The 54279-nt window shown below is 71.8% G+C and carries 54 protein-coding genes (1 of these 54 only partly in view); 31 read left to right on the top strand and 23 right to left on the bottom strand.

Translation table 11 applies throughout. The features are described 5' to 3' along the window. The 3 genes from ACFWZ2_RS27165 to ACFWZ2_RS27155 all read right to left on the bottom strand — a co-directional run. Positions 1-92, bottom strand: the 5' portion of a protein-coding gene (locus ACFWZ2_RS27165) for a hypothetical protein (protein WP_384549977.1). 259 nt of this gene lie to the left of the window's left edge; the window shows 92 of its 351 coding nt (coding positions 1-92); the start codon lies at positions 90-92; its stop codon lies off the left edge, out of view. 354 nt (positions 93-446) lie between these two features. Next, positions 447-1253, bottom strand: a complete 807-nt coding sequence (locus ACFWZ2_RS27160; protein WP_384549975.1) for a DUF4118 domain-containing protein — start codon at positions 1251-1253, stop codon at positions 447-449. 118 nt (positions 1254-1371) lie between these two features. Next, positions 1372-1683 carry a cupin domain-containing protein gene (locus ACFWZ2_RS27155; protein WP_384549974.1) on the bottom strand — a complete coding sequence of 104 codons (312 nt, stop codon included), beginning with the start codon at positions 1681-1683 and terminating at the stop codon, positions 1372-1374. Between the two features lie 306 nt (positions 1684-1989). On the opposite strand from ACFWZ2_RS27155, the gene ACFWZ2_RS27150 reads away from it, so the two are divergent. Continuing rightward, positions 1990-3534: a GMC family oxidoreductase gene (locus ACFWZ2_RS27150; RefSeq protein ID WP_384549972.1), complete on the top strand. Its 1545-nt coding sequence runs from the start codon at positions 1990-1992 to the stop codon at positions 3532-3534. Between the two features lie 5 nt (positions 3535-3539). On the opposite strand, the gene ACFWZ2_RS27145 is transcribed toward ACFWZ2_RS27150, so the two are convergent. Next, on the bottom strand, positions 3540-4292 hold the full coding sequence (locus ACFWZ2_RS27145; protein WP_384549971.1) for a hypothetical protein: 753 nt from the start codon (positions 4290-4292) through the stop codon (positions 3540-3542). 84 nt (positions 4293-4376) lie between these two features. Between ACFWZ2_RS27145 and ACFWZ2_RS27140 the strand changes: the two genes are divergently transcribed. Beyond that, positions 4377-4652 carry an SH3 domain-containing protein gene (locus ACFWZ2_RS27140; protein WP_384549970.1) on the top strand — a complete coding sequence of 92 codons (276 nt, stop codon included), beginning with the start codon at positions 4377-4379 and terminating at the stop codon, positions 4650-4652. A gap of 64 nt (positions 4653-4716) precedes the next feature. Here ACFWZ2_RS27140 and ACFWZ2_RS27135 read toward each other — a convergent pair whose 3' ends face one another. Together ACFWZ2_RS27135 and ACFWZ2_RS27130 are read right to left on the bottom strand one after the other, a co-directional pair. After that, on the bottom strand, positions 4717-6591 hold the full coding sequence (locus tag ACFWZ2_RS27135; RefSeq protein ID WP_384549969.1) for an SMI1/KNR4 family protein: 1875 nt from the start codon (positions 6589-6591) through the stop codon (positions 4717-4719). A gap of 50 nt (positions 6592-6641) precedes the next feature. Then, the gene (locus ACFWZ2_RS27130; protein ID WP_384549967.1) at positions 6642-7040 is read right to left on the bottom strand and encodes a GNAT family N-acetyltransferase; all 399 of its coding nucleotides are present in this window, start codon (positions 7038-7040) and stop codon (positions 6642-6644) included. A gap of 110 nt (positions 7041-7150) precedes the next feature. Here ACFWZ2_RS27130 and ACFWZ2_RS27125 point away from each other — a divergent pair, with 110 nt between their 5' ends. The 6 genes from ACFWZ2_RS27125 (at position 7151) to ACFWZ2_RS27100 (ending at position 13964) form a co-directional block, all read left to right on the top strand. Beyond that, positions 7151-7924: an SDR family NAD(P)-dependent oxidoreductase gene (locus tag ACFWZ2_RS27125; protein WP_384549965.1), complete on the top strand. Its 774-nt coding sequence runs from the start codon at positions 7151-7153 to the stop codon at positions 7922-7924. Positions 7925-7965: 41 nt separating this feature from the next. Continuing rightward, on the top strand, positions 7966-8595 hold the full coding sequence (locus tag ACFWZ2_RS27120; protein ID WP_384549963.1) for a class I SAM-dependent methyltransferase: 630 nt from the start codon (positions 7966-7968) through the stop codon (positions 8593-8595). Between the two features lie 48 nt (positions 8596-8643). Then, positions 8644-9888, top strand: coding sequence for a styrene monooxygenase/indole monooxygenase family protein (locus tag ACFWZ2_RS27115; protein ID WP_384549961.1), 1245 nt, complete (start codon positions 8644-8646; stop codon positions 9886-9888). Positions 9889-10143: 255 nt separating this feature from the next. Next, positions 10144-11343 (top strand): glycoside hydrolase family 105 protein, encoded by a 1200-nt coding sequence (locus tag ACFWZ2_RS27110; RefSeq protein ID WP_384549959.1) that lies wholly within the window; start codon positions 10144-10146, stop codon positions 11341-11343. Positions 11344-11349: 6 nt separating this feature from the next. Then, positions 11350-12174, top strand: a complete 825-nt coding sequence (locus ACFWZ2_RS27105; protein ID WP_384549957.1) for a Tat pathway signal sequence domain protein — start codon at positions 11350-11352, stop codon at positions 12172-12174. Next, positions 12174-13964: a discoidin domain-containing protein gene (locus ACFWZ2_RS27100; RefSeq protein WP_384549955.1), complete on the top strand. Its 1791-nt coding sequence runs from the start codon at positions 12174-12176 to the stop codon at positions 13962-13964. The genes ACFWZ2_RS27105 and ACFWZ2_RS27100 overlap by 1 nt, the downstream gene beginning before the upstream one ends. 54 nt (positions 13965-14018) lie before the next feature. Here ACFWZ2_RS27100 and ACFWZ2_RS27095 read toward each other — a convergent pair whose 3' ends face one another. From ACFWZ2_RS27095 to ACFWZ2_RS27085, 3 genes are all read right to left on the bottom strand, one after another. Then, entirely contained in the window at positions 14019-15743 is a 1725-nt protein-coding gene (locus tag ACFWZ2_RS27095) for an acyl-CoA dehydrogenase family protein (protein WP_384549953.1), read from the bottom strand. Between the two features lie 65 nt (positions 15744-15808). Beyond that, positions 15809-16384: a PadR family transcriptional regulator gene (locus tag ACFWZ2_RS27090; RefSeq protein WP_384549951.1), complete on the bottom strand. Its 576-nt coding sequence runs from the start codon at positions 16382-16384 to the stop codon at positions 15809-15811. A gap of 62 nt (positions 16385-16446) precedes the next feature. Beyond that, positions 16447-17424, bottom strand: coding sequence for an SMP-30/gluconolactonase/LRE family protein (locus ACFWZ2_RS27085; RefSeq protein ID WP_384549949.1), 978 nt, complete (start codon positions 17422-17424; stop codon positions 16447-16449). A 114-nt stretch (positions 17425-17538) separates the two neighbouring features. Here ACFWZ2_RS27085 and ACFWZ2_RS27080 point away from each other — a divergent pair, with 114 nt between their 5' ends. Further along, positions 17539-17970, top strand: a complete 432-nt coding sequence (locus tag ACFWZ2_RS27080; protein ID WP_384549947.1) for a GNAT family N-acetyltransferase — start codon at positions 17539-17541, stop codon at positions 17968-17970. Positions 17971-18031: 61 nt separating this feature from the next. On the opposite strand, the gene ACFWZ2_RS27075 is transcribed toward ACFWZ2_RS27080, so the two are convergent. Together ACFWZ2_RS27075 and ACFWZ2_RS27070 are read right to left on the bottom strand one after the other, a co-directional pair. Further along, positions 18032-18601 (bottom strand): DinB family protein, encoded by a 570-nt coding sequence (locus ACFWZ2_RS27075; RefSeq protein ID WP_384549945.1) that lies wholly within the window; start codon positions 18599-18601, stop codon positions 18032-18034. A 24-nt stretch (positions 18602-18625) separates the two neighbouring features. Then, positions 18626-19033, bottom strand: a complete 408-nt coding sequence (locus ACFWZ2_RS27070) for a DUF6463 family protein (RefSeq protein ID WP_384549943.1) — start codon at positions 19031-19033, stop codon at positions 18626-18628. Positions 19034-19179: 146 nt separating this feature from the next. Between ACFWZ2_RS27070 and ACFWZ2_RS27065 the strand changes: the two genes are divergently transcribed. Next, entirely contained in the window at positions 19180-19749 is a 570-nt protein-coding gene (locus tag ACFWZ2_RS27065; protein ID WP_384549941.1) for a TetR/AcrR family transcriptional regulator, read from the top strand. Between the two features lie 42 nt (positions 19750-19791). On the opposite strand, the gene ACFWZ2_RS27060 is transcribed toward ACFWZ2_RS27065, so the two are convergent. Next, entirely contained in the window at positions 19792-20682 is an 891-nt protein-coding gene (locus tag ACFWZ2_RS27060) for a LysR family transcriptional regulator (RefSeq protein WP_384549939.1), read from the bottom strand. Between the two features lie 121 nt (positions 20683-20803). Between ACFWZ2_RS27060 and ACFWZ2_RS27055 the strand changes: the two genes are divergently transcribed. The 3 genes from ACFWZ2_RS27055 to ACFWZ2_RS27045 all read left to right on the top strand — a co-directional run bounded on the left by ACFWZ2_RS27055 (position 20804) and on the right by ACFWZ2_RS27045 (position 24922). Continuing rightward, complete coding sequence (locus ACFWZ2_RS27055) at positions 20804-22399, top strand: MFS transporter (protein ID WP_384549937.1); 1596 nt, start codon at positions 20804-20806, stop codon at positions 22397-22399. A gap of 206 nt (positions 22400-22605) precedes the next feature. Beyond that, entirely contained in the window at positions 22606-23796 is a 1191-nt protein-coding gene (locus ACFWZ2_RS27050; protein ID WP_384549935.1) for a cytochrome P450, read from the top strand. 208 nt (positions 23797-24004) lie between these two features. Then, positions 24005-24922: a family 16 glycosylhydrolase gene (locus ACFWZ2_RS27045; protein WP_384549934.1), complete on the top strand. Its 918-nt coding sequence runs from the start codon at positions 24005-24007 to the stop codon at positions 24920-24922. 11 nt (positions 24923-24933) lie between these two features. On the opposite strand, the gene ACFWZ2_RS27040 is transcribed toward ACFWZ2_RS27045, so the two are convergent. Further along, a complete protein-coding gene (locus ACFWZ2_RS27040) occupies positions 24934-26478 on the bottom strand; it encodes an FGGY-family carbohydrate kinase (protein WP_384549932.1) in 1545 nt (514 codons plus the stop codon). A gap of 13 nt (positions 26479-26491) precedes the next feature. Next, entirely contained in the window at positions 26492-27571 is a 1080-nt protein-coding gene (locus ACFWZ2_RS27035; protein ID WP_384549930.1) for a protein kinase family protein, read from the bottom strand. Between the two features lie 106 nt (positions 27572-27677). Between ACFWZ2_RS27035 and ACFWZ2_RS27030 the strand changes: the two genes are divergently transcribed. Further along, entirely contained in the window at positions 27678-28454 is a 777-nt protein-coding gene (locus ACFWZ2_RS27030) for a phosphotransferase (RefSeq protein WP_384549927.1), read from the top strand. A 60-nt stretch (positions 28455-28514) separates the two neighbouring features. On the opposite strand, the gene ACFWZ2_RS27025 is transcribed toward ACFWZ2_RS27030, so the two are convergent. Together ACFWZ2_RS27025 and ACFWZ2_RS27020 are read right to left on the bottom strand one after the other, a co-directional pair. Then, complete coding sequence (locus tag ACFWZ2_RS27025) at positions 28515-29636, bottom strand: tetratricopeptide repeat protein (RefSeq protein ID WP_384549925.1); 1122 nt, start codon at positions 29634-29636, stop codon at positions 28515-28517. Then, a complete protein-coding gene (locus ACFWZ2_RS27020) occupies positions 29633-30940 on the bottom strand; it encodes an ATP-binding protein (RefSeq protein ID WP_384549924.1) in 1308 nt (435 codons plus the stop codon). Before ACFWZ2_RS27020 ends, ACFWZ2_RS27025 begins: the two co-directional genes overlap by 4 nt. Positions 30941-31054: 114 nt before the next feature. Here ACFWZ2_RS27020 and ACFWZ2_RS27015 point away from each other — a divergent pair, with 114 nt between their 5' ends. The 4 genes from ACFWZ2_RS27015 to cpt all read left to right on the top strand — a co-directional run bounded on the left by ACFWZ2_RS27015 (position 31055) and on the right by cpt (position 36050). Beyond that, on the top strand, positions 31055-32767 hold the full coding sequence (locus ACFWZ2_RS27015; RefSeq protein ID WP_384549922.1) for an ABC transporter ATP-binding protein: 1713 nt from the start codon (positions 31055-31057) through the stop codon (positions 32765-32767). Then, on the top strand, positions 32764-34644 hold the full coding sequence (locus tag ACFWZ2_RS27010) for an ABC transporter ATP-binding protein (protein ID WP_384549920.1): 1881 nt from the start codon (positions 32764-32766) through the stop codon (positions 34642-34644). Before ACFWZ2_RS27015 ends, ACFWZ2_RS27010 begins: the two co-directional genes overlap by 4 nt. 251 nt (positions 34645-34895) lie before the next feature. After that, positions 34896-35444 (top strand): DUF1062 domain-containing protein, encoded by a 549-nt coding sequence (locus tag ACFWZ2_RS27005; protein WP_384549917.1) that lies wholly within the window; start codon positions 34896-34898, stop codon positions 35442-35444. 72 nt (positions 35445-35516) lie between these two features. After that, a complete protein-coding gene (gene cpt, locus ACFWZ2_RS27000; RefSeq protein ID WP_384549915.1) occupies positions 35517-36050 on the top strand; it encodes a chloramphenicol phosphotransferase CPT in 534 nt (177 codons plus the stop codon). Between the two features lie 49 nt (positions 36051-36099). Here the strand turns inward: cpt and ACFWZ2_RS26995 are convergent, their stop codons facing one another. From ACFWZ2_RS26995 to ACFWZ2_RS26980, 4 genes are read right to left on the bottom strand one after another with little or no spacing between them, the layout of a single operon-like run. Continuing rightward, the gene (locus ACFWZ2_RS26995) at positions 36100-36777 is read right to left on the bottom strand and encodes a hypothetical protein (RefSeq protein WP_384549914.1); all 678 of its coding nucleotides are present in this window, start codon (positions 36775-36777) and stop codon (positions 36100-36102) included. Beyond that, positions 36774-37496 (bottom strand): hypothetical protein, encoded by a 723-nt coding sequence (locus tag ACFWZ2_RS26990; RefSeq protein ID WP_384549912.1) that lies wholly within the window; start codon positions 37494-37496, stop codon positions 36774-36776. The genes ACFWZ2_RS26995 and ACFWZ2_RS26990 overlap by 4 nt, the downstream gene beginning before the upstream one ends. Continuing rightward, complete coding sequence (locus tag ACFWZ2_RS26985) at positions 37496-38839, bottom strand: putative T7SS-secreted protein (protein WP_384549911.1); 1344 nt, start codon at positions 38837-38839, stop codon at positions 37496-37498. Before ACFWZ2_RS26985 ends, ACFWZ2_RS26990 begins: the two co-directional genes overlap by 1 nt. A gap of 2 nt (positions 38840-38841) precedes the next feature. Next, positions 38842-39168, bottom strand: a complete 327-nt coding sequence (locus ACFWZ2_RS26980; protein WP_384549909.1) for a hypothetical protein — start codon at positions 39166-39168, stop codon at positions 38842-38844. A 272-nt stretch (positions 39169-39440) separates the two neighbouring features. On the opposite strand from ACFWZ2_RS26980, the gene ACFWZ2_RS26975 reads away from it, so the two are divergent. The 6 genes from ACFWZ2_RS26975 (at position 39441) to ACFWZ2_RS26950 (ending at position 44739) form a co-directional block, all read left to right on the top strand. Further along, positions 39441-39989, top strand: a complete 549-nt coding sequence (locus tag ACFWZ2_RS26975; protein ID WP_384549907.1) for a tellurite resistance TerB family protein — start codon at positions 39441-39443, stop codon at positions 39987-39989. A gap of 286 nt (positions 39990-40275) precedes the next feature. Further along, positions 40276-41625: a DEAD/DEAH box helicase gene (locus ACFWZ2_RS26970; RefSeq protein WP_384549905.1), complete on the top strand. Its 1350-nt coding sequence runs from the start codon at positions 40276-40278 to the stop codon at positions 41623-41625. Positions 41626-41775: 150 nt separating this feature from the next. Further along, positions 41776-42486, top strand: coding sequence for a response regulator (locus ACFWZ2_RS26965; protein WP_384550061.1), 711 nt, complete (start codon positions 41776-41778; stop codon positions 42484-42486). Continuing rightward, entirely contained in the window at positions 42483-43583 is a 1101-nt protein-coding gene (locus ACFWZ2_RS26960; protein WP_384549903.1) for a sensor histidine kinase, read from the top strand. Before ACFWZ2_RS26965 ends, ACFWZ2_RS26960 begins: the two co-directional genes overlap by 4 nt. 213 nt (positions 43584-43796) lie before the next feature. After that, a complete protein-coding gene (locus ACFWZ2_RS26955) occupies positions 43797-44324 on the top strand; it encodes a hypothetical protein (RefSeq protein ID WP_384549901.1) in 528 nt (175 codons plus the stop codon). Between the two features lie 61 nt (positions 44325-44385). Then, a complete protein-coding gene (locus ACFWZ2_RS26950) occupies positions 44386-44739 on the top strand; it encodes a hypothetical protein (RefSeq protein WP_384549899.1) in 354 nt (117 codons plus the stop codon). Positions 44740-44767: 28 nt separating this feature from the next. Here the strand turns inward: ACFWZ2_RS26950 and ACFWZ2_RS26945 are convergent, their stop codons facing one another. Further along, positions 44768-46180, bottom strand: coding sequence for an aminopeptidase P family protein (locus tag ACFWZ2_RS26945; RefSeq protein ID WP_384549897.1), 1413 nt, complete (start codon positions 46178-46180; stop codon positions 44768-44770). Positions 46181-46316: 136 nt separating this feature from the next. Here ACFWZ2_RS26945 and ACFWZ2_RS26940 point away from each other — a divergent pair, with 136 nt between their 5' ends. Together ACFWZ2_RS26940 and ACFWZ2_RS26935 are read left to right on the top strand one after the other, a co-directional pair. Continuing rightward, positions 46317-47300, top strand: coding sequence for a LuxR family transcriptional regulator (locus tag ACFWZ2_RS26940; RefSeq protein ID WP_384549895.1), 984 nt, complete (start codon positions 46317-46319; stop codon positions 47298-47300). 47 nt (positions 47301-47347) lie between these two features. Beyond that, positions 47348-48535: a MalY/PatB family protein gene (locus ACFWZ2_RS26935; RefSeq protein ID WP_384549893.1), complete on the top strand. Its 1188-nt coding sequence runs from the start codon at positions 47348-47350 to the stop codon at positions 48533-48535. Positions 48536-48600: 65 nt separating this feature from the next. On the opposite strand, the gene ACFWZ2_RS26930 is transcribed toward ACFWZ2_RS26935, so the two are convergent. Further along, positions 48601-49053, bottom strand: coding sequence for an Lrp/AsnC family transcriptional regulator (locus tag ACFWZ2_RS26930; protein WP_384549891.1), 453 nt, complete (start codon positions 49051-49053; stop codon positions 48601-48603). 113 nt (positions 49054-49166) lie between these two features. Here ACFWZ2_RS26930 and ACFWZ2_RS26925 point away from each other — a divergent pair, with 113 nt between their 5' ends. The 4 genes from ACFWZ2_RS26925 (at position 49167) to ACFWZ2_RS26910 (ending at position 52680) form a co-directional block, all read left to right on the top strand. Then, positions 49167-49784 carry a LysE family translocator gene (locus tag ACFWZ2_RS26925; protein ID WP_384549889.1) on the top strand — a complete coding sequence of 206 codons (618 nt, stop codon included), beginning with the start codon at positions 49167-49169 and terminating at the stop codon, positions 49782-49784. A gap of 121 nt (positions 49785-49905) precedes the next feature. Then, positions 49906-50643 (top strand): DJ-1/PfpI family protein, encoded by a 738-nt coding sequence (locus tag ACFWZ2_RS26920; protein WP_384549887.1) that lies wholly within the window; start codon positions 49906-49908, stop codon positions 50641-50643. Between the two features lie 325 nt (positions 50644-50968). Beyond that, a complete protein-coding gene (locus ACFWZ2_RS26915; protein WP_384549885.1) occupies positions 50969-51718 on the top strand; it encodes a hypothetical protein in 750 nt (249 codons plus the stop codon). A gap of 47 nt (positions 51719-51765) precedes the next feature. Next, positions 51766-52680, top strand: a complete 915-nt coding sequence (locus ACFWZ2_RS26910) for a serine/threonine dehydratase (RefSeq protein WP_384549883.1) — start codon at positions 51766-51768, stop codon at positions 52678-52680. A gap of 99 nt (positions 52681-52779) precedes the next feature. Here ACFWZ2_RS26910 and ACFWZ2_RS26905 read toward each other — a convergent pair whose 3' ends face one another. Then, a complete protein-coding gene (locus ACFWZ2_RS26905; protein WP_384549881.1) occupies positions 52780-53781 on the bottom strand; it encodes a Ppx/GppA family phosphatase in 1002 nt (333 codons plus the stop codon). Between the two features lie 272 nt (positions 53782-54053). Between ACFWZ2_RS26905 and ACFWZ2_RS26900 the strand changes: the two genes are divergently transcribed. Beyond that, on the top strand, positions 54054-54254 hold the full coding sequence (locus ACFWZ2_RS26900; RefSeq protein WP_384550059.1) for a hypothetical protein: 201 nt from the start codon (positions 54054-54056) through the stop codon (positions 54252-54254). The last annotated feature ends 25 nt before the right edge of the window (positions 54255-54279 follow it).

Genomic DNA, 54279 nt, shown 5'->3' with positions numbered 1-54279 from the left:
GTGAACGCGGTGATCAGCTCCGGAAACTCGGCCTTCGCCTTTTCCAGGTCCTCGATCAGCGACTTTCCATCGAGGGAGATCACTGCGGCCATGAATGTTTCGTAATCGCTGTGCTGCGCCGCACCTTTTCTGCTTTCACCGGGCATACGTCACCTCTCAGGGGCGAGTCGTGAAATTCACTGCCGGGATTTTCGCGAATAACCGGAGGAGGCAAGAACCTGCCGGAATTGGTTAACACAGCAACTGACGGATCACCGTAGCACGGCGTCCACGGCATTCGAAGACGGGATTTCAAGCCGGTAAATAACCGGCTAAGAGTTGGTACGCACGGGCATATCCGAGCAGATCAGAGCCATGATCGAGTGAACGCGTTCATGACACCCCGGCGGAATTCCGCAGGTGCGGATCGGCTTGTACCGTCCACGGGCATCGCCTGCCAGCGGATATCAGCCGCCATCCACCATGGAATGTCCGGTAATTGCCGGAGCCGCGGGATCGCGGGACGCGCCGCCCTCAGGAACCTGCAGCGCGAAGGCGACGAGCCCCGCCAGATCACCCGCGACCAGCCGGGTCTCCAGCGGCGCGGGGACGGCACCGGGCGTGGGCGTCATCAGGAAACGCCCCGCGATCCTGCCGCGCGCCACGGCCCGCAGCTCGATCTCGCCGTCCGGCCATCCCTGCAGATCCAGGTCCCAGATCCAGCCTTCCGCCCGCAGCGCCCCGTCCATTTCAAGCCGGGGCAGCGGACCGCCGTCGGGCTCCGCCGCGCGGGAGAAGCGGCAGTCCCGCAGCTCCAGGAGGTCCACGAGGTCCTCCCGTACGCGTTCGACGAGTTCCTCGGGCGAGCAGCTGCCCGACCGCGCCAGCCGGAAGGTGGCGTACAGCCGCTCCAGATGCTCCGCGTCCGTGACCGCGACCGACCGCAGCACGCGGGCACGAGCGGCGAGCTGGGAGACCACGAGGCCCACGACCAGCAGCAGGACCGCCGTCTCGACGTCGGCCCGGTCACGGATGTGGAAACTCTCGTACGGCTCGGTGTGGAAGAAGTCGAACCAGGCCACCGACGACAGGGCGGCCAGCGCTCCGGCCCACCGGTTCCCCAGGGCCGAGACGGCGACGACCACGACGACGAGCAGCAGGGCGAGATTCGTGCGCGTGAGGCTGTCCCGCAGCGGCAGCAGCACGAGCGCCGCCAGGAAGGGCGCGAGGACCGCGGTCACGACGGCGGCCACGTCCCGGGGTGGAATGCGCATGGTCGGCCTCCTCCGTCTCCCCCTCAAGGCTCCCCCCGCCGCGTCACGTCCGACCGGCGGGCCGCCCCTCTTGACGTCATCCTGACGCGCCCCGGACAGCCCCGCCCTGCGGAGTGCTTCAGCCCGCGTTGGCGATGTGCTCGATGATGACGAGCGTGCCCGCGCTGCCGGGGCGCACGGCGTGCTCGACCCCCGCCGCTACGACGTACATCTCCCCCGCGCGCACCTCGACATCGACACCGTCGGCCACCAGCCGCAGTGTCCCGTCCAGGACCAGCAGCGCTTCGGCGGTGTCGTGGGATTCCGGCTCCATGGGGCGGCCGTCCATCCGGAGCACCTTCACACCGGTGCGTCCGACCTGTCCGACCAGCGACGAGTGCCAGGCGTCGGGCAGATCGGCGGCGGTGCTCGGGATGTCGATGAGGTTCATGGCATTGCCTCCTGGCGGGCTGCCCGGCCGGAGGCTGGATGAGCCGCCCGGAGGCATCCGCAGTCGTGATCTTGGGATGTGGCAACCGTACGACGCGGGGGCGCGCCGTTGGTCGACCGTTCGGCAAAGCCCGGACCGGACCCGCCCGTCGGTGGGGCGTGGGTCACCTTCTGCGATTCCTGGGGACATGCCCGCCGCGCTCGGACACAATCGGAGGCTCGGCATTCCAACTGCCGTACTACCAACCGACGTTGAAGGCCACGGGGCGCTCCGCGCCGTCCGTGGACGGCCCGGGAAGAGGCAGACATGTCCGGTGAGTACGACTACATCGTGGTGGGCGCGGGGGCGGCCGGTTGTGTGCTGGCGGCCCGGCTCTCCGAGGACGGACAGAGTTCGGTCCTGCTGATCGAATCGGGCGGGGAGGACAGCCGGGAGGACATCGGGATACCCATGGCCTGGCCCCTGCTGCAGGGCACCGAGGTCGACTACGGCTACACCACCGTCCCGCAGACGGGCGCCGACGAGGCGCCTCGGCCCTTCCCGAGAGGTCGGACGCTGGGCGGATCGGGGGCCATCAACGGACTGATCCATCTGCGCGGACACCGTGCCGACTTCGACCGGTGGGAGGCGCTGGGCTGCGCCGGGTGGGGGTACGAGGGGGTGCTGCGGTACTTCCAGCGGATGGAGACCGTCCACGGCAAGGACCCCAAGTTCCGCGGGGCGGACGGGCCGTTGCGTCCGGCGACCGCGCAGGAGGGCGGGCATCCGCTGTCGCAGGCCTTCCTCGACGCGGCGGTGGCGGCCGGGCACGCCAGGACCGACGACTTCAACGGCCGCGACCAAGAGGGCGCGGGCTGGCACGACCTGAACATCGTCGACGGCACGCGGCAGAGCACCGCACACGCCTACCTCCACCCGATCCGGTACGGCCGCCCCAACCTCACCGTCTCGACCGATTCGCGAGCGCTGCGGCTGCTCTTCGACGGCGACCGGTGCACCGGCGTGGAGTTCGAGCGGCACGGTGCCGGGCACACCGCCCGTGCGGCGGCCGAGGTGATCGTCAGCTGCGGGGCGGTCGACTCGCCCCGGCTGCTCCTGCTCTCCGGCATCGGCCCCGCCGACGAGCTGCGCCGGACGGGCATCGACGTGCGGCACGATCTGCCCGGCGTCGGGCGCAATCTCCACGACCATCCGCTGTGCCCCATCGTCCACGAGGCCGAAAGCCCGCTCCCCCCGGCCCAGACCAGCCTCGCCGAGACCTCCCTGCTCTGGCGCAGCGACGCCGCCGTGCGGGGCCCCGACCTCCAACTGCTCTGCATCCATGTGCCCTACCACCCGCCGACGATGCCGGCCCCGGCCAACGGCTTCACCCTCGCGGTGGCCACGGTCCCGGACAGCCGGGGCTCGGTACGCCTCGCGGGCCCCCGCCCTGACACCCCGCCGCTGATCGACCCGAACTACCTGGGCCAGGAGACGGACGTACGGCGCATGCTCCAGGGCATCGCGACGGCCCGCGCACTCGCGGCCGACCCCGCCTTCGCCCCCTGGCACGCCCGCGAGGTGCTGCCCGGCACCGACGTCACCGACGAGTCCCGGCTCCGCGCCTACCTCGCCGCGGCCGTCGGCCCCTACTTCCACCCCGTGGGCACCTGCGCGATGGGCTCAGGCCCCGACGCGGTCGTGGCACCGGACCTGACCGTGCACGGCCTCCAGAGCCTGCGCGTCGTGGACGCCTCCGTGATGCCGACGATCGTCTCGGTCAACACCCACGCCGCGACGGTCATGATCGCCGAAAAGGCATCGGACCTGATCCGCTCCGCCGCGGGCCACGCCCCGGACACGGCGGCGTGAAGCCCTCACATGTCGAACCCATGGGCCCGCAGGTCGACCCACCTCGGATTGGGCTCGGTCCGGGTTCCGGTGCGCTGGAGTCGGCCATCGGGGGCGGGGGCGTAGACGGGGTAGCGGAGTTCGCGGGGTTCGCACACCATGCCCGGCAGTGTGTTGCCCGCCACCGCGTCCCGCGGGAGGCCGATGCCGAAGTGCTCGCTCAGGACCTGATAGACGAGTTCGTACTGCCGGTCGTACGCGGCCTCGATCACCTCGTCCGGGTCCTCGTCCCCGGCGGGCAGCGGCGGCAGGCCGAGGGCGCGGAGCCGGTCGGTGAACAGGTCCGGCTGCGCGCCCCCTTCGTGGGGCTCCCCGTCGAACCAGCCCCATACGAACGTGTCGTCGTGCGAGTAGCCGACGTTGGCCGGGTCCATCCCGGTGTCATCGATGTCGATCATCCGCGTGAGGCGCGCGGTCGGCTCCGGCGGAAGGCTCTCGGCGCCGAACGCCCCCACGAACGTGCACGGCAGCAGACAGAACGACCAGCCGTTCCCCGCATCGCCGATCCGTCCGATGTTCGGCGCGTTCCGCCCCCACGGCGGCAGGGCGTCGTCGATCGCCTCGATGGTGGCGGCGTCGAGCACCGGCGAGTCCTCGGGGGCGCCGAGGCATATCGCCAGCTCCCGGGGCGTCACCCCCTGGCCGAAGACCAGGTAGAAGTGCTCCGGCCCGTCGGCCTCGGTCGCGATCCACGCGAGCCCGTCCTTGTGTTCGATCATGCGGGTGACACTAGAGGGTGGGACTGACAGCCGGGGGCATGGTCCGCGTCGCCCCCGCCCCACGAGGACGAAGGGATACGGCACTTGACGGTCGACTCGGGTGAACGCGGCCCCGAATGGCTGGAGTTCGTGTTCGTGACCGCGCCCGCCGGGTCCGGCCGGGTCCCGGCCCGCCACCTCTCGGGACCCACCGGACGCGTTCGCGTCGTCACCGCGTACGACACCACGGAGCTTGCCGCAGCCGCCGGTGAGAGGCTCGCGGTGCTCGCCGAGGACGTCCGCGGCGGCTGGGTGTGGTGCAGGGCCGCCGACGGACGGGAGGGGTGGGTGCCGGTCAGCCGCCTGATGCCGCGCGAGTGACCCGCGCGAACCGGATCGGCCGACCCGGCCGCCCTACTGCCCCCACCTCACCCTGCCCCTCGGCCTACCTGGGCGTGATCGTGACCGTCGCATACGGCTCCCCCGGCCCCGGCGGCCTGATCCACGGGCGGGTCGGCAGCGTCGGCAACCTGCCCTCGTCCAGGGCGAATTGCGGCAGGGAGACGCCGAACGTCGCCGCTATCGCGTCCAGTGCGCCGCGCTCGTCCGAGCGGTCGGCGGCGGGGCCTTCGGGGTTCGGGAACAAGTGGTCGGGTGAGAGGGCCGCGGGGAGTGTGCCTGTCTGCTCGCGCCGGGATCCGTGGACCGTGAAGGCGTACCGCTGCTCGCCGTCCTCGGCGCAGGCGAAGTGGAACAGGCCCGGCGCCCACCAGACCGTGAGGGCGCGGGTGCCGTGCGACAGGTCGGTGCCGGGGTGGGTGAGGCGGTCCGCGTCGTCACCAGGCCAGGGGTTCGACGCGAAGGCGAAGCTCCAGCCCGCCTGGGCGCCGATCCGGGCCAGCGGGCCGCGGCGTTCCCGCTGCCCCGAGAACCGCAGACCCCAGAGGTCGGCCTCGCTCGCCACCGGCTCCAGCGGGCCCGTGCCGAACCGCTCCGCCAGCTCTTCGGGGCGTATGCCCTCCACGAGGACGAACCGGTATGCCTCTCTGGGCGGTTCGCCCGCGGGGCGCCGGGCCAGCCAGCCGAGTCCGTCGAGCGCGGCCTTCCCTTCGGCGGCAGGCGAGGGCGAGGGCGTCGCGGGTGCCCGCCCGCCCCGGGGCGTGGTCAGCAGCTGTCGGCCCCGTTCCGGTGTGACGAGCGGTCCGAGCAGCGGGTCCCCGAGCAGGCCGAACGGGGCCACATGGTCCTCTCCGTACGGCTCCCACCGCGGGACCGTCGCGGCGAGCACCCGCCAGGCGCCGTCCGTGTCGCCCCAGCGCGCCAGCTCCCTGGCCTCCTCGACCGCGCGCCCGAAGGGACCGGACGCCACGTATGCGTACGTCCGTTGCCTGATCTGCTCCAGGACGGCTCCGGCCCGCTCCCGGTCGCTCGCGTAGTCGTCGGTCACGGGGCCGAGCACGAACGAGTCGTCTCTTCCGTGATGGCGCAGATGGTCGCGCACCTTCAGGGGCAGCACCTCGCGCGCGTACAGCGGATCGTCCATGCGGGGGTCGACCGGTACCCAGCCGGTCCCTTCGAGCAGCGCCCGCAGCTGGGAGGAGAGCAGGCGGGCCCGTGGCCTGCCCAGCTCGTCCGCCTCGTCGAGGACGGCGAGCGCGGTGTCCAACTCGCCTTCCAGGCAGGCGATTCGGGCCTCCTCCACCTTCGCGTCGAGGTCCCGCGTCACCTCGTTCTCGAAGCCGGAGTGACCGCCGCCGAGCCGGTAGAACTCCTGGTACATGCTCTCCATGAACGCGCGGAACGAGTCGTACCGGGCGGGCGGTTCACCGGCCCAGCCGTGGTACACGTACACCGCCCACTCCCCGTCGGCGCCCACGTCACCCGGGTCGAGCAGCACGTCCGTCATATCCGATTCGAGCGACAGCTGCAGGGCCCGGCCCCACATTCCGGCCCTGCGCACGTCCTCATCGGACGAGTTCTCCGCCAAGTCCTCCTCGTACAGCCGCTTCAGGTCGTACGGATCTCCGTACGGCCCGATGTCCTGCGCCCCCGCCAGCACATAGACGAAGCCACCGGCATGGCGCCAACCGTCCGTCGCCTCAAGGAAGGAACGCAGGGACGGCGGCAGCGGCGCCGTCACGCCGAGTCTTCGGATCCGCTCCTCCAGAGCCACGATCCGCCCCTGACCGGCCGGGGCGAACCCCAGCCAACGGCTCCGGACCATCTCCTCGTCCAGCTCCTCGAACTCCTCCGGGTCCTCCGCGTCCAGCCATTCCTCGCTCCACCGCTTCAGCAGCGGCCCCCACTCGAAGATCTCCATGCACGCCAGCGTGACACCTGCCACTGACAATGGATCACCGGGGCAGTGGCTCAGCGCAACGCGATGAGGCCCGCGTCCGTCGGCGTGAAGCCGCAGGCGTCGAAGTAGAAGGACCGCAGGTGATCGTCGAAGTCGACGTGGAGCCATTCACAGTCCGCATCGCGGGCCTCGCGCGCCGCGATCGCCACGAGTTCCGTCCCTACACCCGACTTCCGCAGGTCCGAAGTGACCATCGTGTCGAGGACAAAGGCATGCACACCGCCGTCCCAGGCCACGTTCACGAACCCCACGAGCCTGCCCTCCCGATGGGCGCAGACCCACCCCAGGCTGTGACCGTGCAGCTGTGTCCGCCAGTCGATGGGCAGTTGGGCATGGTCGAACGCCTCCGCGTGCAGAGCGTTGACGGCCGCGTTGTCGACATCGCCGCGCCATTCGTATGTGATCGCCATGACCTCATCGTAGGTCGAGGGGGCCTCCTCGTACGCTTCAGGCCCCGGCGTTCGCCGCCGACAAGCTTAGGGTCGTTCGCACAACAGTCTTTCAACAGTGGGGAGTTGTCGTGAGCGAGAGGCGTTTCGACGGAAAAGTCGTCGTCGTGACCGGTGGCGGTTCCGGTATCGGCGCCGCCACCGTGGCGCGGTTCGGGCGCGAGGGTGCGACGGTGGTGTCCGTCGGGCGGACCGCGGAGAAGTTGAAGCGGGCCGCCGCGGAGGCACCCGCGGGTTCGGCCGTCGTGCCGCGTGTCGCTGACGTCGCCGACGAGTCCTCGATCACGGCGCTGATCGCCGATGTGGCCGAGGCGTACGGCCGCCTCGACGTGCTGGTCAACAACGCCGCCACTGCCGTGCCCGGAACCGTCGAGCACCTCGACGCGGCCGCCTGGCGTCAGGTGTTCGCCACCGACATCGACGGGGTCTTCTTCGCCTCGAAGGCGGCGCTCCCCCAGCTGCGCCGCGCGCGTGGCTGCATCGTCAACGTCGGCTCGGTGTCCGGACTCGGCGCGGACTGGGGTCTGGCCGCCTACAACAGCGCCAAGGGGGCGCTGGTCAACCTGACCAACGCGATGGCCCTCGACCACGGCGGTGAGGGCGTACGCGTCAACGCCGTCCATCCGAGCCTGACCCGGACCTCGGTGGCCGAGCCCATCTTCCAGAGCGAGGCGGTGCTCGACGCGTTCCGGCAGCGGATCCCCATGCAACGCGCCGCCGAACCGGCCGAAGTCGCCGATGTCATCGCCTTCCTCGCCAGCTCCGACGCGCGATTCGTCAATGGCGCCCACATCCCGGTCGACGGCGGACTCAGCGCCTCCAGCGGCCAGCCACGCATGTTCTGAGAACCGACGGCGCACCGACGCACCGGGCCTACGCTGATCCGGTGCGCCGCCCCTCCTCACAGCCGTACTGGAACACCAACGTCGCCCGGCACCCGGGCATTCTGCGTGCCGTGCCCGTGGGGTGCGGTGATGCGCTTGATGTCGGCAGTGGGGACGGGCTCCTCGCGCGGAAGCTGGTGGGGCGGGCGGAGCGGGTGACGGGGGTCGAGAGGTCGCCGGGGATGGTTGCGGTGAGCCGTGGGGCCACGGGTGGGTGCTCGGGGATCAGCTTCGTCGAGGGGGACTTCCTTGCCGTGGATCTGCCTGTGGAGGGCTACGACTTCATCTGCTCGGTGACCACGATCCATCACATGGACTTCGAGGCCGCCCTGATCCGCATGGCCGAGCTGCTGCGGCCGGGCGGCAGGCTGGTGGTGGTCGGTCTGGCCCGTGACGTGAGCGCGGCGGACTGGGCGGTGCGGGTCGCGGCTGCGCCGCTCGTACGGATCGTGAAGGTGCTGCGCCGGGCGCGCGTCCCCGAGGGGATGCCCATGGCCGATCCGGAGATGAGTTACGGACAGGTGCGGGCCGTGGCGCGGCGGGTGCTGCCCGGTGTGCGGTATCGGCGGCACGTTCTGCGCAGGTATTCGCTGACCTGGGAGAAGCCCGCCGTCGGGTGTGGGTATGTGTAGCGCTGAGCAATGCCCGGCCGAAGCAGCTCGGGCGGGAAGGAGGAGCGGGTGCGCAGGATCGCGATCGTGGGGGCGGGGCAGGCGGGGCTGCAGTTGGGGCTCGGGCTGCTGGGGGCGGGTTACGAGGTCACGCTGGTCGCCGAGCGGCGGCCGGAGGAGGTGCGGGGCGGCCGGGTGACCTCGACGCAGCTCATGTTCGGCCCGGCGCTGCGCATCGAACGGGACGCCGGGCTCGCGCTCTGGGACGACACCGCCCCGGTGATGCCTGCCTTCGAGCTGAGCCACTGGGAGCCGGAGGGGCAGCCGGATGTGCCGCCGCGGCGGTTCACCGCGCCGTTCGACCGCGAGGTGCGCTCCGTGGACCAGCGCGTGAAGCTGTCGGCCTGGCTGGAGCTCTTCGAGGAGCGCGGCGGACGCGCGGAGTACCGGTCCGTCGGCCCCGCCGACGTGGCCTCCGTCGCCGCCGCGCACGACCTCACCGTGCTCGCCACCGGCCGCGGTGAACTCTCGGCGCTCTTCGAGCCGGACACGTCCTGGCCCGCCCACGACGGGCCGCCGCGCTCCCTCGCCTGCTTCTACGTGAACGGCGTCGCGCACGACACCGCCGACCCCGCGGCCGGCTACGTCAGGAACACCGGCGTACCGCCCACCGGCGACGTCATCATGATGCGGGCGCTCACGGTCGGCGGGCCCTGCGACATCCTGCTGATCGAGGGGAAGTGGGGCGGCGCGTACGACTGCTGGGCCGACCGCCCCGGCGCCGGGGACGGGCTGCGGCGTGCGCTGGAGCTGCTGCGGGCGTACGCACCGTGGGAGTACGAGCGGTTCCGCCGCGCCGAACCCACCGACGCGGGCGCCGCCCTGTACGGCGCGATCACCCCGGCGGTCCGGCGTCCCGTGGCGCGCGTCGACGGCGACCGCCGTGTCCTCGGCCTCGCGGACGCCGTCGCCGTGCACGACCCGGTCACCGGCCAGGGCGCGAACAACGCCGCACGGGCTGCGGCCAGTTACCTGGACTCCATCCTGAGGCGCGGCGACCTCCCCTTCGACGAGGAGTGGATGCGGGGCGCCTTCGACACGTACTGGGCGAGCGCCCGCCACACGCACGCCTTCACCGACCTCGTCCTGCGCGAACCGCAGCCCGAGCACGTGGGCCGGATCATGGAGACCGCCTTCGACCGCCCCGAGGTAGCCCACCGGTTCGCCAACGGCTATGCGGATCCGCCGACTTACCGCGACTGGCTGATGGACCCGGACGGCGCCGACGCCTATCTCGCCGGGTTCGGCCGCTAGGTCGCCGACGCAGATTGGCGAGATAGCGCTCCGACGTTTTCCGTCGAGAGCGTTGACCGTGTCCCGTCACGGCGCAACTCTTATGCACGACCCTGAATGCGGGACATGGATCTGAACAGCCAGCCGACCTTCGGCAGTTCCCCTCCCGCCCCAAGAAGGCAGGTGACGGCCGATGCATCCCCGGACGGTCCGTACGCGCAGAGAGAAGAGCACGTTCAGCACCGCGCAAACATCGGATGAAGTCGCGAGCCAGCCATGAGGAGAGCATCCGCACTGCTCATGGCGGGCCTCCTGGCCGGCGGCGCGCTCGCCGCGCCACCCACGCCACTCGGCGCAGCACCCACGTCACTCGCCGCACCGCCCACCTCACTCGCCGCGGCAGACCCCGCGTCCACCACGGACTGGTCCACCTCCATGGTCGAATCGACGCTCGCCCGCTACACGCCCACCTCCATCGGCGGCTGGTCGTACCCGGTCGGGCTCTACCTCTACGGCCAGTACCTGACCTATCAACGCACCCATGACAAGCGGTACTTGACGTTCATCAAGCAGTACGTGGATCGCTTCGTCGGCGCCGACGGGTCCATGGAGCAGGGCTTCAACAGCCTCGACAGCATGCAGGTGGGACGACTCCTGACCCTCCTGCATCACGAGACCGGGCAGGACCGCTACCGGACCGCCGCCCGGAAGATCCGCGACCGTCTGAGGACCTATCCGCGCACGGACGACGGCGGCTTCTGGCACGCCGCGTCGGCCGGTCGTGCCCATCAACTGTGGGCCGACGGCGTCTACATGGTGAATCCGTTCCTCGTCGAGTACGGCGCGGAGTTCGGCGACACGGCGTACACGCAGGACGAGGCGGCCGAGCAGCTGGCCGTGTACGGCGCGCATCTGCAGGTGCCGGGCGGACTGCTGCGGCACGCCTACGACGAGTCCCGGGCGGCGAGTTGGGCCGACGAGGACACCGGGCGCGCGCCCGAGTCCTGGTGCCGGGCCGTGGGCTGGTACTCGATGGCGCTGGTGAACGTGCTCGACGCGCTCCCCGCGGACCATCCACGGCGCCCGCGGCTGCGGACCGTCCTCGGCAGGCTCGCGGCCGGTCTGGAGCGGTATCAGGACCCGGCCACCGGCCGCTGGTTCCAGGTGATCGACAAGGGGACGCGCCCCGGCAACTGGACCGAGACGTCGTGCTCCAGCATGTTCACCTACGCCCTCTCACGCGGCGCCCAACAGGGCTACATCGACGCCCATTACGCGCAGGTGGCCCGGCGTGGATACGAGGGCGTGCTCGCCCGTGTCTCGCTCGGCGGCGACGGGCGGACGAACCTCGCGGAGATCTCCGTCGGCACGAACGTCGGGGACTACGCCTACTACATCGACCGCACCCGGGCGACCAACGACTTCCACGGTCTCGGCGCCTTTCTGATCATGAACGAGCAACTGAGGGAAAGGTAGGGGCAGATGGACACGTCCAGAAGAGCCGTCCTGGGAGCCGCGCTCGGCGGCGCGGCCGCGGCAGCCATACCGGGCGCCGCGCGGGCCGCCGATCAAGCTCCCGCGCACGCCGCCTCGGCGAGCACCAGCGGCCCCACCGCCACCTGGCAGCTGCGCTGGTCCCCGACGACCGGCAACGACGGGATGCGGGCCTGGGAGACGATCGAGGACGACCGGGCCGACTCGCACACGGCGGGTCAGCCGCACATCCGCACCGAGGGCGCCAACTGGCGGTTCAACATGCACATGGTGGACCGCGACACATCGACCGACCGGCAGCGCCAGGAGGTCACGGGCTGCCGCAAGGGCGACACGTATCTGCGCTGGCTCTCGGGCCAGACGTGGCGGATCACGTACAAGATGTTCCTGCCCGGCTCCCTCAAGGCGACCACGTCGTTCACGCACATCATGCAGATGAAGCAGCCGGGCCAGGGCAGTTCGCCGATCGTCGTGCAGTCGCTGCGCCGGGTGGACGGCGTACAGACCATCGAGCTGCAGCTGTTCACGTCGGGGCTGGTCATCGGGCGCACCGCCCTCGCGCCGCTGCATGACCAGTGGACCGACGTCGACTTCCAGATGAAGATCGGCGACGGCACGTCGGGGTCGATCCGCTGGATCCTGAAGAGCGGCGGTACGACGCTCATCGACAAGTCGCGCACCGGCATCGACACCTTCCTGGAGGACCGGGTCCGCCCCAAGTGGGGCATCTACCGTTCCCTGGGCGACACTTCGGGCTCCTTGCAGGACTGCCACATGCTCCTGACCGACCTGCGCGCCTACCAGCTCGCCTGATGAGCGCCCGGCGACGCCGCCCTTGGGCGGCCCTGACGGCCGTGCTCGCGCTGCTGCTCGGCGCCCTCGCCCTGCCAACCCCCGCCACGGCCGATGTGGTCCATCCCCGCCAGGACTTCCTGCGCGCGTCCACCGCGGGGCTCTTCCTGCACTGGGGGCTGCGCACCGCGCCGTCCCACACCGATTGCGCGGCCTGGGAGCGGGACGTCACCGAGGGCGGCTGGAACGCCGACCACTGGGTGCGCGAGGCGCGCAAGCTGCACGCCCAGTACCTCGTCCTCGCCACCTTCCACAGCCGCCTCGGCTACGCCAGGCCGTGGCCCTCCAAGATCCCGGGCAGCTGCGCGACGCGGCGCGACTTCCTCGGCGAGCTGATCACGGCCGCGAAGGCCCAGGGTCTCAAGACGATCCTGTACATGACCGACGATCCGCAGTGGCACGACGAGGGCGGGCACGAGTGGCTCGACTCGGCCGCGTACTCCGCCCACAAGGGGCGCGACGTCGACCTGCGCACGCGGGACGGCTTCGGCGAGTACGCGTACGACCAGTTCTTCGAGGTCATGGACCGCTATCCGGATCTCGGGGGCTTCTGGATCGACAACGACAACGCGTACTGGGAACAGCACGACCTCTACCGGAAGATCTACGAGCGGCGTCCCGCCTATACGCTCAGCAACAACAACGAGGACACGCCGATCATGGACATGGTCAGCAACGAGCAGAAGACCGGCATGTCCCCGTCCTACGACTACCCCCAGGCCGTCTACACCGCAGCGCCCCGGCTCATCGAGGCGGACTTCAAACTGCCCTCGACCGGCTCCTGGTGGTACACGGGCTCCGATCCCGACGTGGACCGGAAGCTCACGCTGGGGCGGCTGATCACCAACGCCGGATCGTCGGTGAAGGCGCTCATGGCGGAGACACCGATGGTGAACGGCAGGTTCCCGGCCAAGCAGGAGGCCTTCAACTCCTTCGCCGCGGACTATCTGGACCGTATCGGCGAGTCTCTGCACGGCGTCGAGGGCGGCGGCTATCTGCACGGCGGACTCAAGCCCGGCTTCTGGAACGACGGCGCGCACGGCGTCACGACGGTCGCCAAGAAGGATGCGGACCGGCACTACCTGCACGTCCTCACCCCGCCGTCCACGTCCACGCTGAAGGTCAGGGACAACGGCTACCGGGTCAGCTCGGTCACCAACCTCCGTACGGGAGAAGCGATTTCGTACCGGCAGTCCGGCGGCACCCTGACCCTGACGGGCCTGGGCGACTGGGATCCGTACGACACCGTCTTCAAGGTGACCACCGCGGGCCGCGAGGGCATCATCCCCGCCTCCTCGTACACGATGAGCGCGAGCGCGTCCGCGAGCGGCCACGGCGCGGAGCTGACGGCCGACGGTGATTACGGCACCTACTGGGACAGCGACAGGACGACCCCGGTGTCGCTGCGCTTCGACCTCGGCAAGGCCGGGCGCGTGCGGTACCTCGGGATCAACCAGCGGGAGGACTCGGTCAGTTACGCCCGCTCGGACACCGAGCAGTCGGCGCGCATCCGGGACTACCGCGTGTACGTCAGCGCCGACGGCGAGCACTGGGGCAGCCCCGTGAAGACCGGCACTCTCCCGAGCCGTCGCGGCGTCGCGTTCGTCGACATCCCGGCGACGACCGCCCGCCATGTGCGCCTCGACATCGTCAACACCCATGCGGCGGCCTCGGATACGACGCGCCACAAGCGCCTGCGGATCGACGAGGCGTGGCTGGGCGCCGCGTACGCGGGAGGGGGCGGGCGCTAGCTGCCATGGGGCGCCCCGCTCTCACGAGGCGCCCGGGACAAGCGGTGGCGCGGGCTACGGCGCCATCTCGTACGAACCGGCAAGCGCCTCCACGCGGTTCCAGACGCGCGCGGAACGGGCCTCGTCGACGACCGGGCGGCGGACCGCTCCCAAGGCCCAGTCCTGCTGGGCCCCGGTGGCGGAGTCCTTGCCGTGCAGTTCGACGGCGTGTGCGGAGAAGTCGCGCACGAGGACGGCGAAGAGCTCGTCGAGCACGTCCTCGTCCAGGCCGGTCAGGCGGGCCTGCTCCAGGATCAGCTGGCCGTGCACGACGAGCGCGAAGAGCTGGCCGACGCCGAGGAGCAGGTCGAGGTCGCGGCTCTGCGCCTCGTCGGGGGCGGCCGTGGTGACGAACTCGCAGAGGGCGTCGGCCTGTTCGCGGAAGCGGGCGACGTTGGGCAGCCCGGCGTACGCGTCGAAGGCGGTGCGCCAGTCGTGGAAGCGGATGGCGCCGAGGCCCCTGGCCGGTCCCTGCCGGAAGAGGAAGTCGTCGTCGGCCGCGTCCAGACGGGTCGGCACGGGCGCGTACGCGGCCGGGTTCAGCAGGTGGTTGCCCATGAACTTGAGGATCAGCGCGAGGTTGACGTGGACGGTGCCCTCCAGCTTGGGCAGGCCGCGGATCTCGACGGCCGCCTGCGCGAAGTAGTTGTCCTTCTCGAAGCCCTTGGCCGCGATGACGTCCCACATGAGGTCGATGACCTTCTCGCCCTCCGTGGTCACCTTCATCTTCGTCATGGGGTTGAAGAGCAGGTAGCGGCGGTCGTCGGGGCCCGCCGAGCGGAAGTAGTCGACGGCGCGGTCGCTGAACAGCTTCATGCCGACCAGGCGGACGTACGCGTCGGTCAACTCGCGGCGCACGTGCGGGAACGCGGTGACGGGGCGGCCGTAGAGGATGCGGTTGTGGGCGTGCGTGACGGCCTCGTACATCGCGTGCTCGCAGATGCCGATCGAGGCGGTGCACAGGTTGAACTTGCCGACGTTGACGGTGTTGAGGGCGGCGTCGAAGGCGGCGCGGCCGGTGTGCAGGACGTCATCGGCGGCCACCGGGTAGTTCTCCAGGCGGAACTCGCTGACGTACTTCGAGGAGTCGACGACGTTCTTGACCAGGTGGTACGCCTCGTGGCGGCTGTCCGCGGCGAAGAAGACGTACCCGTCGGGTCCCTCGACGTCGGTGCGGCGGCCGAAGACGGAGACCAGACCGGCGGCGTTGCCGTTGCCGATGTAGTACTTGGAGCCGCTGGCCAGGAAGCCGCCGTCGCCGTCGGGCGTCAGGAGCATGTCGGTCGAGTAGATGTCCGCGCCGTGGGTCTTCTCGGACAGCCCGAAGGCGAACACCTCGCCCTGGTCGAGGAGTTCGGCCGCGCGCGTGCGGGCGGCGGCGTTCTCGCTCTGCCAGACGGGGCCGAGGCCCAGGATCGTGACCTGCCAGGCGTACCAGTAGTCGAGGCCGTAGAAGCCGAAGATCTCGTTGAGGGCGGCGATCCTCGCGGTGTCCCACCGCTTGTCGCCCTGCCCGTCCGAGGCGGCGGATGCCGGGGTGAGGAAGGTCGCGAACAGCCCTTCCTTCGCGGAGAACGCGAGGAAGTCCGCGAGCCAGGCGCGGGAGCGGTAGTCCTCGATCAGCCTGCGCTTGCCGCGCGCCTCGAACCAGTCGACGGTCGCCCGCAGCAGCCTGCGGGTCTCGGGGTCGAAGTGCTGCGGGTCGTAGGTGTTCGGGTGGAACAGCAGGGCGTCGGCCATGGCTGTGCGCCTTTCCGGCTCGGGAGGGGGTGAGGGTGGTGGAGGGTGCGGCCGTCGCGCGCCGCTCAGCGCGCGGGGCCGAGGCGGTGCAGGGTGGCGAGCACGTCGTCGAGCCAGTCGAGCGTCATGCGTTCGTACGCGATGCCGCCGCGCAGCACGACGTGCTGGAGCTCCCGGCCGGCATCGAGCGCCCCAGGAGCCCCGGCGGCCTCGGGGGCGTCGGGTCCGGTGAAGTCGCGCCGCTCCCCCGCCAGATACCGCGCGAGCCGGTCGGCATGCGCCTGCCGGTGCCGTTCGACCTCGCGGATGAGTGCGGCGGGGTCGTCGAAGGCCGCGCCGCGGATCTTCACGGCGAGTTCGTGCCGGACGCTCTCGGGCTCGATCGGTTCGTGCAGCCACCGGGACAGCGCGCAGCGGCCGGGGGCCGCGACGGAGTACTCCTTCTTGTCCGGCCGTTCCTGCTGCGCCACTTCGCGGACGTCGATCCAGCCGTCGCCCTCCATGCGCTTGAGCACGCGGTAGATCTGCTGGTGCGTGGCGGCCCAGAAGTACCCGATGGACCGGTCGAACCGCCGGGCCAGCTCATAGCCGGAGCCCGGCTTCTCCAGCAGGGAGACGAGGATCGCGTGCTCAAGCGCCATGCCCGAATCCTTCTATGCAACTCGTTGCATAGACAAGCGGCTCCGGGCAGGTGAGACGCGGCTCACCTGGAACGATCGTCCGGCACCTCGGCCCCGGCGGGGACTTCGTAGATCGTGCCGTCGACGCCCGCCCGGTAGAGCCTGCCCTTGGAGAATCCGCCGTCGCCGTGTCCGTAGGTGATCTGGGTGGAGAGGTTCAGCCCCGACTCGACGGCGCACAGGGCCCCGTCCTCGACCCGCCAGATCTGGCCCGCGACGTGGGTGGCGATCAGGGGGCGTCCCGCGCTGTCGAGCGTGAGGCCGTCGGGCAGGGAGAGGACGTCCGACAGGGGGGTGGAGATCCAGCGGCGCGGGTGCGAGGGGTCGTCGGCGGGGATGCGGTAGAGGCCGGGGGCGACGGTGGTCTGGATGACGTAGATCTGCCGCCCGTCCGGGGACACGGCGATCCCGTTGGGCAGTTGCAGATGGGACCAGGCCGGGTCGACCTGACCGTCCGGCGTCACGCGGCCGATGTTCCCGCCGCCGAGGGTCGTGGTGTACACGGTGCCGTCGGCCGCGAGGGCCACGCCGTCGATGCCGCCGAGCCCCTTGGCGTACGTGCTGACCTTGCCGGACTCCGGGTCCACCAGCAGGAGTTCGGACGTCGGGAGGACGCCTCCGGTGACCGAGTGCAGGGGGTCGTTGCCGGTGCCGACGAGGAGCCGGCCGTCGTCGCGTACGACGATCCCGCCGTTGGCGCCCACGTTCCCGGTGATCGGCACCGCGGCACGGCCCGGTGCGTCGATGCGGTAGACGCGGCCGGTGAAGTACGCGGTGGCGAACATCCGGCCCCGCTGGTCGACGGCGATCGACTCGACCCAGTCGGGTACGTGGGCCACCTTGACCGGCGGCGCCGATCCCGTGTCACCGCAGGCCGGCACCGCATGCGCGGGCGCGGGTGCGAGCACCCCCGCGGCCGCGGCCAGCGCGATCAGCGACGCAATGGCCCGCCCCCGCTTGCGCCGGGCGGCGCGCAGCAGCGGGTTCGTCTTCAGCCTCATGGGGTTCCCCTCCGTCGACGGGTGGTCGGTCCGCCGCGAAGTATCGACCCCGAGATCCCTCCACGTCCTGACAACTCGACGAACTTCACCCGGGGTTCCGCTAGCATGTAAGGCATGAACCAGGATAGTGACTCTTACGAGATCCGCGCCGGTGTGCCGTCCGTCGAGGTCTTCCGCCGCCTGAGGACCGACGCGGGCCTCTCCGACAAGGCTCCCGAAGCCGTCGCGCTCGCCCTGCCGAACACGTGGTACGGCGTGGTGCTCCACCATGACGGCGAGCCCATCGGCATGGGCCGGATCATCGGCGACGGCGGCACCGCGTTCCAGATCGTCGACATCTGCGTGCACCCCGCACACCAGGGACGGGGCCTCGGCGCACGCATCATGGCCGCGCTCACCGACGAACTGGAGCGCCGGGCGCCCGCGACCGCGTATGTGTCGCTGATCGCGGACGGCCCCGCGCGCTTCCTCTACGAGAAGTTCGGCTTCGCGGACACCGCCGAGCACGACTCCATCGGCATGTACCGCATGATGCGGGCGAGTTGAGGCCCAGCGGGCCACGAAGACCCGGCGGGCGAGGAACAGGAGGGGCCGGAATCCGGCCCCGTCACTGCCCCACGCGGCCGTCGACGCACTCCCGCAGCAGGTCGGCGTGCCCGCAGTGACGGGCGTACTCCTCGATCCTGTGCACCTGGAGTTCTCGCACCGAGGTCGCGTCCTTGCCGAGGCGCACGCCCAGATCCGTGTGCGCGGCCAGCGCGGCATCCGTCTCGGCCTGCTCACGCGCCAGATCGGCGTACGCGGCGTCGACCACGGCCTGTTCGGCGACGGCCCCGTGGAAGTCCGCGTCCTTCTTGCCGTACAGCTTCGGCAGCGGATCGCCGTCCGTGATCCAGTTGCGCCAGTCCCGCTCCACCTCGGCGAGGTGCCGGATCAGGCCGAGCAGCGACATCGTCGACGGCGGCACCGAACGGCGGGCCAGCTGCTCCGCGTCCAGGCCGTCGCACTTCATCCGCAGGGTCATGCGGTAGTCCGACAGATAGTCGAGCAGCGTCGCCAACTCGCCGTCCGGGCTGGGGCCTTCGTTGTTGCGGGGGTCCACGTCCGGGTCCGCCCACATGTCGAGGTGGACGGTCGACTGGGTCCAGCGTGCGGGTTGATCACTCATGCGCGCCATGTTCGTCCGTGCGGCCCCGCACCGCTACTCCTTTACGGCGGAGGGGACCGGGGCGCCGGAGCGCGCGGCACGGCGTCCGCCGACCAGGATCAGCACGCCCGCGATCAGGATCATCGGCGCGGGCGAGAGCCCGCCGATCACGAGGTCCATCACGGCCCAGGCCACCAGCGCCCACCCGATGAACCGCGGCGGCACGACGCCCCTGCGGTCCAGCCACAGAATCAGCGCGCCGAGCATGACGAGCGGCGGGCCGAAGCTGTTCAGGCTGAACCAGTACGCGCTGTTCGCCGGGCTCATCGCGGTGAAGTCCTCCCCCCACAGCTCCCCGCTGAACCAGTCCCCCGCGTGGCTCGCGGCCTCCTCCACCGTCAGGGCGAGGAGCGTGTGCGCGGCACCGAACAACACGACGAGCCAGCCTGCCCACTTGTTCATCCGAACTCTCCGTTCTCGTACGGGAACGTGCGGGGACCGAACGGCATGACAGGCCCCCTTCGCCACTTATACGGTGGCGTACAAGATGAGGCTAGAGCTGTTGTACGGCTCCGTACAACAGCTGCACAAGTGAGGTGGCACACGGCATGGGCGCACTGCGCACCCCGCGCGAGAAATGGGTCGAGCAGGGCCTGCGGGCGCTGACCGAGGGCGGGGTGGACGCCGTGCGCGTCGAAGCGCTCGCCAAGGCGCTCGGCGTCACCAAGGGCGGGTTCTACGGGTACTTCGCCGACCGCGACGCCCTGTTGAAGGAGATGCTCGACACCTGGGAGCGCAGGAGCATCGACGAGGTGCTCGACCGCGTCGAGCGTGAGGGCGGCGACGCGCGGGCGAAGATCCGGCGGGCCGGGCGGCTCACCCTCTGGGACGAGTTGCTGCCCATCGACCTCGCGATCCGCGACTGGGCGCGACGCGACGACGCGGTGGCCGCGCGGCTGCGCCGTGTCGACAACCGGCGCATGGACCTGCTGCGCGAGATGATCGGCACCTTCTGTGCCGACCCCGACGAGGTCGAGGCCCGCAGCCTGCTCGCCTTCTGCCTGGCGATCGGCCACCACTTCCTCGCCACCGAGCACGGCGGGCGGACCCGCGCCGACGTCGTCGCCCACGCCGCCGACCTGCTGCTCGACGTCCCCCACGACGAGCCGCTGACCTGACGGTTCGGCCCCGGTGGACCGCCGGTGCGCGAACTCCCCTGCTCAGTCCGCTGCCGGGAGCAGGGCGCGCGCGTGGGCGATGAGCGCGGCCGCGGCAGGACCGGTCGGCCCTTCCGTGCGCCAGGCCAGGGCGAGGCGGCCGTGGACACGCGGCCGGATGTCGACGAGGTGGACCTCGGTTTCGTTGGCGCGGGCCAGGGACGTCGGGATGAGGGCGACGCCCAGTCCGCGCCCGGCGAGCTGGGCCAGGACATGCGGATCGGCGGCCTCGAAGGCGATGTCGGGCCGGAAGCCCGCCGCCTCGCAGGCCGCCTCGACGGTGCGGCGCAGCCCGGTGCCGGGCGTCAGGCAGATCAGGGCGCGGTCGGCGAGTTCGGCGAGGCCGATCTGCTTGCGGCCGCCCAGCGGGTCCCGGTGTCCGACGGCGGCCACCAGGGGCTCGTTGACGATGTCGTAGAGCTCGATGCCGGGGGTGCGGCGGCCGGTGCGCCCGATCACCGCGAGGTCGATGCGGCCCGCGCGCAGGGACTCCACGAGGAACTCCGAACTGCCTTCCGTCAGGCCGATCTCCACGCCCGGGTGCGCCTCGTGGAAGGAGGCGAGCAGCGTCGGCAGGTCGATGGCCTTGCTCATGGCGGTGACGGTGCCGATGGCGACCCGTCCGCGCACCAGGCCGCCGAGTTCGCCGATCGCCCCGCGGAACGAGGACACGGCACCGAGCACGGCCCGTGCGTACGGCAGAACGGTCATGCCGACGGAGGTGAGCCGCACCGTGCGGCTGGAGCGGTCGAACAGGTCCTGGCCCAACTCCCGTTCCAGCTTGCGCACTTGGGCGCTCACGCCGGGCTGGGAGACATGCAGGGCCTCGGCCGCCTTCGTGAAGCTCTCCCATTCGGCGACGGTGACGAAGTACTCCAACTGACGCAGCTCCATAACCACTGATTATATCTCGCAGCCGATCTAGATCTTGGACTTCTGCACGGGGGTGGCCGCAGGGTGGACGGGTGCCGGGGCGCTTCCCCGCGCCCTCCCTTTGACTGCCGAGGAGTTGCCCATGAATGCCCCGACCGCGGCGAGAGACGCGCGTGACAGGCGCGCCGCCACCATCGCCATGGCCTGCGTGGGCGTGTTCGTCGCCTATCTGCCGGTCACCACGGTCTCGGTGAGCCTGCCGACGATCCAGCGCAGCCTCAAGGCGTCGACCGCCGACCTGTCCTGGGTCACCGATGCCTTCGTCCTGCCGATGGCGGCACTCATCCTCACCGCCGGAGTCGTCGGCGACGTGTACGGGCGCCGCAAGGTCCTCCACGCCGGACTCGCCTTCTGCGCGGTGGGCGCGGCGATCGCGCTGAGCGCCGACAGCGTCGAAGTCCTCTGGGCCGGGCAGGCGTTCGCCGGGATCGGCGCCGCCGCCCTGCTGCCCGCCACGCTCGGCCTCATCGGCCACGCGGTGCCGGATCCGCGCGAGCGCGCCAAGTACGTCAGCCTGTGGAGCGCCTCCCTGATCGGCGCGCTGGCCGTCGGCCCCTTGATCTCCGGTCTGATCCTGGAGCACGCCTCCTGGCGCTGGATCTATCTGACGCCCATCCCGGCGTCGCTGCTCGCCATGGTCGCGGCCGCCCGCTTCGTGACCGACTCCCGTGCGGCGGGGGCGCGTCGGCTCGACTGGGCGGGTCAGATCACGGCCGCCGTCGCCGTCACCTCGCTCGTGTACGCGGTGATCGAGGGCGGCGCAGCGTCCTTCGGCGAGACCCGTGTGGTCGTGGCGCTCGTCCTGTCGGCCGTGGCGTTCCTGGCCTTCGTCGTCACCGAACTGCGCAGCGGCAGCCCGATGTTGGACCTGAAGCTGTTCCGCAGCCCCGCGTTCACCGCCACCGCCCTGGTCGCCATGATCAGCTTCCTGGGTCTGATCGGCTTCGTCTTCGTCCTCAGCCTCTACCTGGGCCAGGTCCAGCAGCTCGGCACGCTCGACGCCGGGTACCGCATGCTGATGTTCACCTTCACCGCGATGCTCACCGGGCCGCTCTGCGGCCGCATCATGCACCGCGTGTCGGCGCGGGTGCTCATCACCGGGGGCCTCCTTCTGGCCGCCTGCTCGCTGCTCCTGCTCACCTCCATCGACGCCGACACCTCGTTCGGCGCGCTGGCCTGGCGGCTGATCCTCCTCGGCATCGGCTTCGGAGCCGTCTTCGCCCCGATGACAGCGACGGCGATCAGCTCCGTTCCGCACCGGCTCGCGGGCATGGCGGCCGCGGGCAGCAATGCCTTCCGCCAGGTCGGCGCCGCGCTGGGACCGGCCCTGATGGGCGCGCTGCTGACCACCGCGGTCGGCGACGCACTGCCCGGCCGCCTCACCGACGCACGCCTCGGCACGGCCGCGCAGCAGCAGGTGACCGGCGCGGTCGACCGTGCGGGCTTCGGTGCCGTGCACGCCGTCGACCTCGGCGCCGACACCCCGCGGATGCTGCACGCGTTCACCGACGCGTTCCTCGACGGCATCCACCTCTGCTTCATCGCCTCGGCGGCGATCATGCTGCTCGCCGCGGTGATCAGCGCGGTGCTGCTCCGTCGCCCGCGGGGCGGCGACACTTCGGCCCCGACCCCAGCGGCCGCTCCGCGACAGGCAGAGGAACCCGCGCTGCATCACTGACCCGCACGGGCTTCGGCCCGCAGGGCGTCGACATTGCCTTCGGCTCCATTCATTGCAACGCATCGTTGCATTCAACTCCAGCGTCATTGCATCAATTTAACGCCGACCACCTGGGCACATCACATCTCGGCGATTGACGACACCATGAACGCAACGTAGCTTTCAAAGCGATCCGAACACGTCATATCGCGAGATGAGGACCGGTCATGGGCGAATCCCTCCACACCGTCACGGCGATGCCGACAGCGCGTCAGGCCGGCTGCCCCTTCGACCCGCCGGCGGAGCTGACCGAGGCCCGTCGGCACGGGCCCATCAGCCGCTTCACCCACCCCGGCGGGAAGCCCGGCTGGCTCATCACCGGCTACGACCTGGTCAGGTCGGTGCTCGCCGACTCGCGGTTCAGCTCGCGCAAGGAACTCCTGAACGTGGTCGACTTCGAGATCCCCCCGGCGCCGCCCGGCGAGTTCCTGCTCATGGACGAGCCGCAGCACAGCCGCTACCGGAAGCCGCTGATGGGCAGGTTCACGGTGCGGCGGATGCGCCTGCTCACCGAGCGCATCGAGCAGGTCACCACCGCATGCCTGGACGCCGTGGAGAAGGCCGGGCCGCCGGTGGACCTGGTGTCCGCGTTCGCCAAGCCCATCCCCACCATCGTGATCTGCGAGCTGCTGGGGGTGCCGTACGAGGACCGGGGTTCCTTCCAGGAGCAGATCGACGCGTTCATGGGCGGGGAGACCAACGACGAGGAGCTGATCGCGGCCTACACCGCGACGCAGAACTACCTTGAAGAGCTGGTCGCCGCCAAGCGCGCGAACCCCACCGACGACGTGCTCAGCGAACTCACCGACAGCGATCTCACCGATGAGGAGCTGAAGGGGATCAGCCTGATCCTGCTGGCCGCCGGGTTCGACACCACGGCGAACATGCTGTCCCTGGGCACCTTCGCGCTGCTGCGGCACCCGGATCAACTGGCCGCGCTGCGCGCCGATCCCGCGCTCACCGGGCGGGCCGTGGAGGAGCTGCTGCGGTATCTGAGCGTCGCCAAGACGTTCATGCGGACGGCGCTGGTGGACGTCGAGCTGGGCGGCCAGACCATCGAGGCCGGTACGACCGTGGTCCTCTCGTACCACACCGCCAACCGCGACCCCGAGCGTTTCACCGACCCGCATGTGCTCGACCTGCGGCGCCAGGACGGCGGGCACCTGGCCTTCAGTCACGGCATCCACCAGTGTCTGGGCCAGCAGCTGGCCCGTGTCGAGATGGGGGTCGCGTTCCCCGCACTGTTCGAGCGCTTTCCCGCGCTGCGCCTCGCCGTACCGGCCGAGGAGGTCGGCCTGCGCCCGGAGACCGCGGACATCTTCGGGGTGAAGAGCCTCCCGGTCGCCTGGGACGCGTGACCGCGCGCCGGCGCCGGGCCGACTCGCCGTACGGGCGACCGTGCGGTGAGTCGGCCCGCACCAACTCCTTGACGGGGCACGGGAGTCTGCCTTAAATCAAGTACTGAACGAAGTACCGGGAACCGATCGCCGACCGCGTTCAGTTCTCGACATGTGATTGTCATGCGCATGCCCTCCACGCACCACCGCCCCCACGCGAAGCGATGTGATGACAGTGCACCCCTCCACCGCCACCACCCCCTCCCCCCGCCGGCGTCGGCGCACGAGACTCGCCGCGCTCGCCGTGGCCTGCGGCGTCGCGAGCCTGGCCGCGCTGCCCGCCCGAGCATCGGCCGAGTCCGCACCCCGCTCCCCCGCCGCCCCCAGGGCCGCCACGTTCACCGACGACTTCAACGGCCCCGCAGGGGCGGCGGTCGACGGCTCGAAGTGGCAGATCGAGACCGGCGACAACGTCAACAACCACGAACGGCAGTACTACACGGCGGGCAACAACAACGCCGCGCTCGACGGCCAGGGCAATCTGGTCATCACCGCCCGCAAGGAGAACCCCGGCAACTACCAGTGCTGGTACGGCAGATGCGAGTACACGTCGGCCCGCCTCAACACCGCGGGCAAGTTCACGCAGACCTACGGGCACGTCGAAGCGCGGATCAAGGTGCCGCGGGGGCAGGGCATGTGGCCCGCGTTCTGGATGCTCGGCGCCGACATCGGCGACGTGGGCTGGCCGAACAGCGGCGAGATCGACGTGATGGAGAACGTCGGCTTCGAACCGGGCACCGTGCACGGCACCCTGCACGGCCCCGGCTACTCCGGCTCGGGTGGCATCGGCGCGGGCCACACCCTGCCGGGCGGCGAGGCGTTCGCGGACAAGTTCCATACGTTCGCGGTGGACTGGTCGCCGAACAAGGTCACCTGGTCCGTCGACGGCACGGTCTACCAGACCCGCACCCCGGCCGACCTCAACGGCAACCGCTGGGTCTTCGACAAGCCCTTCTTCCTGATCCTCAACCTCGCGGTCGGCGGCTACTGGCCGGGCGACCCGGACGGCAGCACCTCGTTCCCGCAGCAGCTCGTGGTGGATTACGTCCACGTGACCACCAACAGCCAGGCGATGCGCGGGCGTTGAGACCCACCACGTCAGGCGTCCCGGGGTGCGGCGTCCGCGCGCTGCCGGGCCGCCAGGACGTGCGCGGCGTCACGGGTCGCCGGATACAGGCCGAGGTAGAGCCCGTACAGCTCGTCGTAGACGGCCGACGCCGTGGCGTCGGGGGTGACGACCTCGACCGTCGGATTCCAGTGCGCGATGTCGCCGGGCCCGGCGAGCCCGGCGCCGACCGCAGCGAGGAACGCGTCGCCGTACGCGGCGCCGACGGTGTGGCGCGGCAGATGCTGCTCGCGCCCGGTGACATCGGAAACGATCCGCGTCCACAGCGCGCGGGCGCCACCCCCGACCGCGACCAGGCGGTCGGCCGGGGCGCCCGCCTCGGTCATGGCGGCGAGGTTGTGCCGCACACCGTACGCGGTGGCTTCCAGGGCCGCCCGGTACAGATGCCCCCGGCCGTGACGCAACGTCAGACCGTGGACGAGACCGCGGGCATCGGGGTCGAAGAGCGGGGTGCGCTCCCCCGCGAAGTACGGCAGCATCACGAGCCCCTCGGCGCCGGGCGGCAACTCCCCCGCCTCTGCGGTCAGTTGCTCGTACGACGAACCGGTCAGATCCCGCAGCCATCCGGTGACCGCCCCGGACGTCGCCATGCCCGCCGCCAGACAGTACGTGCCGTCGAACGCACCCGCCGTGCCCCACAGACGCGGGCTGGTCAGCGGCCGCGCCAGGATGCCGACCAGGAACATCGTCGTGCCGTACATCAGCATGAGGTCCCCCGGGGCGGCCACACCGACACCGGCCGCCTCCGCCCAGGCGTCGACGGTGCCCGCGACGACGGGGGTGCCCGCGGGAATTCCGGTGCGGGCCCCGGCTTCGCGGCTCACGCCGCCCACCACATCGGCGGGCCGCACCAGTTCGGGCCACCGCAGCCCCGGCGCGATCTCCTCGCAGCGCTCGGGGATCCAGGTCCGGGCCGCCAAGTCGTACAAGGGGGTGCACTGGCTCGCCGAGTGGTGGTCGAGCACGTACCGTCCGGTGAGTCGGTGCACGAGGTATGAACTCGCCATGAGCCAGCGGCTCGTGGCCCCGTACACCTCGGGCTCGTGGCGGCGCAGCCACGCCAGCTTCGGCCCGACCGCCTGGCTGGTGAGGGGTGAACCGCAGCGCCGGATGATCTCCTCCGCCCCATACCGCAGGTTCTGCTCGGCGATCTCGTCGACCGCCCGGGTGTCGACGCCGTACAGGATGGCCGCACGGACCGGCGTGCCCTGGGCGTCCGTCGGCAGCACACAGGGTCCGATCCCGCTGACCCCGACGGCGGCGAGCGACTCCCCCGTCGGCAGACGGCCCGTCAACTCCCTTGCCAGGGACTGGAAATCGGCCCACCACACGGCTTCCGCGTCGTGCTCGAACCAGCCGGGGCGCGGCGTCGCCGTCGCGTGCTCGCGCTGCGCCCGGGCCACGATCGTGCCGTCGGGGCGGGCGAGGACGCCTTTGGAGGAGGACGTGCCGATGTCGATGCCCAGCAGCAGCCCGGGGCGGGCCGAGGTCGTACTCACCGTAGTCGTCGTATGCACGGGGTCCTCCTGTTCAACTCCCGTTACCGATCAGGAGTTCGCGTTCGATCTCCCTGGCCGGGAACGGTGTCCGTTTGCTCTCGGTGAGCAGGCGCCGGTAGAAGGAGTTCAGGACGAGGGCGGGGCGGGCGTGCCGGTCGATGATGGCAGCGATGTCCGGCGGGACGGCGGCGGGCCGGCGGCCCGCGACCCAGTCGTGCAGGAACGCGTCACGGTCCCTCCCGCCGCGCACGCCGTCGAGCAGATGGTGGTTGACCAGGAACCTCGCCGTAGAGCAGTGGTCGTACGCGAGGTGGTGCGCGAGGAACTCGGCCTCGTCCGCCGACAGGTCGAAGCCCGAGCTCAGGGCGAGCCCGAAGTCGGTGAAGCAGAGCAGGCGGCCGTCGGTCAGGACGTTGGCGAAGTGGGCGTCGAAGTGGACGAGTCCGCGGGACCTCATGAAGGCGCTCCCGCGCGCGAGTTCCTCCTCCACCCAGCGGTACGGAGAGGGCGACGCGTCCCCGTTCCCCGTCCCGGCGGCGGCACGGTCGGACAGCCATCCGGCGAGTGTGTACGGGAAGTACTCCAGGAAGAGCACCAGGCTGAACGAGGACCGGCCGATGGCCTCCAGCCGCTCGCGCACGGCCGCCGAACCCTCCCAGTGCGCGACGGCACCCTCCAAGCCCCCGAACTCGTCGGTGAAGCCTTCGGGAGGCGAGTCGGGCAGGATCCGCCAGTGGTACATGAGCGGGAAGCCCGCGTAGGCGTCGCCGAGCACCCAGTTGGTGGTCATGGTGTGCACGGCAAGCTCCCGCCAGGCGCCGAACCCGGCCGAGCCCACTCCGTACTGGTAGAACGTCGGAAGGCCGAAGACATTCGCCGTCGACCGCACGTTCTCCGGCCGCAACTCGGTGTCGGTCAGGGGTACTCGCTTGACGAAGACACGTGTCCCCCCGACGTCCAGCTCCGCCGATCTGCCCCCGATGCCGGACCCGAGCGGGGCGGCGGCCGCAAGGACCTCTCCCAGCCGGTGGTCGCTCAGCAGCGCGAGCCGCGTGCTCACCTTCTCGTAACCGGTCAGGCGCGCGGCACGCTGTGGATCCTGGTCAGGCATCGACGGCCCCTCCGTGCCCGGGACAGGGCCTCGGCGATCACGCGAACACGATCGACCCTAGGATATTGCCGGGCGCGGGGCGGGCGGTGTGCGGTACAACCGGGGCATGGATGAGCAGCGGCTGCCCGGCGGCCGGACCGTGGGCGCGGTACGCATCGGTGACGCGGTGCACCGGCCCGTACAACCCTGGACCCCTGCCGTGCACGCGGTGCTGCGTCATCTGGAGGAGGCCGGATTCCGGGGCGCGCCCCGGGTGTTGGGGACGGATGGGCAAGGGCGCGAGGTCCTGACCCATCTGGTGGGCGAGACCGTCGGCGAGGACCTTCCGTGGCCCGCGTGGGTGTACTCGGACAGCACGCTGGTGAGCGTCGGCCGCTGGGCCCGCCGTCTGCACGACGCGACGGAGACGTTCGTGCCGCCGCCGGACGCGCGCTGGCTCGCCGGGCAGGCATGGCGGCAGGGGCTCGTCATCGGGCACCACGACGCCGCCCCGTGGAACGCGGTGTGGCACGAGGGCGAGCTGGCCGGATTCTTCGACTGGGACACCGCGGGCCCTTCGTCGCGCGAGTTCGAGCTGGCGTTCATCGCGTTGACCTGGGTACCGCTGCACGCGCGCCGACTGGCCGAGCGGACCGGGTTCACCGCGTTCGACGACCGGCACCGGCGACTGCACCTGCTCCTCGACGCGTACGGCTACGAAGGCGACCGGTCCGCGTTCGGGACCGTGGTCGCCGCCAGGGCCCGCACCAATGCCGACGTCATCGACCGCATGGCCGCCACCGGCGACCCCGTCTACACGGCGCTGGCCCCGGTCGCCGACGACCTGCGCACGGCCGCCCTCGAAGTCGAGGCGCTGCCCGCGTCTTTCTGGACGCGCCGCTGAGAGACTGCGCGACCGGCCACAACGCACCCGCAGAGGTGGACCGCACGTCCCGCGGAGCGCTCAGCCGGACTTCCTCTTGTCGAACCAGATCGTGGCCGCCGTGGGCGCGAGGCCTGCCCAGAAGATGAGTTGGGGCACGGAACGGTCCGTCCAGGGGATCTCTGCGATCAGCAGGGCGCACAGCATGGCGAACGCCGCCTGGGCCAGGACGACGCGGGCCCAGCGGCCGCGGCGGATCAGCGAGCGGACGTTGAGCTGGATGCCCGCGCGCAGTCTGCGGTAGCGGCGCCAGGCGCCGAAGGCCCAGACCGCGGCCATGACCACGAGGACCCACAGGCGCTGCCCCACCGGTATCGGCAGCTCGGGGGCGGGCTCGTCGTCCGAGGGGAACAGGTCGACCATGGCGCCCGCCATGACCACGCAGATCACGGCGAGCCAGCGCGTGCCGCGCAGCAGCCGGTAGGTGGCGTGGTCGAGTTGCTGCCGCATGGACGGGGAGTTGGGCTCCACGGCGAGCGCGTCCGCGTACAGCTCGGCGGCCCGGGTGGCGCCCACGCCCGGCGCTTCGGCCGCCTTCCGCGTCTGCCGGGCGAGGGCCTCGGCGTGCTGGGGGTCGATGCGCAGAATGGCTTCGTCGAGCTGGTCGGCGACCGTGCCGTTGCCCGCCGTGCTCGCGATGCGGTGGGCGATCTCGTGGGCGTAGACGTCCTCGGGGCCGAGCCGCAGCGCCTCCATGGCCAGCTCGGCCGCCTCGCCGGAGACACGGTCGATGTCACGGTGGCTGAGCTGCCTCGCGCCGCTCGCCTTGGCGTACTCGACCAGCGACGCGCGCCACACGGCGTCGGCGAGCATGGCGTACGCGAACGGGTCCTGCGGGGCGACGCGGATCAGCTCGCGCAGGACGGGCTGGACGGTCAGCCAGCCGTTGTCGCGGACCATCGACTGGGCGCGGAGACGGAGCGCGCCGTAGTCCTCCGGGTCCAGCTTGAGGGCCTCGTCGGCCGCCTCCACGGCCTGCGCGACCCGCTCCGTGTTGAGGTGGCAGTAGCCGATCTTGACCCAGGCGCGCAGGTCGCCGGGGTCCTCGGCGATGCGGCGGCCGAGGAGGGCGCCGGCCTGGTCGTACCGTTCAAGTTCGATCAGGGCCTGGGCCTGTTCGACGGTCGGGTGCAGCGTGCTCACAGCTTCCGCTTCTTCTTCAGATAGGTGATCAAGTCGTCGTACGTGCCGCCGTCGTTGGCGTACATGGCGACGTTGCGCGCGGTCGCGAACCACGGCTCGGTGGAGGGCACGGTCTCCTTCGCGGCCCGCAGCAGATCCGTCATGCCGATCATGCGGACCGTGCCGGTGCGCGCCGAGTCGAGCAGGGCGCTCTCGGCCGCCGCCTCGCACAGGTGGGCGAGGTCGGCGCCGGAGAGACCTTCGGTGATCTTGACGAGCTTCCCCAGGTCGACGTTCTCGACGGGGCGTTCGTCCAGGTGGTAGCGGAGGATCGCCTCGCGGGCGGGGGCGTCGGGCGGCAGGACGAGCAGCGTGCGGTCCAGGCGTCCGGGCCTGCGCAGCGCGATGTCCACGTCCCAGGGGACATTGGTGGCGGCGAGCACGAACACGCCCTCGTTGGCCGCCGAGTCGATGCCGTCCAGCTCGGTCAGGAGCTGGTTGACGGTGTTGCGCAGTCCGCCGTGCTGGGTGCGGCTGCGCTTGGCGCCCAGCGCGTCGAGTTCGTCGAGGAAGACCACACAGGGGGCCTGACGGCGGGCGGTCTGGAAGATCTCGTGCATGTTGCGTTCGGAGTTGCCGATCCACATGTCGAGGACGTCGTTGACCGACACCGACAGGAATCCCGCCCCCAGTTCACCGGCGATCGCGCGGGCGATGAAGGTCTTGCCGCAGCCGGGCGGCCCGTACAGGAGGAGTCCGCCCCGCAGGCTCTTGCCGTACAGCCTGCGCAGTTCGGGGTTGCGCAGCGGCGCGAGGAACGCCGCCTCCAGACGCTCCTTGACCTCCTGCATGCCGCCGACATCCGCGAGGCGGACACCGCCCGGGGCGCCGGGCGCGCTGACGTCCCAGGCTGCGGCGTCGCCGGGATCGCCGTAGCCGTCGGCGGTCAGCGGGGGCTCGACGAAGCGGGGCGGGATCACGTCGCCGACCTGGTCCGCGGCGGCACGCCAGTCGAAGCCTGCGCGGGGGGCCGGGGCGGGGACTGCCGATGCCGGGGCTTCAGGAACTGCCGGGACCGCCGGGGCCGTCGCGGGCGCGTTCGTGGGCGCCGCGGCGGGGGGCCCGCCCATCGCCCGGATCATCAGCGCCCGGGCCTGTCCGTCCCCCGGCGCGTGCTGCAGCGCGACGGCCACCTCCGCGACCGAGGCGTCCGGTTGCCCGGCGTCCAGCAACAGTTCGGCCAGGTGCAGCCGTAGCGGTACGTCACCGGGGGCCGCCTCGACGGCCGTGCGCATGCTTCGTATCAGCGGGGAGTCCTCGGGCATGCGGCCACTTTATGTACCTGCCGGACCCGGCCGTCCCCCGGCTCTCCCCTCTTCAGGATCATCAGGTTAGCCTTGCCTGACTTTTTGGGGTGCCCTGTGGAGAGAGAGAACAGAATGCACGACGACGCACGCCGGAGCGGGCGTGATGTCCTGCGGGGCGTGGTCGCGGGTGAGCGGCGGCGCGTCGCGGCGGGCTGCGTGCTCGGCGCCTCGCACCAGATCGGCGAGGCGCTCATCCCCGTCCTCATCGGTGTCATCGTCGACCGTGCGATCGTCCACCCCGATCTCGCCTCCTTCGGGCGCTGGGCCCTGGTCCTCGCCGTCGTGTACGTCTTCCTCTCCGGCGGCTTCCAACTCGGCTCCCGCGCCGGGGAGTACGCCTCGGAGTACGCGGGACACACCCTGCGGATGCGGCTGATGCGCCGCGTGCTCGACCCGCGCGGCGGTGCGTCGACGGGGCGGCCGCCCGGTGCCCTGGTCACCGTGGCCACCGAGGACGCGCGGCGGGCGGGCGCGGTCGCGTTCGTGCTGCCGCTGGGGTTCTCCGCCGCCGTGGGGCTCGCGGCCGGAGCGGTCCTGCTGCTGCGCGCCTCCGTTCCGCTCGGCCTGCTGATCCTGCTCGGCACGCCCGTGCTGATGGGGCTCGGCCAGCTGCTCGCCCGCCCGCTCGAACACCGCAGCCACGCCGAGCAGGAACGCGCGGCGCACGCCTCGGGCGTCGCAGCCGACCTGGTCGCCGGGGTCCGCGTGCTCCAGGGTCTCGGCGCCCGGCGCGCGGCGTCGGACCGCTACCGGCGCACCAGCCGCGCCTCGCTCGACGCGACGGTGCGGGCGGCGCGTGCCGAGGCCGTGCAGACGGGTCTGATGCAGACGCTGACCGGCCTGTTCATCGCCCTGGTCGCCCTGGTGGGCGGGCGGCTCGTGCTGTCCGGCAGCATCGGGCTCGGCGAACTCGTCGCGGCCGTGGGCCTCGCCCTCTTCCTGCCGGGACCGCTGCACGTGATGTCCTGGATGGCGGCGGAGCTGGCCCGCTCCCGCGCATCGGCGGGGCGCGTCGCGGAGGTCCTCGCCACGCCGGGGGACATCGCTGCGACGACGGGGGATGCCGTTGCCACCGTCGAGGGCGTCGCCGATGACGCCCCGCGCGGCGCCATCCGTCTCGCGGGGCTCTCGCACGGCGGGCTCGACGGTGTCGATCTGACCGTGGCCCCCGGCGAGTTCGTCGGCGTCGTCGTCACGGAACCGGCCCACGCGGACACCCTCGTACGCTGTCTCGCGCGCCGGGTGGACCCCGATGCGGGGCGCCTCGAACTGGACGGTGTGCCCTTCACGGAGCTTGCGCCGCGGGCCCTGCGGGCCCGGGTGCTGGTCGCCGAGCACGGGGCCGAGCTGTTCGCGGGGTCGCTCCGGGACAACATCACGGCGGTCGGCGGCAGTACGCACCCGGCCGCGGCGGCCGCGGGCGCCGACGAGGTCGCCGACACGCTGCCCGGCGGGTTCGACGCGCCCGTCGGCGAGCGCGGCAGGTCCCTGTCCGGCGGCCAGCGGCAGCGCGTGGCGCTCGCCCGCGCGCTCGCCGCCGACCGCGACGTCCTGGTCGTGCACGACCCCACCACCGCCATCGACGCCGCCACGGAGTCCCGTATCGCCACCGGCATCCGGGAGATCAGGCGCGGCCGCACCACCCTTCTCGTCACCAGCAGCCCGGCGCTGCTCGCCGTCGCCGACCGGGTCGCGCTCATCGACGGCGGCAGGCTCGCCGACGAGGCGCCGCACGAGGAACTCGTACGACGCAGCTCCCTCTACCGGACGGCGGTCCTCGCATGAGCGCGACACCCGAAATCCAGGACACCGAGGCCGTCGAGCCGACCACGCCCCCGGCGCGGCAGACCCCGGAGCGCGCTCCCGCGACCGCCACCGCGGCGGAGCTGCTGCCGGTCGCCACCGGCCGCCGCACCCGTGCCGCCGCGCTCGAACTGGTCCGCCCCGACCGGGGCCTGGCCCTGCGAGCGGGTCTCGTCCTGGTCGCGGCGACCGCCGTCGGGCTCCTCACCCAGCCCCTGCTCGGCCGGATCGTGGACCTCGTGGCCGATGCCGCGAAGGGTGCGGGGGACACGTCGCCCGGTGTCCTGACGCTGCCCGTCGTGCTGATCGCCGTCGTGGCGCTCGTGCAGGGAGCCGCGACGGCGGTCGGCCTCGGCATGGTCGCCAGGCTCGGCGAGTCCGTTCTCGCGCGGGTGCGCGAGCGCTTCGTGGAACGCGCCCTCGGGCTGCCCGCCGACCGTCTGGAACGCGCGGGCGCGGGTGACCTCACCGCCCGGGTCACCGACGATGTGGCCCGGGTGTCGGAGGCGGTGCGTTCGGCGCTGCCCGAGCTGACCCGCTCCGTCCTGACGATCCTCCTGACGCTGGTCGCCCTGGCCGTACTGGACTGGCGTTTCCTGCTCGCGGCGCTGCTCGCGGTGCCCGTGCAGGCGTGGACGGCCCGCTGGTACGTGAGCAGGGCCGTGCCGTTGTACGCGCGCCAGCGCATCGCGACCGGCGCCCGGCAGCAGCAGCTCCTGGAGACCATCGGGGGCGCCGACACCGTGCGCGCGCACCTCCTGGAGAAGGCGCACACCGAACGCGTCGCCGAGCGGTCCCGCGAGGCGGTCGGGCTCCGGCTGCGGGGCGTACGTCTGGTGCTCGGGTTCTACGGGCGGCTGCACATCGGCGAGTACATCGGCCTGGTCGCCGTGCTCCTCGCCGGTCTGGTCCTGGTGCGCGAGGACGCCGTGTCGGTGGGCACCGCGACGGCCGCCGCGCTCTACTTCCACAATCTCTTCGGGCCGATCAACGCGGCCCTCGTCCTCCTCGACGACGCCCAGTCGGCGACCGCGGGCCTCGCGCGGCTCGTGGGCGTGACGGATCTGCCCGAGGAGACGTCCACGGACGTGCCGGGCCTGCGCCCCTCGCGCAGGCCCGACTCCCCCGCCGCCTTCGTCTCCGTCCACGGCGTCAGCCACTCCTACGGAACCGGCGCGCCCGTCCTGCACAACGTCGACCTCGCCCTGCGCGAGGGCGAGCACGTCGCCCTCGTCGGGACGAGCGGTGCGGGCAAGAGCACCCTCGCGCGGATCATCGCCGGGGTGCAACCGCCCACCCGCGGCGAGGTCAGGCCCGCGGACCGCGCCGACGGCAGGCCCGCCGCCGTCCTGGTCTCGCAGGAACTGCACGTCTTCTCCGGAACGCTCGCCGAGGATCTGCGCCTCGCCCAGCCCACCGCGACGGACGACGAACTGCGCGCCGCGCTGGCCACCGTGCACGCCCTGGACTGGGCCGAAGCACTGCCGGACGCCCTCGACACCGTCGTCGGCGAGGGCGCCCACAGCCTGGACGCGGCCAAGGCACAGCAACTCGCCCTGGCCAGGCTGGTGCTCGCCGACCCGCTCGTCGCCGTGCTCGACGAGGCGACGGCGGAGGCGGGCAGCGCGGGCGCCCGGCTCCTGGAACGCTCCGCGCAGGCGGCCCTCGAAGGACGCACCGCCCTGATCGTCGCCCACCGCCTCACCCAGGCCGCCACCGCCGACCGCGTCGTCGTCCTCGAACACGGCCGGGTCGTCGAGAGCGGCCCGCACGAACACCTCAAGAACGCGGACGGCGCATACGCCACACTCTGGGCGGCCTGGTCGGGCGAACGCGCCTCCGCCCCGTCCGAGAAGTGACCTGAACGCGACGCCGCTCTTCGGTTCCGAACTTCCTTGGCCAGGCTGCCACTTGCCGCCTCGCCGCGTTCGAAAACCAGTTGAGCGGCGTCGTCGCGTGCCCGTAGCGTGCCGCCGGGCCCAGTCGTCTAGTCGAGGACACGCCGTTGTACACCCTGTGAGACCTCCCGAGCGCTGATTTCGTCGCGCGGTGCACCTGTGCGCCGTGCTGCTTTTTGCTGCGGACTTCTCACTGAAACCGGTGTACCTCTGTGCTCAACAACTGGGTCGTCGCGCCCACCTGCCTGCCGCTCGTCCTGCGCCGTTGCCACACGTGCGCGTCCGAGCGCTTCCGGGCGAACGGAAAATTTCGCGTCAACGCCCATCACAAACTCATCGACGCCTGGCTCCTCGTCCTCTGCACCGCCTGCGGGGAAACGGCGAAGCTGACGGTCCTGGAGCGGGTGAACGTACGCTCCGTACGACCCCAGCTGCTGGACCGGATGCATGACAACGACCCGGGCCTGGCTGCCGAGTTGCTCCAGGATCCGGTCGTACGGCGCCGCAATCGCATCGCCCTCGACTGGGGCGGCGCCTGGCGCCTCGACACCGGCGGATCGGACCATCTGGACCGGGACGTGGTCGACGTCTCGGTGCGCTTCGCGGCGCGGATCCCGGTCCGGCCGGTGCGGCTGATCGCTGAAGGCTGCGCGCTGTCACGGGCGGAGGTGGGGAGGCTGATCGCGGAGGGGAAGGTCGTCTCGGCGGTCCGGCTGAGCGGCAAGGTCTCCGGCGACTTCACCTTCATGCTCAAGCGCTGAGCGCCCGCCAGGTGTGGCACCACCAGCCGAAATTCACTTCGTTTCGGCTGGTGGGAGCCCTACCGTGGCACGGTGACAACTCAGGTGATCATTCTCAACGGCGGCTCCAGCTCGGGTAAGTCCGGGATCGTGCGCTGCCTGCAGTCCGTACTGCCCGATCCGTGGCTGGCGTTCGGGACCGATTCGTTCGTCGACGCGCTGCCCGCGAAGATGCAGGCGTCGGAGGACGGCATCGACGTCGACGCGGACGGCGGGGTGAGCGTCGGGCCCGAGTTCCGGGCGTTGGAGGCGGCCTGGGTGGCGGGCATCGTGGCGATGGCACGGGCCGGTGCGCGGGTCGTCGTCGACGAGGTCTTCCTCGGCGGGGCGGCGGGACAGCAGCGGTGGCAGCAGGCTCTCGGCGACCTGGACGTGCTGTGGGTCGGCGTCAGGTGTGCGAGCGAGGTCGCCGCGGGCCGTGAGATCGCCCGGGGAGACCGGGTCCCGGGCATGGCCGCGCTCCAGGCCGACCTGGTGCACAAGGGCGTGCTCTACGACGTGGAGGTGGACACGACGCACACCGAGTCGCTGGAGTGCGCGCGCACCATCGCGGCCCACGTCGGCTGACCGCCGTACGCGTGGCCCCCGGACGCGACCCGCGCGGCCCGGCCCTCCGTCACCTCGGGGTTCGACTCCGTTGCCGCCGTGGTGCGGCCGTCGCCGAGCCCCGCCAGGTCATCCAGCCGACGGAGCCGAGCGCGGCGAGCGCGAACGCCCCGGCGCCGAGGATCTCGCCCGTGGCGCTCGCCCGGCCGGGGGTCCGCGGGGCGAGTTCGCCGTCGGGGTCCTCGATGACGGTGAGGCGCTGCCCGACGTCGTACTGATCCGAGTCCGTCTCCATCTCCGGGCCCGGCACGCGCGTGCCGTCACCCCGCTCCAGCGTGTAGTGCGAGTGGCGGGCCTTGCGGCCCTGCGCCGGATCGAGGCGTTCCGCCACGACCTTCGCGGTGACCCGCTCACCGCGCCCCTGCAGTGTGAGGTCGTCGCGCGCCATCCCCGCCACACCGACGGCCAGCACGGAGGTGGCGATGATGAACAGCGTCGCGTAGCCGCTGGATTCACCGGAGACGCCGAGTCCGTGGATCAGTACGACGAGCAGCACCGCGTGCACGATCCACAGCGGTACGAGGAGGGCGAGGCCGAAGTCGTCGCCCAGCAGGTACATTCCCGCACCGGCCGCGAGGACGTACGCGCCGATGGCGAACGCCAGGGGGATGCGACGGCGCGTGCCCCGCTGCCGCGCGCCGCTGTCTTCCGCTGCGCCTGTGTCTTCCGCTTCGCCTTCGCCGCTCACGCCGGACGCACCGCTTCTTCCTGCACCCCGTCGAGGCCGTCCGAGCCGTCCACCGAGACCGTCTCCAGGATGCGGGCGAGGATCGTGAGGTAGTCGTCCCAGTGCGCGACGTCCTCCGTCATGAAGAGGAAGAGTGCCGCTCCGGGCCCGGTCTTCAGCGGCACGCAGATCTCCACGGTCCGGATCGTGGCGGGGACGGGTTCGTCGAGGCCGCACAGCGCGCCGGGCAGCAGCAGGTCCTGGTCACGGATGCAGAGGGCGGAGGGACCGTACGGCAGCATGATCAGCGCGGCCTCGGCGTCCGGGTACAGCGCGTGCCACTGCTCGGCCGTGCGCTTGGCCGAGCCCATCCGGTCCTGGACCACCGGTCCGACGGCGGGCCGCTCGACGAGTACGGCCAGCGTGCCCTGGGAGAGCGTGCCGTCGGCCATCCGGTACATGCAGGTCGAGACGTGCTCGGCGCCCGCCTTGAGCATGGTGTGCAGGGCGTACTCGCCGGACAGGACGAGGCTGAACTTCTGCACGGGCGTGGCGTCGGCGAACAGGGGGTCGATGGCCTCCGCGGTCCGCAGCATGCGTTCCTCGGGGTCCTCGTCGAGGTCGAACTCCAGGAAGCCCGGCGGCAGTTCGAACCAGAAGTCGGGGGCTTCGTCGGGCCGGTCCCCGAGCGAGGCGACCACCACGGGGGACGGCGCCGGGCCGGAATCAGTAGTCGTCATCAGTCCGAGATCTCCCACGCTCCGAGGCCGAGCACGCTGCCGATGGCCACCGCCCCGCCGAACTTGCCGCCGCCGGAACCGTTGATGACGTTGCCCGCGCCGGTGCCCCAGGTCGCGGCGTCGTAGCGGCCCTTGCTCGTCTGGTACGCGTTGAGGGCGGTCGGCGCGGTCGTGGCCAGGTTGGTGGCGGCCTGCACGCCCTCGCCCGCGGTCAGTGCGGCGCCCCGCGAGACGCCCAGCTTGGTCGCGCCGGCGTTCAGGGGCTTCTGGATGACCTTGGAGACCGGGTCGATCTCGTCGATCTTCCGTGCCACGGTCCTGCCCGCCGTCTTGAGCCCGACCTTGGTGCCGTTGGCGAAGCCCTGCGCCGCCCGGCCCGCCCTGAGGCCCGCCTTGGCGCCGCTCATCGCCGCGCCGACGCCGGGCACCATGCCGAGCGCGTCGCCGCCCAGCGTCAGCCAGTTGCTGGCGTTGGGGCCCCACGGCGGGATGAGTCCCTTCGTGCCGTACGCGGCGGCGTGCGACATGAACGCGACGGCGCTCAGGCCGATGGCCAGCGGCGCGAGGACCGGGCAGAAGATGGCGACGACGCCGACGACGGAGGCGAGGACGGTGATCCAGTCGGCGTGGCTCTTCATCCACTCTCCGATGTCCGCGAGGACGTCCGCGAGTTGGCCCGGCAGATCCGCGAGGGCCTTGCCGAGGTCCTCAAGGGCGTTGCCGAGCTTCTCCCACATGCCGGGCTCGTTCGGCGCGATGTCCATCGCGGACTTCAGCCGCCCGGCGATCTCCCCGCCGTACGCCTGGTAGTTCTTCCGCATCGTGCGGCCCTTGCTGCGGAGTTCCGACAGCTCGATGTCCGCGGAGTTCACCGCCCGGTTGGCGTCCTGGACGTCGCGCTCGTGGTCCTTGTCGTCCTTCTTGCCGCCGCCCTTGCCGTCCTGCTTCTTGTCGTTGTCGGCCTTGTCAAGCTTGTCGACCTTCTCGTACGCCTTGCTGAGCCGCTCGGCGACCTCGGCCGCCCGCGTCTCCAGGGCCTTGGCGTCCTTCTGCTTGCGCTCCATGTACTCCGCCCAGTCCTCCAGGGCGGATGCGGCGCCGCGGAACGAGTCGCGGGCGTCGTCCATCTTGGGGCGGAACTCGTCGTCGAACTTCTCCCGGAAGCCCTCCGCCGCCTTCCCCTTCCAGTCGGCGACGCCCGTGCCGTGCAGCACATGGCAGATCTCGACGAGTGCCTTCGCCGTCCCGCGGACCTTCTTGGCGATGTCGTCCGCCACGGCGTGGTCACCGGGGCAGGGCACGAAGCCCAGGGTGTGGAAGTCCTCCAACCGTGCTTCGGCCATGACTACTTGCCGCCCCCCTTGCCGTGCCCGCCCTTGCCCTTTTTGCCGGTCTCGGCGAGTTCGTGGTCCAGCTTCTCGAAGGCTTCCTTGATCTTGACGAGCGCCTCGGAGGCCTTCTCGGAGAACTTCGTCAGCTTCTTGATGCCGTACGACCATTCGTCGCCGAAGTCGTCCATGCGCTTGGCGAGTTCGGTCACCCCGATGGCGTCGCCGCTGACCTTCTCCATGTCGCGCCCCGGCTGCTTCATCAGGTCGGCGATGTGATCGAGGTTGTGCCGCACCCTCATCAGCACCTCGTAGTCGACCGCCAGGTCACTCTTGTCACCCATTAACGCTCTGCCGTTCCCCGCGTGCCGCCCGCTCCCCGTCGATCGGGCGAAGTGATCTTGTGAAGCTAACAGCGCCCGCCGTGCCGCCCCCGGAACTTGATGCCGCGCATACGCGGTCGATGCGCCACGCAGACGCGGGGCCGACGCCCGGCGGGCTCTCCCCCAACGAACCCGTCGGCCATGGAACTTCGCGGGGCGGGACGGCGTTGCCAGATGGAGGCGCGGAACGCGCGCGTGACAGACGAACGACACGGGTAGCCGAGGTGGCACGGATGGCGATGTGGGACCGGATCAAGGACCAGGCCAAGGGTCTGCAGCAGGGGCAGGGGGCACGCGGCTCCGGCGGCCACGGAACGCGGGGTTCTGGGTCCGGCAGCGGCTCGAAGGCCCAGCTCGTCGGCATGCTCAAGAACCAGCTCAGCTCCCTCAAGACGGAGCTCAAGAGCGGCGCCTACCGGGACGCCAGCATGGCCATGTGCGCCCTGGTCGCCGCCGCCGACGGGTCGGTCGACCCGGCCGAGCGCCAGCACGTGGAATCGCTGATCCTGCAGAACGACGTCCTGCAGAACTTCCCGCCCGAGCAGCTCCGCCAGCGGTTCAACAAGCACGTCGACCAGCTCTCGTTCAACTTCCAGCAGGGCAAGGCCGAGGTCATGCAGGAGATCGCCAAGGCGGCGAAGAAGCCGGCCGAGGCCAAGGCGGTCGTCCAGACCGGCTTCGTCGTCGCGGGCGCCGACGGGTACATCGCCCCGGCCGAGGAGCAGGTCCTGCGCGAGGCGTGCGCGGCGCTCGGCGTCTCCCCGCAGGAGTTCGGTCTCTGATCAGGCCGCGCGGCCGGGGCCCGCACCCTGTGGTGCGGGCCCCTGCCCGCCGCGTTTCGGGGCCCCCGGCCCACCGCGTTTCCGGGACCCCGGCCCGCTGCGTTTCGGGGCCCCCGGCCGGAGACCGACGGCACGACCGCGCCGGTCCGGACCGTCACTCCGTGTTAGCCTCAGACGTTTGCACGGTCGGCGCCCGGCGACTCCGGTTCTCCGGTGCGCCCCGTACGCCGACCCTCCACTTCCTGCCGGGCCTTCCTCGGTACGTTCCCCACGCGGAAGGCTCTTCATGACCCACCCCGACCTCTCCTTCGCCGACCTGGACCTGCCGGCCGGGCTGCTGCGGACGCTCACCGAGCAGGGGGTGCGGGAGCCGTTCCCGATCCAGGCGGCCACGCTGCCGAGCGCCCTCGCGGGCCGGGACGTGCTGGGGCGCGGGCGCACCGGGTCGGGCAAGACGCTCGCCTTCGGCCTGCCGCTGCTCGCCAGGACCGCGGGGCGGCGCGCGGAGCCGAAGCAGCCGCTCGCACTGATCCTCGTGCCCACCCGGGAGCTGGCCCAGCAGGTCTCCGAGGCGCTCACGCCGTACGCCGAGGCGCTGCGCCTCCGGATGGCCACGGTCGTCGGCGGCATGTCGATCGGCCGGCAGGCGGCCGCGCTGCGCGACGGGGCCGAGGTCGTCGTGGCCACGCCCGGACGCCTGCACGACCTCATCGACCGCAAGGCCTGCCGCCTCGGCCGGGTGCGGATCACCGTCCTCGACGAGGCGGACCAGATGTGCGACATGGGCTTCCTGCCGCAGGTCACCGAGGCCCTCGACCAGGTGGCCGCCGACGGTCAGCGGATGCTGTTCTCGGCGACCCTGGACCGGGACGTCGACGACCTGGTCCGCCGCTACCTCCAGGACCCCGTCGTGCACGAGGTCGACCCGTCCGCGGGCGCGGTCACGACGATGGACCACCATGTGCTGGTCGTCCACAGCCCCGACCGGTACGCGGTCACCACGGAGATCGCCGCCCGCGACGGCCGCGTCCTGCTGTTCCTCGACACCAGGCACGCCGTCGACCAGCTCACCCGGCATCTGCGGGCCAGCGGGGTGGACGCCGCGGCCCTGCACAGCGGCAAGTCCCAGCCGCAGCGCACCCGGACCCTCGCCCAGTTCAAGGACAGCCGGATCACCGTCCTGGTGGCGACGAACGTCGCGGCCCGCGGGCTGCACGTCGACGACCTCGACCTGGTGGTCAACGTCGACCCGCCCACCGACCCCAAGGACTATCTGCACCGCGCGGGCCGTACCGCCCGGGCCGGTGAGTCCGGCCGCGTCGTCACGCTGGTGCTCTCGGGCCAGCGCCGTGAGCTGAGCCGGGTCCTTGCCGAGGCCGGCATCGAGCCGACGGTCACCAAGGTGCGCTCCGGCGAGGCCCAGCTGAGCCGGATCACCGGGGCCAAGGCCCCCTCGGGCATCCCGCTCGACGGCGGTCCCGCCGCGGCCAGGACCAAGAACCACAACGAACCCTTCCGCGGCCTCGGCACCAGCAAGGACACCTCCCGCGGCACCGGCGGAAAGTCGCGCAAGTCCGGTGAGGCCCGCAAGCTCGCCGAGGCCCGCAGGGCGGCCCGGGTGCGCCGCGGCGGCTGAGCACCGCACCCCCTTCGTTCCTCCTGCACACGGCCCCGTCCCGACCTCGGCACCTGCCTAAAATCCGCGTAAAAATGTGCGGTTATGCTGGGGCTTCTTGTCCGGATTCGAGGGGGGCCGACCGAAGTGAACCGATCTGCCGTACGCGTGATGGTGGTGGACGACGAGATTCTGGTGCGGGAGGGGCTGCGGCGCATTCTGGAGACCTTCGACGGTCTCGATGTCGTCGCGGTCTGCTCGGGGGCCGACGCCGCGGACCAGGCCCTGCTGCACCGCCCCGACGTGGTCCTGCTCGATCTGCGCATGCCCGACCGGGACGGTCTGACGGTCCTCGCCGACCTGCGGTCGCTGCCCGCGCCGCCCGCCGTCGCCCTGCTCACCACGTTCGACGCCGACGAGTTCCTGGCCGCCGCGCTGCGCGGCGGCGCCGCGGGCTTCCTCCTCAAGGACACTCCCCCGGCCCAACTGGAGTACGCGGTCAAGGAGTTGGCGCGGGGCGGCAGCGTGCTCGCGCCCCGGCTCGCGCGTACGGTCGTGCGGCACTACGCGGAATCGGCGGACCGGGAGCCGGGGTCCGGCACGGGCCGACCCGAGCCGACCGGGCCCGAAGCGGCGCGCCCCGAGCCGACGCGCCCCGAACTGACCGACCGCGAACGGGACGTGCTCGCGCTGGTCGCCGAGGGGCTGTCCAACACCGAGATCGGGGAGCGCCTCTACATCGGCACCACCACGGTCAAGGACCATGTCAGCGCCCTCCTGGTGAAGTTCGGGGTCGCCAACCGCGTCCAGGCCGCCGTGCACGCGCACCGGCTCGGCCTGGTGCCCGCGGACCCGGTCGTCGGCGGCGCCGCGAGACGATGAGGGTCGACCGCCGCACCGCCGAGCGCGGGGTCGCGTTCCTCGCCTGCGCCGAACTGCTCACCGTCGCGGAGACCTTCGACCCGCTCGGCCTCGCCGTCTGCTCGGCGGCGCTGCTCGCGCTGCCGATGCGCCGCCGCTTTCCGCTGAGCACCCTGGCCGTGACGCTGCCCGCCACCGTCACCGAATATCTGTGGCTGCCCGCCATGCTCGCGATGTTCGTGGTGGCCTGCCGCGCCTCGCCCCGGGTGATCGCGGGCTGCGGGGCGCTGCTGTTCGTCGCCGCGCTGCTTCCCTGGCCGCCGGGCGCACTCCTGGACCACTCGCGGCCCGAGATCCTGACGATGGTCGAGGGCGCCGGGCTGCTCAGCCTCGGGCCGATCGTGCTCGGCCTGCTCGTCAGGACACGCGACGAACTCAGGCACCGCCTCGCGGACCTGGCCGCCACCCAGCAGCGCGAGCAGTGGCTGGAGTCCCAGCGCGCGGTGACCCGGGAACGCGCCCGGCTCGCCCGCGACATGCACGACACCGTCTCGCACCACGTCGGCATCATCGCCGTCCAGTCCGGGGTGCTCGGCGCCACCGAGCCCGACGCCGGGCGGCGTGCGGACATCGAGGTGGTGCGCGAGCACAGCGTCCGTGCCCTGGAGGAACTGCGCGACATGGTCGGCGTCCTGCGCGGCGCGGATGCCGCAGCGGCCGCGACGGTCGGCAGGACCCGCCTCACGGACCTGCACGGGCTCACCGCGGAGAGCCTCCTCGATGTCGGGGTGCACATCGCCGTTGCGCCGGGCACCAGTTGGGACCCCGCCCTGGAGGCGGCCGCCTTCCGCATCGTGCAGGAGGCGCTGAACAACGTGCGCAAGCACGCGCCCGGGGCGCCGGTCCAGGTGTCCGTCCTGACCACGGAAGGGCAGGACGCACTCGTCGTGGAGATCACCAACGGACCGCCGGGGAAGGACGTCCAGGCGCCCGCCCTGCCCGCCGGCGGGCACGGGCTAGCCGGGCTGCGGGAGCGCGCGGCCCTCGTCGGCGGTCGCGTCGCCGCCCGCCCCACCGCGGAGGGCGGCTTCACCGTCCGGGCCGAACTGCCGCTGTGACGCCCGCCCGTCGGCCCCCGTCCTGCCCGGCCCCCTCCAACTGGAGGGGGCCGGTGGACGGTTACGGCCACCGGGCCGTCGAGGCCAGCATGGTCCCCGGCCGGAACGCCCACGACCTGGGCGTCGGCCACCGAACGGCGGACCGCGGTCGGCCCGCCACACCTACCAGGACGACGCCGCCCGTACCGACGGTGCGGCAGGGGGAGATCCCACATGATGTCGACTCAGCAGCGCCCCGTGTTCCGCCGTGCCTCGCTCGTGGGCGTGGCCGCGCTCACCGCGGGCGCCCTGTTCGCCGGTGCCGCCCCGGCGCTCGCCGCGCACGCGGCCGAGACCCGCGCCGCCTCGGCCTCCGCCACGGAGGAGATCCCCGAACTGACCGCCGAGCAGCGTCAGTTCATCGAGGACGGCATGGGCCCGGAGGCGATGGCCGAGCTGAACCGCGCCATGAGCCAGGGCGGCGACGACGGCGAGATCCGCCCGCGCGCCTTCCCCATAGCCGCCGTCGCCATCGGTGCCGCCGCGTGGTGTGCCAAGGGCGCCGTGGCCAGCATCCCCACGTCGGTCCTCAGCGATGTCGCCGACGGCAAGTTCTCCGGCAAGGGCACCTACGTCAAGAACGCGATCATCGGCTGCCTGGGCGGCGAGATCGGCGGCGTGGTCTGGAAGTTCCTGCCGGGCTGGGTCAAGAACAAGGCCGTGTCCATGGTGGCGGCCTTCATCATCAAGTACATCCGCTAGACACCGAGCTCACCCGCTCGGCACCAGGTACATCCGCTAGGCAATCGGGGCCCGCACTCTCATGGCGTACGTCTTCATCCTCTGCTGCTTCGTCCTCCTCTCGGTGGTCACCCTGCTGGCCGCCCGCGTCGGACACCGCGGCGAGGTCTGCGACCGGAGCGTGGGCTATGAGGTGCCGGACGAGGTCAAGCGCGACCCCGTGCTGCGCGAGAAGGCCAACCGCCTGGTCGCGCACTGGTGCACGGGGGCGTCGATCCTCAGCCTGGCCCCGCTGATCCCCGTCGGCAATGTGCTGTTCGCCGACGGCGACCGGGCCATCGGCACCGGCGGCCTCATCGCCGTCGCCGCCTATGGCCTGGTCGTCGTGGTCGTCGCGGGCTACCCGTTCGAGAAGATCAAGCACCTGGCGCGCTGAGCGCCGTCGGATGGCCCGGTTCGCGCGCTCAGCCCGCGAACCGGGCCATCCACGCCTCCACGTCGTCCGCCGACCGGGGCAGACCCCCCGACAGGTTCTCGTGACCGTCGGCGGTGACGAGCAGGTCGTCCTCGATGCGTACGCCGATGCCGCGCCACTCCTCGGGCACGGTGAGGTCGTCCGGCTGGAAGTACAGGCCGGGCTCGACGGTGAGGACCATGCCCGGTTCGAGGACGGCGTCGACGTACGCCTCGTTCCGCGCCTGCGCGCAGTCGTGCACGTCGAGACCGAGCATGTGACCGGTGCCCGCCATGGTGAAGCGGCGCTGGAGGCCGAGTTCGTACGCCCGGTCGGCCGGTCCTTCGATGAACCCCCACTCGACGAGGCGCTCGGCCAGATAACGCTGACAGGCCTCGTGGAAGTCGCGGTACGCGGCGCCCGGCTTGACCGCGGCGAAACCGGCCTCCTGGGCCGCGTGGACCGCGTCGTACACCGTGCGCTGCACGGACGTGAAGGTGCCGCTGATCGGCAGCGTGCGCGTGACGTCGGCGGTGTACAGGGTGTGGGTCTCCACTCCGGCGTCGAGCAGAAGCAGGTCACCGGGGCGCACCGGGCCGTCGTTGTCCGTCCAGTGCATGATCGTGGCGTGCTCGCCCGCGGCGCAGATCGAGCCGTAGCCGACGGCGTTGCCCTCGAGGCGGGCGCGGCGGAAGAACGTGCCCTCGATCCACCGCTCGGACGACGCGACCGCCCGCGACAGCTCGCCGACGACATCGGTGAATCCGCGCACCGTGGAGTCCACGGCCTTGCGCATCTCCCCTATCTCCCAGTCGTCCTTGACCAGACGGAGATCGCTGAGGGCCTCTTCCAGCGCGTCGTCGCGGTCCGCGTCGGTGGTGACGGCGGCTTCCAGGGACGGGTCGACGCCGCGCACGATCCGGGTCGGCGCGCCCGAGGAGGCCGCCAGGTCGTCGGCGGCCGTACGGACGTCGCGGCAGGCAAGGCCGAGCACCAGCTCCGACTCGGCGAGCGAGCGGCGCCTGCCCATCCACAGTTCCGCGGTGGGCCCGGTCCAGAACTCGTCGTCGTCCCTGCTGTCGCGCGGCAGCTGGTAGCAGTACGCGTCGTGGCCGCCGTCCGCGCGGGGTTCGAGGACGAGCGCGCCGTCGCGGGCCTGGTCCCCGGTCATGTGCACATAGCCCGAGTAGGCACGGAAGGGGTAAGTGTCGTCGTTCGAACGGACCTTGAGGTTCCCGGAGGGGATCACGAGGCGCTCGCCGGGGAAGCGCGCGGAGAGCGCGGCGCGGCGGCGGGCCGCGTGCGGAGCCTGTTCGCCGAGCCGCAGGTCGTGCCGCTCGGTGTCCTCCCAGCCCGTCCGCATCAGCGCGGACAGTTCATCGGAGATCCCTGCGTAGAGCCCGTTCTTCCGGCGCTTCGCCACGGCGTACACCTTCCTCATTCTCGTCTGGAGGTCCTGGCTCCCGGACGGTATCCCGTACCGCCCGCACCGGGTGCCGACGAGTGCCAGTGGCACAGATCGGCCACGGCCACGTCCGCGACCGCCGATAATGCGGCTCATGACGAACGCGAAGCTCGCCGAGGCGCTGCGCCTGCTGGGGCTCGAACCCGCGGCGGCCCGGGTCTACCTGGCGCTGCTCGAACTGGCCCCCGCCCCGCTCGGCGCGATGGGCCCGGCGGCCGGTCTGGACGGTGCGGAGCTCACCGCGGCGTACGGCGCGCTCGTCGACGCGGGTCTCGCCAGCGCCGCCGACGACAGCGGGGGCGTGGTGGCCCCGGTGCCGCCCACCGCGGGCCTCGAGATCCTCGCCAGGCACCGGGCGGCCGAGGTCGAGGAGTCGCGCATCGCCGTGGGCGGCGCATTCGAGTCGTTCCGGCGGCAGCGTCTTGCCGCGTACAACGACGACCTCGTGGAGGTCGTCACCGGCGATGCCATCGGCCCCAGGATCCGGCACGCCTGGGCGAGCGCCCGCGAGCAGATCCGGCAGTTCGAGTCGCCGCCGTACTTCCCGCTGTCCGGTGCCACCGACGACGCGCTCGCCACGCTGGCCCGCGGTGTGACGCAGCGCGTCGTGTACTCGCGGGAGTCCCTCGAGTACCCGGGCCATCTCAAGGACGTCATCGAGCCGTGCGTCAACGCCGGTGAGCAGGCCAGGGTGTTGCCGTCCGTGCCGGTCAAACTCGTCATCATCGACGAGGCGTACGCCCTGGTGTCCCTGTCGATCAGGGAGGCCGACGTGCACAACACCATGCTGGTCGTGCAGCCGTGCGGCCTGCTCTCCGCGCTCATCGCACTGTTCGAGCAGTCCTGGCAGAACGCCCTGCCCTTCCACGGCCGCACCACCCGCCCCGGCGGCCTTCCGCCCGCCGACCGCCGTCTGCTGTGGCTCCTCGCGGGCGGCGCCAACGACGACGTCATCGCCCGCGAACTGGGCATCAGCCGTCGCACGCTCTTCCGCCGCCTGCAGATCCTGATGGCCCAACTGGGCGCCGCGAACCGCTTCCAGATGGCCTTGCAGGCGCAGCGGAGCGGATGGTTGTAGGGCCCCAGAGCAGGTCAACGGGGGCGCCCCGAGCCTACGATCGGTCCATGGATCATGCGTCGAAGAATGCCGCCGTGTCCCCGGTCGCCAATCCGCTGCGGCAGCTGTCCCTCGACCGGCTGCGGGAACGCACGAGCATGAAGTGGCGGACGTACCCGGCCGACGTACTGCCCCTCTGGGTGGCCGAGATGGACGTGCCGCTCGCCGAGCCGGTGGCGCGCGCCGTGCACGACGCCATGGAGCGCGGCGACACGGGCTATCCGGCGGGGACGGACTACGCCGAGGCGCTCGCGGACTTCGCCGCGCGCCGCTGGGACTGGGACGGCCTGGCCGTCGGGCACACCGCGATCGTCCCCGACGTGATGCTGGGCATCGTCGAGATGCTCAAGCTGGTGTCGGGTCCCGGCGACCCGGTGGTGGTCAACTGCCCGGTGTACCCGCCCTTCTACCAGTTCGTACGCAACGACAACCGGCCGGTCGTCGAGGCGCCGCTGAGCAAGGAGGGCCGGATCGACTTCACCGCGCTCGCGGCCGCCTTCCGGGACGCGGCAGGCCGTGGCGGGCGGGCGGTCTACCTGCTGTGCAGCCCGCACAACCCGACCGGGACGGTGCACACCGCCGCAGAGCTCGAAGAGGTCGCCCGGCTTGCGCGCCACCACGGCGTACGCGTCGTCATCGACGAGATCCACGCGCCGATCGTGGCCGAGGGGGCCCGGTTCGTGCCGTATCTGAGTGTGCCGGGCGGGGCGGACGGTCTTTCCCTGATGTCCGCCTCCAAGGCGTGGAACCTGGCCGGGCTCAAGGCCGCCCTCGCCGTCGCGGGGCCCGCGGCCGCGGACGACCTGGCCCGCCTCCCCGAGGAGGTCGGTCACGGGCCGAGCCATCTCGGCGTCATCGCGCACACCGCCGCCCTGCGGCAGGGCGGCGCCTGGCTCGACGCCCTGCTGGCCGGACTCGACGAGAACCGCCGCCTGCTCGACGAGCTGCTCGGCGACCGGCTGCCCGCCGTGCGGCACCGCCCCGGCCAAGCGACCTATCTGGCGTGGCTCGACTGCCGCGGACTCGGTCTCGGCGACGATCCCGCGGCCGTGTTCCTGGAGCGCGGCCGGGTCGCCCTGAGCCGCGGGGCGGACTTCGGGCCGGGCGGCGCGGGCTTCGTCCGGCTGAACCTCGCCACCTCCCCCGAGATCCTGACCGAGGCCGTCCGCAGGATGGCCTCGGCCGTGAAGGCGTGAAGGCGTGAAGGGTTGAAGGAGTGAAGGGGTGAACCGGCAGGCCCCGGCTCGGCGGACGGCCGTGGCTACTCGGGCAGCGGCCGGTCGTGGACGACGCTCTTCATGACCAGCGTGGAGGTCAGTCGCTGCACGCCCGGGAGCTTGGCCAACTGCTGGTCGTACAGCTGCTGGTAGGCCGCGAGGTCGGTGGTGGCGACGCGCAGGAGGTAGTCGGGCTCGCCGAACAGGCGCTGGGCCTGGGTGACGTTCGGGACCGCGGCGACCGCCGCCTCGAAGGCCTCGACGGTGTCGCGGTCCTCCCAGCGCAGGGTGGCGAAGACGAGCGCCTCGAAGTCCAGGCCGACGGCGGCCGGGTCGACGACCGCGCGGTAGCCGCGGATCGCGCCCGCGCGTTCGAGGTCGCGCAGGCGGCGATGGCAGGGCGAGACGCTCAGCTTCACGCGCGCGGCCAGCTCGGTCACCGTGAGACGGCCGTCCAACTGCAGCTCGGTAAGAATCTTCCGGTCCAGGGCATCCATGGAGAAGATTCTCCCTCCCAGGGCGCGATCATGGGGTAAAGACGGAAACATCTTCGGGCATATCGCGCCTAATCTTCCCTCCGTAAGGCAAGAAGTGCGGGAGGGGACGGTCCATGGACACGACGACGGTGGCGGCATTCCTGGCGGTGGACCTGCTGCTGGTGTTCACCCCCGGCGCGGACTGGGCGTACGCCATCTCCGCGGGGCTGCGCGACCGGTCGGTCGTCCCCGCGGTCGCCGGGCTGATAGCCGGATACGCGGGGTACACGCTGCTCGCCGTGGCCGGACTCGTCGTGATCGTGGCGAGTTCGACGACCGTCCTCACCGTGCTCACCGTCGCCGGGGCGGCCTATCTGATGTGGCTCGGCTGGGGCGTCCTGCGGCAGCCCGCCACGCTCGCCGCGGACACGGAGACCGTGTCCCACTCACGCTGGCAGGTTGCCCTCAAGGGCGTCGGCATCAGCGGCCTGAACCCGAAGGCGCTGCTGCTCTACTTCTCGCTGTTCCCGCAGTTCATCGACTCAGCGTCGTCCTGGCCCGTCGCCGCGCAGACCGGGCTGCTCGGCACGCTCCACATGACGGCCTGCGCCGTCGTCTATCTCGCCGTCGGCGTCCTGGCCCGCACCGTCCTGACGACCCGGCCGTCGGCGGCCCGGGCGGTGACGCGGGTGTCCGGGGCCATGATGATCCTCATCGGCGGGTTCCTGCTGGCGGAGCAGCTGCTCGGCTGACGCGTCCGCCGCGCCCCCGAATCGTGTGGCCACGGGAACTCCGGCCCGCCTCCGTCCGACCAACTCCTCGTAGGGCCGCCGACGTTCGGCGGCACGGACCTGGTGGACGGAGTCGTACGGCATGACAGGGATGAAGCGGCGCAGCGCGTTGAGGACGGCGGCGGGTGCGGGGGTGGCCGCCGTCGCCTGGGGCGCGACGGACCGGACCGCGTCGGCGGCCGCACCGCGGGAGCGGACGGCACGGCAGCCGCTGCGCGTGCACATCGTCGGGTTCGACGGCGCGGAGGAGTTGGACGTGATCGGCCCGCTGGAGGTCTTCGCGGCGGCGGCCTCCATGGGGCATCCGGTGCGGCCCCTGCTGGTCACCGGCGGGCGGCCCGGCAGATTCACCGCGAGTTTCGGCACGGACGTCGCTGCGCCGGGCGCCTGGGACCCCTCGGCGGCGGACGTGATCGTCGTCCCCGGCGGCGGGTTCCGGGACAAGGAGGCGCCGGGCGTCTGGGCCGAGATCAAGAAGGGCGTCCTCACCCGGGAGCTGCGCCGCGCCGAACGCCCGTCGCTGACCCTGTTCGGCGTGTGCACCGGGGTGATCGTCCTGCATGCGGCAGGAGTGATCGGCAACCGTCCCTGCACCACGCATCACCGCGCCCAGGAGTATCTGAAGGGCCAGGGCGCGGACGTGCGCACCGTCCGCGTGGTCGACGACGGCAACCTCGTGTGCGCGGGCGGCGTCAGCTCCGGCATCGACGGCGCGCTGTGGCTCCTCGAGCGGGAGCTGGTACCGCAGGTCGCGTCGAGCGTCGAGGCGTTGATGGAGTTCGAGCGGCGGGGCACGGTGCTGCGCACGGCGCATACGTAAGAGCGCATGCGTAAGGGCGTGCGGCGAAGCGGCTGTTCAAGCAACCGCTCGACGCGACGAGGCGGCTGTTCAGGCAACCGCTAAGCGCTCCGCGGGAAATGCGGTCCGCATCTGCGGGTGCGTCGTGGCTGGTCGCGCAGTTCCCCGCGCCCCTTCGGGGCACACCCGAACCGCAGCGAACTTCCACAAGGCCGCTTAGACTCCGCGCGTGCGTTGATCCTTCGGGCGGTGGCCGGGTGCCACCGCGGACGGTGGGGCGCCCCTCCTTCCGGCGGGGCCGCCCCGGTCGCCATGCCCGCCACCACTCCCTCCCGGAGATCACGCGATGACCACCGAACAGCCCCTGACCTACGACGCCTTCGTCGCGCTCGCCGCCGCCGACCCGGCCGTGGTCGGCCTCGTCCTCAAGGGCTCCCGGGCCCACGCGCACATGGCCACCCGGCACTCCGACCACGACGTGTACGTCGTCCTCGCCGACGGTGCGACGACGGAGCTCAGCCGGTTCGCGGGACACCGCACCGCCCAACTCGACCTCGTCGTCTGCTCGCTCGACGAGTTCCGCGCCGCGGGCATGCCCGGCTTCGAGCGGTACGCCCTCGCGCGCGCCCGCGTCGTGCTCGACCGGCTCGACGGAGGCATCGCCCGGATCCTGGCCGCCAAGGCGGGGCTCGACGCCGACGAGGCGTTCCGGGCCGCGGACGAGTGGCTCGACGCCTACGCCAACTCCCTTTACCGCTCCGTCAAGAACGACCGTGACGGGCATCCCCTCGCGGCCCGGCTCGACGCCGCCGACAGCATCGGGTTCCTGCTGGAGCTGCTCTTCGCGCTCGACCGGCGGCCCCGCCCGTACAACAAATACCTGGAGTGGGAACTCGCCCGCTTTCCGCTGCCCGGCTGGGACACCGGCATGCTGCTCGACGCCATGGACCGTATTTCGGGGACGGGCGACGTGGCCGTGCAGCGCGGGCTGTTCGCGCAGGCCGAGGCGGCGGCGCGGCGGGCCGGGCACGGCGCGGTGCTCGACGCCTGGGGCGCCGACCTGTCCCTCATGCGGCCGCCACCCGCGGGTAGTTGATCGATCGTCACTGGCGCCGAAGGGGGCGCCCCGTGGACCATGGCCCCGTGAAGACTCAGACGTACACACCGTTGGCCTCCGATGTCCGCGCGGCCGCCGACAGGATCCGTCCGTACGCCCGGCGCACTCCCCTGCTCGATCTTGAGGCAGACGGCCGGCGCGTCCTGCTGAAGCTCGAATTCCTGCAGCGCAGCGGCTCGTTCAAGCTGCGCGGCGCGCTCAACGCGTTACTTTCGGGGCCCGGGGACGAGCATGTCGTGGCGGCGTCGGGCGGCAATCACGGCCTGGCGGTCGCGACGGCCGCCGCACTGCTCGGCGTGTCCGCGACGGTCTATGTGCCGGAGACGGTGCCCGCGGCGAAGGCCCGCCGCATCGAGGCCGCCGGTGCGCGGCTCGTCCGGCACGGCGCCACGTTCGCCGAGGCCGCGGCGGCCGCGTCGGATGCGGCGGCGCGGCCGGGGCACCGGTTCCTCCACCCCTATGACGATCCGGCCGTCGTGGCGGGGCAGGGCACCGTGGCCGCCGAGATCGTGGCCGCGGAGCCCGCCGTCGACGCGATGGCGGTGGCGGTCGGCGGGGGCGGTCTCGCGGCGGGTACGGCGCTCGCGAGTGCCGGGCGCCAGGTCGTCGCCGTCGAACCGGAGCACTGCCGCTGCCTCCACGACGCGCTCGCCGCGGGCAGGCCCGTCGACTCGGCCGTGGACTCCGTCGCCGCCTCCGCGACGGGCGCGAGCCGGGTCGGCGAGATCGCCTTCGCCGTGCTCGGCGCGCACGACGTGTCGTCCGTGCTGGTCGACGACGAGCAGATCCTGCGGGCCCGCGACCGGCTGTGGGAGGAGTGCCGGATCGCGGTGGAACCGGCCGCGGCCGTGCCGTTCGCCGCGTGGCTGGCCGGACTGGTCCCCGGTGACCTGCCGTGTCTGGTCGTCTGCGGCGCGAACGCCGACTGGACCGCCGGGTGAGGACGCGGCCCGGCGCCGATGTGCCGGGCACCGGCAGGGGCTGTGGCGCCGACCGCGGCACACGGTCCTGCCGGATCCGGGTCGCGGGTCCGGGCGGTCTCAGCCGGTCAGCCCCGCGACCCTCAACGGCACGGTGCGGTACGGCACTTCCTCCCCGTCCGCCGCGGCCCACCAGCCGGGGCCGTCCTCCATGCGGCGCAGCAGGATGCCCTCGCGGATCGCCCACGGGCAGATCGTGACGGTGTCCAGGTCCATCAGCTTCATCGCGGTGTGCCCGACCACCGCACCGGCCAGGCTCTGCGCCGCACGCGGTGCGGAGATGCCGGGCAGCTCCGCCCGGTCGGCCTTCGGCAGCGCGGCGAGACGGTCCTGGGCGCGGCGCAGGTCGGAGCGGCGCAGCGTCCGGGTCACGAACGGGCCGTGCCGTCCGGGAGTCGCCCCGCACAACCTGCCCAGCTGCTGGAACGTGCGCGATGTGGCCACCACCGTGCGGGGACCTTCCCAGCGGATCCGCGCGGCCACGTCCCGCAGGTGGTGCCGTACGGCTCTGCGCAGCAGCTTGACCTGGCCGCTGGTCGGCGGTTCCGCGTGCCCGGTGCCGAACTCGCGGGTGAGCCGGTTGGCGCCGAGCGGCAGCGACATGACGAAGCTCGGGAGGCGTCCCCGGCCGAAGGCCACCTCCAGCGAACCGCCGCCGATGTCGAGCAGCGCGAGCGGGCCCGCCTGCCATCCCATCCACCGCCGGGCGCCGAGGAACGTCAACTCGGCCTCGGCCTCCCCCGACATGACGCGCAGCCGCACACCCGTGGACTCGTACACCCTGTCCAGGATCTCGTCCCGGTTCGGCGCGTCCCTGACCACCGCGGTGGCGAAGGCGAGCGGCTCCTCCGCGCCCCTGCGCCGCGCCTCCTGCCGCGCCTGCGCGACCGCGTCGGCGAGCAGGTCGACGGTTTCACCGCCGAGCCGTCCGCACGGGCCCACATGGTCGGAGAGCCGCAGCTTCCACTTGGCCGTGTGCACCGGCAGCGGCGCACCGCCCTCGGCGTCGGCCACCACCAGACGCACCGTTCTCGACCCGACATCCAGCACGCTCAACCTCATGGGTTCCTCCCGGCCCTGCACTGTGTCCCGTCACCCTCGATGATCGATCGACCCTCGCTCGTACGCGAGTTCCCGTCAACGGGGCGTCGCCCCGGTGAACTCCGGGAGAATTTCAGATGACTTGGCATCCGACGACCCGTTCGTATGATCGTCGGTGACTTCTTGATCGGACCGCGGTTACACAGGGCGGGCGGGCCGCGCTGGACGGCCCCGTACGCGTACGGCCCTTGCGGTCCAAGGAGGTTGCGGTGAACGGCAGTTGGGTGCAGACGATGTCCCGTTGGGCGCTGGTCGCGGCGGTGACGGCCGCACCGGCCGTCCTGTGCTCCGGCACGGCACACGCCGACGAGACCCATACGAACGCGCACAACGCGCCCAGGGTCAGCCTGATCAGCACCGGCCAGATCGACGACCCGCTGGAGGACGTGCTGGAGCACACCCTCCTCTTCGGTGACGGCTACCGCTGGGACTGACGGCGCCGCCCGGCCGCTTCCCGCG

It is taken from the genome of Streptomyces sp. NPDC059002 (genome assembly GCF_042740435.1).
Classification (GTDB): Bacteria; Actinomycetota; Actinomycetes; order Streptomycetales; family Streptomycetaceae; genus Streptomyces.
Note: the sequence above shows the minus strand (reverse complement) of the source record. Positions and strands in the feature narration are given on the sequence as shown.

What these genes read in the sequence shown, in the direction of transcription:
- ACFWZ2_RS26900 (WP_384550059.1), top strand. Translation starts at nt 54,054, where the DNA reads ATGTCCCGTTGGGCGCTGGTCGCGGCGGTGACGGCCGCACCGGCCGTC.
- ACFWZ2_RS26915 (WP_384549885.1), top strand. Translation starts at nt 50,969, where the DNA reads ATGACCACCGAACAGCCCCTGACCTACGACGCCTTCGTCGCGCTCGCC.
- ACFWZ2_RS27155 (WP_384549974.1), bottom strand. Translation starts at nt 1,683, where the DNA reads ATGAACCTCATCGACATCCCGAGCACCGCCGCCGATCTGCCCGACGCC.
- ACFWZ2_RS27145 (WP_384549971.1), bottom strand. Translation starts at nt 4,292, where the DNA reads ATGATCGAACACAAGGACGGGCTCGCGTGGATCGCGACCGAGGCCGAC.
- ACFWZ2_RS27135 (WP_384549969.1), bottom strand. Translation starts at nt 6,591, where the DNA reads ATGGAGATCTTCGAGTGGGGGCCGCTGCTGAAGCGGTGGAGCGAGGAA.
- ACFWZ2_RS27160 (WP_384549975.1), bottom strand. Translation starts at nt 1,253, where the DNA reads ATGCGCATTCCACCCCGGGACGTGGCCGCCGTCGTGACCGCGGTCCTC.
- ACFWZ2_RS27060 (WP_384549939.1), bottom strand. Translation starts at nt 20,682, where the DNA reads ATGGAGCTGCGTCAGTTGGAGTACTTCGTCACCGTCGCCGAATGGGAG.
- ACFWZ2_RS27010 (WP_384549920.1), top strand. Translation starts at nt 32,764, where the DNA reads ATGAGCGCGACACCCGAAATCCAGGACACCGAGGCCGTCGAGCCGACC.
- ACFWZ2_RS27095 (WP_384549953.1), bottom strand. Translation starts at nt 15,743, where the DNA reads ATGGCCGACGCCCTGCTGTTCCACCCGAACACCTACGACCCGCAGCAC.
- ACFWZ2_RS26965 (WP_384550061.1), top strand. Translation starts at nt 41,776, where the DNA reads ATGGTGGTGGACGACGAGATTCTGGTGCGGGAGGGGCTGCGGCGCATT.
- ACFWZ2_RS27030 (WP_384549927.1), top strand. Translation starts at nt 27,678, where the DNA reads ATGGATGAGCAGCGGCTGCCCGGCGGCCGGACCGTGGGCGCGGTACGC.
- ACFWZ2_RS27020 (WP_384549924.1), bottom strand. Translation starts at nt 30,940, where the DNA reads ATGCCCGAGGACTCCCCGCTGATACGAAGCATGCGCACGGCCGTCGAG.
- ACFWZ2_RS27050 (WP_384549935.1), top strand. Translation starts at nt 22,606, where the DNA reads ATGGGCGAATCCCTCCACACCGTCACGGCGATGCCGACAGCGCGTCAG.
- ACFWZ2_RS27090 (WP_384549951.1), bottom strand. Translation starts at nt 16,384, where the DNA reads ATGGCGCTTGAGCACGCGATCCTCGTCTCCCTGCTGGAGAAGCCGGGC.
- ACFWZ2_RS27110 (WP_384549959.1), top strand. Translation starts at nt 10,144, where the DNA reads ATGAGGAGAGCATCCGCACTGCTCATGGCGGGCCTCCTGGCCGGCGGC.
- ACFWZ2_RS27055 (WP_384549937.1), top strand. Translation starts at nt 20,804, where the DNA reads ATGAATGCCCCGACCGCGGCGAGAGACGCGCGTGACAGGCGCGCCGCC.
- ACFWZ2_RS26960 (WP_384549903.1), top strand. Translation starts at nt 42,483, where the DNA reads ATGAGGGTCGACCGCCGCACCGCCGAGCGCGGGGTCGCGTTCCTCGCC.
- ACFWZ2_RS26935 (WP_384549893.1), top strand. Translation starts at nt 47,348, where the DNA reads ATGGATCATGCGTCGAAGAATGCCGCCGTGTCCCCGGTCGCCAATCCG.
- ACFWZ2_RS26985 (WP_384549911.1), bottom strand. Translation starts at nt 38,839, where the DNA reads ATGGCCGAAGCACGGTTGGAGGACTTCCACACCCTGGGCTTCGTGCCC.
- ACFWZ2_RS27105 (WP_384549957.1), top strand. Translation starts at nt 11,350, where the DNA reads ATGGACACGTCCAGAAGAGCCGTCCTGGGAGCCGCGCTCGGCGGCGCG.
- ACFWZ2_RS26920 (WP_384549887.1), top strand. Translation starts at nt 49,906, where the DNA reads ATGACAGGGATGAAGCGGCGCAGCGCGTTGAGGACGGCGGCGGGTGCG.
- ACFWZ2_RS27065 (WP_384549941.1), top strand. Translation starts at nt 19,180, where the DNA reads ATGGGCGCACTGCGCACCCCGCGCGAGAAATGGGTCGAGCAGGGCCTG.
- ACFWZ2_RS26975 (WP_384549907.1), top strand. Translation starts at nt 39,441, where the DNA reads ATGGCGATGTGGGACCGGATCAAGGACCAGGCCAAGGGTCTGCAGCAG.
- ACFWZ2_RS27015 (WP_384549922.1), top strand. Translation starts at nt 31,055, where the DNA reads ATGCACGACGACGCACGCCGGAGCGGGCGTGATGTCCTGCGGGGCGTG.
- ACFWZ2_RS27085 (WP_384549949.1), bottom strand. Translation starts at nt 17,424, where the DNA reads ATGAGGCTGAAGACGAACCCGCTGCTGCGCGCCGCCCGGCGCAAGCGG.
- ACFWZ2_RS26905 (WP_384549881.1), bottom strand. Translation starts at nt 53,781, where the DNA reads ATGAGGTTGAGCGTGCTGGATGTCGGGTCGAGAACGGTGCGTCTGGTG.
- ACFWZ2_RS27070 (WP_384549943.1), bottom strand. Translation starts at nt 19,033, where the DNA reads ATGAACAAGTGGGCAGGCTGGCTCGTCGTGTTGTTCGGTGCCGCGCAC.
- ACFWZ2_RS27150 (WP_384549972.1), top strand. Translation starts at nt 1,990, where the DNA reads ATGTCCGGTGAGTACGACTACATCGTGGTGGGCGCGGGGGCGGCCGGT.
- ACFWZ2_RS27075 (WP_384549945.1), bottom strand. Translation starts at nt 18,601, where the DNA reads ATGGCGCGCATGAGTGATCAACCCGCACGCTGGACCCAGTCGACCGTC.
- ACFWZ2_RS26980 (WP_384549909.1), bottom strand. Translation starts at nt 39,168, where the DNA reads ATGGGTGACAAGAGTGACCTGGCGGTCGACTACGAGGTGCTGATGAGG.
- ACFWZ2_RS26930 (WP_384549891.1), bottom strand. Translation starts at nt 49,053, where the DNA reads ATGGATGCCCTGGACCGGAAGATTCTTACCGAGCTGCAGTTGGACGGC.
- ACFWZ2_RS26970 (WP_384549905.1), top strand. Translation starts at nt 40,276, where the DNA reads ATGACCCACCCCGACCTCTCCTTCGCCGACCTGGACCTGCCGGCCGGG.
- ACFWZ2_RS27035 (WP_384549930.1), bottom strand. Translation starts at nt 27,571, where the DNA reads ATGCCTGACCAGGATCCACAGCGTGCCGCGCGCCTGACCGGTTACGAG.
- ACFWZ2_RS26925 (WP_384549889.1), top strand. Translation starts at nt 49,167, where the DNA reads ATGGACACGACGACGGTGGCGGCATTCCTGGCGGTGGACCTGCTGCTG.
- ACFWZ2_RS26940 (WP_384549895.1), top strand. Translation starts at nt 46,317, where the DNA reads ATGACGAACGCGAAGCTCGCCGAGGCGCTGCGCCTGCTGGGGCTCGAA.
- ACFWZ2_RS27080 (WP_384549947.1), top strand. Translation starts at nt 17,539, where the DNA reads ATGAACCAGGATAGTGACTCTTACGAGATCCGCGCCGGTGTGCCGTCC.
- ACFWZ2_RS26955 (WP_384549901.1), top strand. Translation starts at nt 43,797, where the DNA reads ATGATGTCGACTCAGCAGCGCCCCGTGTTCCGCCGTGCCTCGCTCGTG.
- ACFWZ2_RS26950 (WP_384549899.1), top strand. Translation starts at nt 44,386, where the DNA reads ATGGCGTACGTCTTCATCCTCTGCTGCTTCGTCCTCCTCTCGGTGGTC.
- ACFWZ2_RS27100 (WP_384549955.1), top strand. Translation starts at nt 12,174, where the DNA reads ATGAGCGCCCGGCGACGCCGCCCTTGGGCGGCCCTGACGGCCGTGCTC.
- ACFWZ2_RS27130 (WP_384549967.1), bottom strand. Translation starts at nt 7,040, where the DNA reads ATGGCGATCACATACGAATGGCGCGGCGATGTCGACAACGCGGCCGTC.
- ACFWZ2_RS27045 (WP_384549934.1), top strand. Translation starts at nt 24,005, where the DNA reads ATGACAGTGCACCCCTCCACCGCCACCACCCCCTCCCCCCGCCGGCGT.
- ACFWZ2_RS26990 (WP_384549912.1), bottom strand. Translation starts at nt 37,496, where the DNA reads ATGACGACTACTGATTCCGGCCCGGCGCCGTCCCCCGTGGTGGTCGCC.